General features: G+C 39.3%; 44 protein-coding genes (2 of these 44 running past the window's edge). 27 read left to right on the forward strand and 17 right to left on the reverse strand.

The window, feature by feature from the left end:
• A protein-coding gene (locus tag B155_RS13625) for a sensor histidine kinase (protein ID WP_083902129.1) crosses the window boundary here: on the forward strand, positions 1-820 show its 3' portion. 461 nt of this gene lie to the left of the window's left edge; 820 of the gene's 1,281 nt are visible here — the last part of the coding sequence; the start codon falls outside the window, past its left edge; its stop codon occupies positions 818-820.
• Positions 821-827: 7 nt separating this feature from the next.
• Here the strand turns inward: B155_RS13625 and B155_RS0109235 are convergent, their stop codons facing one another.
• A complete protein-coding gene (locus B155_RS0109235; RefSeq protein WP_018127985.1) occupies positions 828-2,192 on the reverse strand; it encodes a replication-associated recombination protein A in 1,365 nt (454 codons plus the stop codon).
• A 54-nt stretch (positions 2,193-2,246) separates the two neighbouring features.
• Positions 2,247-3,719 carry a hypothetical protein gene (locus tag B155_RS0109240; RefSeq protein ID WP_018127986.1) on the reverse strand — a complete coding sequence of 491 codons (1,473 nt, stop codon included), beginning with the start codon at positions 3,717-3,719 and terminating at the stop codon, positions 2,247-2,249.
• 173 nt (positions 3,720-3,892) lie between these two features.
• Between B155_RS0109240 and B155_RS0109245 the strand changes: the two genes are divergently transcribed.
• The 5 genes from B155_RS0109245 (at position 3,893) to B155_RS0109265 (ending at position 8,512) form a co-directional block, all read left to right on the forward strand.
• A complete protein-coding gene (locus tag B155_RS0109245) occupies positions 3,893-4,996 on the forward strand; it encodes a fatty acid desaturase family protein (RefSeq protein ID WP_240386274.1) in 1,104 nt (367 codons plus the stop codon).
• Positions 4,997-5,079: 83 nt separating this feature from the next.
• Positions 5,080-5,463, forward strand: a complete 384-nt coding sequence (locus tag B155_RS0109250; protein ID WP_018127988.1) for a BlaI/MecI/CopY family transcriptional regulator — start codon at positions 5,080-5,082, stop codon at positions 5,461-5,463.
• Positions 5,460-7,232 (forward strand): M56 family metallopeptidase, encoded by a 1,773-nt coding sequence (locus B155_RS13830; RefSeq protein WP_018127989.1) that lies wholly within the window; start codon positions 5,460-5,462, stop codon positions 7,230-7,232. Before B155_RS0109250 ends, B155_RS13830 begins: the two co-directional genes overlap by 4 nt.
• A 144-nt stretch (positions 7,233-7,376) precedes the next feature.
• Complete coding sequence (locus tag B155_RS0109260; RefSeq protein WP_018127990.1) at positions 7,377-7,556, forward strand: PspC domain-containing protein; 180 nt, start codon at positions 7,377-7,379, stop codon at positions 7,554-7,556.
• A 104-nt stretch (positions 7,557-7,660) separates the two neighbouring features.
• Positions 7,661-8,512: a Gfo/Idh/MocA family oxidoreductase gene (locus tag B155_RS0109265; RefSeq protein WP_018127991.1), complete on the forward strand. Its 852-nt coding sequence runs from the start codon at positions 7,661-7,663 to the stop codon at positions 8,510-8,512.
• A 9-nt stretch (positions 8,513-8,521) separates the two neighbouring features.
• On the opposite strand, the gene B155_RS0109270 is transcribed toward B155_RS0109265, so the two are convergent.
• The 4 genes from B155_RS0109270 to B155_RS0109285 are packed head-to-tail and all read right to left on the reverse strand — an operon-like array spanning position 8,522 to position 14,741.
• The gene (locus tag B155_RS0109270) at positions 8,522-9,379 is read right to left on the reverse strand and encodes an SDR family oxidoreductase (protein WP_018127992.1); all 858 of its coding nucleotides are present in this window, start codon (positions 9,377-9,379) and stop codon (positions 8,522-8,524) included.
• Positions 9,380-9,381: 2 nt separating this feature from the next.
• Positions 9,382-10,575, reverse strand: a complete 1,194-nt coding sequence (locus B155_RS0109275; protein ID WP_018127993.1) for a thiolase family protein — start codon at positions 10,573-10,575, stop codon at positions 9,382-9,384.
• A gap of 9 nt (positions 10,576-10,584) precedes the next feature.
• Complete coding sequence (locus B155_RS0109280) at positions 10,585-12,942, reverse strand: 3-hydroxyacyl-CoA dehydrogenase/enoyl-CoA hydratase family protein (RefSeq protein ID WP_018127994.1); 2,358 nt, start codon at positions 12,940-12,942, stop codon at positions 10,585-10,587.
• 11 nt (positions 12,943-12,953) lie between these two features.
• Positions 12,954-14,741 carry an AMP-dependent synthetase/ligase gene (locus B155_RS0109285; RefSeq protein ID WP_018127995.1) on the reverse strand — a complete coding sequence of 596 codons (1,788 nt, stop codon included), beginning with the start codon at positions 14,739-14,741 and terminating at the stop codon, positions 12,954-12,956.
• Positions 14,742-14,853: 112 nt separating this feature from the next.
• On the opposite strand from B155_RS0109285, the gene B155_RS0109290 reads away from it, so the two are divergent.
• Positions 14,854-15,285 (forward strand): hotdog fold thioesterase, encoded by a 432-nt coding sequence (locus B155_RS0109290; RefSeq protein ID WP_018127996.1) that lies wholly within the window; start codon positions 14,854-14,856, stop codon positions 15,283-15,285.
• A gap of 60 nt (positions 15,286-15,345) precedes the next feature.
• Here the strand turns inward: B155_RS0109290 and B155_RS0109295 are convergent, their stop codons facing one another.
• The 3 genes from B155_RS0109295 to B155_RS0109305 form a co-directional block, all read right to left on the reverse strand.
• On the reverse strand, positions 15,346-16,128 hold the full coding sequence (locus tag B155_RS0109295; protein WP_018127997.1) for a CPBP family intramembrane glutamic endopeptidase: 783 nt from the start codon (positions 16,126-16,128) through the stop codon (positions 15,346-15,348).
• 303 nt (positions 16,129-16,431) lie between these two features.
• On the reverse strand, positions 16,432-17,796 hold the full coding sequence (locus tag B155_RS0109300; RefSeq protein WP_018127998.1) for a M24 family metallopeptidase: 1,365 nt from the start codon (positions 17,794-17,796) through the stop codon (positions 16,432-16,434).
• Between the two features lie 18 nt (positions 17,797-17,814).
• Complete coding sequence (locus tag B155_RS0109305; protein ID WP_018127999.1) at positions 17,815-19,617, reverse strand: M61 family metallopeptidase; 1,803 nt, start codon at positions 19,615-19,617, stop codon at positions 17,815-17,817.
• Positions 19,618-19,825: 208 nt separating this feature from the next.
• Here B155_RS0109305 and paaA point away from each other — a divergent pair, with 208 nt between their 5' ends.
• The 4 genes from paaA to paaD all read left to right on the forward strand — a co-directional run bounded on the left by paaA (position 19,826) and on the right by paaD (position 22,540).
• A complete protein-coding gene (paaA, locus tag B155_RS0109310; RefSeq protein ID WP_018128000.1) occupies positions 19,826-20,770 on the forward strand; it encodes a 1,2-phenylacetyl-CoA epoxidase subunit PaaA in 945 nt (314 codons plus the stop codon).
• Positions 20,771-20,895: 125 nt separating this feature from the next.
• Positions 20,896-21,195, forward strand: a complete 300-nt coding sequence (gene paaB, locus B155_RS0109315; RefSeq protein ID WP_018128001.1) for a 1,2-phenylacetyl-CoA epoxidase subunit PaaB — start codon at positions 20,896-20,898, stop codon at positions 21,193-21,195.
• Positions 21,192-21,971, forward strand: coding sequence for a 1,2-phenylacetyl-CoA epoxidase subunit PaaC (paaC, locus tag B155_RS0109320; protein ID WP_018128002.1), 780 nt, complete (start codon positions 21,192-21,194; stop codon positions 21,969-21,971). Before paaB ends, paaC begins: the two co-directional genes overlap by 4 nt.
• 62 nt (positions 21,972-22,033) lie before the next feature.
• Positions 22,034-22,540 (forward strand): 1,2-phenylacetyl-CoA epoxidase subunit PaaD, encoded by a 507-nt coding sequence (paaD, locus tag B155_RS0109325; RefSeq protein ID WP_018128003.1) that lies wholly within the window; start codon positions 22,034-22,036, stop codon positions 22,538-22,540.
• Between the two features lie 20 nt (positions 22,541-22,560).
• Here paaD and B155_RS0109330 read toward each other — a convergent pair whose 3' ends face one another.
• Complete coding sequence (locus tag B155_RS0109330; protein WP_018128004.1) at positions 22,561-23,586, reverse strand: TolB-like 6-bladed beta-propeller domain-containing protein; 1,026 nt, start codon at positions 23,584-23,586, stop codon at positions 22,561-22,563.
• Positions 23,587-23,786: 200 nt separating this feature from the next.
• Here B155_RS0109330 and B155_RS0109335 point away from each other — a divergent pair, with 200 nt between their 5' ends.
• The 12 genes from B155_RS0109335 to B155_RS0109385 all read left to right on the forward strand — a co-directional run bounded on the left by B155_RS0109335 (position 23,787) and on the right by B155_RS0109385 (position 33,086).
• Positions 23,787-24,152 (forward strand): hypothetical protein, encoded by a 366-nt coding sequence (locus tag B155_RS0109335; RefSeq protein ID WP_018128005.1) that lies wholly within the window; start codon positions 23,787-23,789, stop codon positions 24,150-24,152.
• Positions 24,153-24,271: 119 nt separating this feature from the next.
• Complete coding sequence (locus tag B155_RS0109340) at positions 24,272-25,057, forward strand: enoyl-CoA hydratase-related protein (protein ID WP_018128006.1); 786 nt, start codon at positions 24,272-24,274, stop codon at positions 25,055-25,057.
• A 1-nt stretch (position 25,058) separates the two neighbouring features.
• Positions 25,059-25,265 carry a GDCCVxC domain-containing (seleno)protein gene (locus B155_RS14100; protein WP_071594815.1) on the forward strand — a complete coding sequence of 69 codons (207 nt, stop codon included), beginning with the start codon at positions 25,059-25,061 and terminating at the stop codon, positions 25,263-25,265.
• Between the two features lie 85 nt (positions 25,266-25,350).
• Positions 25,351-26,523, forward strand: a complete 1,173-nt coding sequence (locus B155_RS0109345) for a 3-hydroxyacyl-CoA dehydrogenase NAD-binding domain-containing protein (protein ID WP_018128007.1) — start codon at positions 25,351-25,353, stop codon at positions 26,521-26,523.
• Positions 26,516-26,926: a hydroxyphenylacetyl-CoA thioesterase PaaI gene (gene paaI, locus B155_RS0109350; RefSeq protein ID WP_018128008.1), complete on the forward strand. Its 411-nt coding sequence runs from the start codon at positions 26,516-26,518 to the stop codon at positions 26,924-26,926. The genes B155_RS0109345 and paaI overlap by 8 nt, the downstream gene beginning before the upstream one ends.
• 39 nt (positions 26,927-26,965) lie before the next feature.
• Complete coding sequence (gene pcaF, locus B155_RS0109355) at positions 26,966-28,183, forward strand: 3-oxoadipyl-CoA thiolase (RefSeq protein WP_018128009.1); 1,218 nt, start codon at positions 26,966-26,968, stop codon at positions 28,181-28,183.
• Positions 28,184-28,212: 29 nt separating this feature from the next.
• Positions 28,213-28,476 (forward strand): four helix bundle protein, encoded by a 264-nt coding sequence (locus B155_RS13275; RefSeq protein WP_018128010.1) that lies wholly within the window; start codon positions 28,213-28,215, stop codon positions 28,474-28,476.
• A 139-nt stretch (positions 28,477-28,615) separates the two neighbouring features.
• Positions 28,616-29,218 (forward strand): gamma carbonic anhydrase family protein, encoded by a 603-nt coding sequence (locus tag B155_RS0109365; protein WP_018128011.1) that lies wholly within the window; start codon positions 28,616-28,618, stop codon positions 29,216-29,218.
• 5 nt (positions 29,219-29,223) lie between these two features.
• The gene (locus B155_RS0109370) at positions 29,224-29,604 is read left to right on the forward strand and encodes a hypothetical protein (RefSeq protein WP_018128012.1); all 381 of its coding nucleotides are present in this window, start codon (positions 29,224-29,226) and stop codon (positions 29,602-29,604) included.
• Complete coding sequence (locus B155_RS0109375; RefSeq protein ID WP_018128013.1) at positions 29,604-30,104, forward strand: hypothetical protein; 501 nt, start codon at positions 29,604-29,606, stop codon at positions 30,102-30,104. Before B155_RS0109370 ends, B155_RS0109375 begins: the two co-directional genes overlap by 1 nt.
• 131 nt (positions 30,105-30,235) lie before the next feature.
• The gene (paaZ, locus tag B155_RS0109380; protein WP_018128014.1) at positions 30,236-32,275 is read left to right on the forward strand and encodes a phenylacetic acid degradation bifunctional protein PaaZ; all 2,040 of its coding nucleotides are present in this window, start codon (positions 30,236-30,238) and stop codon (positions 32,273-32,275) included.
• Between the two features lie 49 nt (positions 32,276-32,324).
• Positions 32,325-33,086: an enoyl-CoA hydratase/isomerase family protein gene (locus tag B155_RS0109385; protein ID WP_018128015.1), complete on the forward strand. Its 762-nt coding sequence runs from the start codon at positions 32,325-32,327 to the stop codon at positions 33,084-33,086.
• 21 nt (positions 33,087-33,107) lie between these two features.
• Here the strand turns inward: B155_RS0109385 and B155_RS0109390 are convergent, their stop codons facing one another.
• A complete protein-coding gene (locus B155_RS0109390) occupies positions 33,108-36,107 on the reverse strand; it encodes a two-component regulator propeller domain-containing protein (RefSeq protein WP_157464828.1) in 3,000 nt (999 codons plus the stop codon).
• Between the two features lie 264 nt (positions 36,108-36,371).
• On the opposite strand from B155_RS0109390, the gene B155_RS0109395 reads away from it, so the two are divergent.
• Entirely contained in the window at positions 36,372-37,238 is an 867-nt protein-coding gene (locus tag B155_RS0109395) for a DMT family transporter (protein WP_018128017.1), read from the forward strand.
• A 29-nt stretch (positions 37,239-37,267) separates the two neighbouring features.
• The gene (locus tag B155_RS0109400) at positions 37,268-37,966 is read left to right on the forward strand and encodes a DNA alkylation repair protein (RefSeq protein WP_157464829.1); all 699 of its coding nucleotides are present in this window, start codon (positions 37,268-37,270) and stop codon (positions 37,964-37,966) included.
• On the opposite strand, the gene B155_RS0109405 is transcribed toward B155_RS0109400, so the two are convergent.
• The 3 genes from B155_RS0109405 to hisC all read right to left on the reverse strand — a co-directional run bounded on the left by B155_RS0109405 (position 37,967) and on the right by hisC (position 43,044).
• Complete coding sequence (locus B155_RS0109405; protein ID WP_018128019.1) at positions 37,967-39,745, reverse strand: sensor histidine kinase; 1,779 nt, start codon at positions 39,743-39,745, stop codon at positions 37,967-37,969. It abuts the gene before it with no gap.
• A gap of 96 nt (positions 39,746-39,841) precedes the next feature.
• Positions 39,842-41,911, reverse strand: coding sequence for an alpha-ketoacid dehydrogenase subunit alpha/beta (locus B155_RS0109410; protein ID WP_018128020.1), 2,070 nt, complete (start codon positions 41,909-41,911; stop codon positions 39,842-39,844).
• Positions 41,912-41,928: 17 nt separating this feature from the next.
• Positions 41,929-43,044: a histidinol-phosphate transaminase gene (hisC, locus tag B155_RS0109415; RefSeq protein ID WP_018128021.1), complete on the reverse strand. Its 1,116-nt coding sequence runs from the start codon at positions 43,042-43,044 to the stop codon at positions 41,929-41,931.
• Positions 43,045-43,192: 148 nt separating this feature from the next.
• On the opposite strand from hisC, the gene B155_RS0109420 reads away from it, so the two are divergent.
• Both B155_RS0109420 and B155_RS0109425 read left to right on the forward strand, forming a co-directional pair.
• Positions 43,193-43,885, forward strand: a complete 693-nt coding sequence (locus B155_RS0109420; protein ID WP_018128022.1) for an SDR family NAD(P)-dependent oxidoreductase — start codon at positions 43,193-43,195, stop codon at positions 43,883-43,885.
• A gap of 58 nt (positions 43,886-43,943) precedes the next feature.
• Positions 43,944-44,609: a hypothetical protein gene (locus B155_RS0109425; RefSeq protein WP_018128023.1), complete on the forward strand. Its 666-nt coding sequence runs from the start codon at positions 43,944-43,946 to the stop codon at positions 44,607-44,609.
• A gap of 90 nt (positions 44,610-44,699) precedes the next feature.
• Here B155_RS0109425 and B155_RS0109430 read toward each other — a convergent pair whose 3' ends face one another.
• The 3 genes in view from B155_RS0109430 to B155_RS0109440 are tightly spaced (each overlapping or abutting the next) and all read right to left on the reverse strand, a layout consistent with a single transcriptional unit that may run on beyond the window.
• Positions 44,700-45,560, reverse strand: coding sequence for an SGNH/GDSL hydrolase family protein (locus tag B155_RS0109430; protein ID WP_018128024.1), 861 nt, complete (start codon positions 45,558-45,560; stop codon positions 44,700-44,702).
• A complete protein-coding gene (locus B155_RS0109435) occupies positions 45,553-46,254 on the reverse strand; it encodes an SIR2 family NAD-dependent protein deacylase (RefSeq protein WP_018128025.1) in 702 nt (233 codons plus the stop codon). The genes B155_RS0109430 and B155_RS0109435 overlap by 8 nt, the downstream gene beginning before the upstream one ends.
• Positions 46,244-47,157, reverse strand: partial view of an acyl-CoA dehydrogenase family protein gene (locus B155_RS0109440; RefSeq protein WP_018128026.1) — the 3' portion only. 586 nt of this gene lie beyond the right edge of the window; 914 of the gene's 1,500 nt are visible here — the last part of the coding sequence; the start codon falls outside the window, past its right edge — the gene reads right to left on this strand; its stop codon occupies positions 46,244-46,246. The genes B155_RS0109435 and B155_RS0109440 overlap by 11 nt, the downstream gene beginning before the upstream one ends.

A 47,157-nucleotide genomic window follows, 5' to 3' on the forward strand; every position in this document is an offset into this window, starting at 1 on the left:
ATATGTAATATTTTTTCTTTTAAAAACCCTAGACCAGAGTTACGAAGCTCGCGATTCACTTATCACTGAACTCAAGAAGAATAACCAGCTCCTTAACCAGCAGAGTGATGAACTCTCCGCTTTAGTATCAACTAAAGACAAATTATTCTCAATCATTGCGCACGATTTACAATCACCATTTATGGGTATTTCAGGCTTAAGCGAAATGATAAAAACAGCTGCTAAACGACGAGAACTCGATCAAGTTGAAGAATACTCTTCACTTATTTCTCAAACCACAACTCGTACAAGTAACCTATTATCAAACCTTTTAGAATGGGCTACCACGCAATCGGGCAAATTAGAAATCAACGTTAGTGTATTAGATTTAGATCGATACGTTAATGAATCGATAGATTTGCTTAGTGAACATAAAAAGAGCAAAGAGATTCATATTCGGAAAAAGAATACTAACATTCAGATACAAGCAGATGCCAAAGGACTGCTTACCATATTACGCAACCTAATATCTAACGCGTTAAAGTTTACCCCAGCAGGCGGATTAATTGTTATAGAAGGCCACAATCATGAACATGAAGTGGTGGTAAGTGTCTCAGATACAGGCGTTGGTATAAAACCTGCTCAAAAAGAGCTTCTCTTTTCCAACGATAATTTCCAAAGTACCCGAGGAACTAATGAAGAGCAGGGAACAGGAATTGGACTTGGCTTATGTCATGAACTTGTGCAGTTACATAACGGTAAAATATGGGTAGAAAGTGAAGTTGGGAAAGGATCTACCTTCTATATTTCTCTTCCTAAAGTATATCATTCTCCAGATTAATCGCCGTTTAGGTACTTCTTTTCTTTAGCTCGTTGAGCCTTTTTATAAGTAGACCTTCCCTCCCCTCTACCCCTGCTTCATAAAATTTCTTATGATCTATTTTATGTGGAAGGTATTTCTGCTCCACCCAATTTCCCGGATAAGCGTGTGGATACTTATAGTCTTTAGAAGCATTTTCAACGCCTAAATATCGTGCCGATACTTTGTTTGCTGTTTTATCCTTTAGATAGGCCGGCACTTCCTGAACTCCATAATTCTCTATTTCAGAACGAGCTTCGAATATTGCTTTTGTGCTATTACTCTTCGGACAAAGTGCTAGATATATACAGGCATGAGATAAAAAATACATCCCTTCAGGCATACCCGTTTTTAAGAATGCTTCATGGCATGAATTCACGATTGATAATGCATTTGGTTCGCCAATACCCACATCTTCACTAGCAAAAATTAGGAGGCGTCTGAATATAAAATTAGGATCATCTCCCCCATTTAACATCGCATTCATCCAATATAATGCAGCGTCTGGGTCTGACCCTCGCATCGACTTTATAAAAGCAGATGCATAGTGATAATGTTCATCACCTGTTCGGTCATATCTCACATTTCGCCTTTGAATACTTTCCTTTGCAATGCTAAGTGTAATATTAATGTTATCATCTTCGGATTTCTTGGTAGATAATACCGCTACTTCTAAAGCATTTAGTGCATTTCTTACATCCCCACCCGCATATTCAGCTAAATGATCAAGTGCTTCTTTCTCCACCTTTATATCAACGCTTCCAAGTCCTTTTTCTTCATCCTCTAAGGCTCGTACTAGCATCCTTCGAACTTCCCCCTGGTTAAGTGGATGTAGTTCGAATAATTGGCATCTAGAAAGCAATGGATTTACCAGAGAGTAAAATGGGTTCTCAGTAGTTGCTCCCACTAAAGTAATGATGCCTGATTCAAGATGAGGTAATAAAGCATCTTGTTGAGCCTTGTTCCATCGATGAATTTCATCCACAAAAAGAATAGTCTTCCGGCCATTCAATTTTTTCAGTTTCTCCGCTTTTTCTACAACCGATCTCAGCTCTTTAATACCATCAAGCACGGCATTGATTACCTGAAAACTAGCCTTAATCTCTTTTGAGATAACATTCGCAAGTGTAGTCTTTCCTGAACTAGGTGGGCCATAAAAAATTAATGATCCGATCACCCCACTTTCAATCATTCTACGAAGCATCTTCCCTTCACCAACTAAATGCTCTTGGCCTGCAAACTCACTCAAGGACTGTGGACGCATTCGGGTTGCTAACGGTTCACTAGAATCTGTTTGAGACATTGAAGGTTGATCGGAGGAAGTATCAGAAGGGTTGGTGTTAAATAAGTCCATATCATAATTGTAATTACATGTACAATATATGTTTATAATAAACCCTTAGCAAAGTTATAACAGCGCTTTTTGATTGCCATAGGTGGATAGGTATTCGTCTAGTTTCACTTTCTTTCGAGTACTCTCGCTCGTCATATATCTTAGTTTCCCAAATATTGGCCGCTCTTGCCAAGCTCTATCAAACCTACCAAAACACCAAAATATACCCGAGTAGCTGTTTGGGTCTCGCCCATCTAATGCATATTTGTTATTAAGCTCTATTAGATATGCTAAGGCTGTTCGATGATCTGGAGTCCATTCAATAACTTTCTTACCCCAGAGCATTCGCAGGTAATTATGGATTATGCCCTCTTCTCGAAGCTGATTTTGAGCTGCATTCCAGATTTCATCATGTGTTTTAGACTGCTCTAACTCCTCAAAGCTATACACATATTCACGTTCGTCGTTTTTATGTTCTTCCATTGTTTTGAGTGCCCAATCTGGAAGGGAATCAAACTCATCATAGTTCTCTGTATGATGTGCATAATGAAAACCCACTTCACGCCAAGTAATCACTTCATCCAAAAACGATTGGATGCTGTCGTCACCATTAAAAAAGCCTGTATTTTTTCCACCGTTCGGTGTTAACTGATCTAAGTCCCAACCCTCTGGTTGATGTTCTAATACCGCCCGAACAATTTCATATTCACTTATCTTTCCATAGTGCAACCAAGGACTTAACCCACTTGCCTTCTTTTTGTCAGGGTGATTCCTTTCTTCATAATCTGACAATGCATGCCCTATAAATTGACCTAATTTCCCCAGTGCCGCTGCCCTAGTCCCTATTACATCGGTAGCAGGAACACTATGATCAATATCAAGAGATTCTACAGCACTAGGGATATCCTCCAACATGCTATCGGCGGCTGGATACTTTTCTAAGAACTCCTTGGGCAATGAATATTCTTTCTCCACTAAGTCATCCAAAGGATTATTCTTAGGTGGGTTAGTGAACCCTTCTTTAAAATGTTTCTGCATAGTCTTTCGAAAAAGGTAGGCCGAATAAGGTGCTTTATCTGTTACACCTATGGGGATAATCCCATTTGAATCTATGGTGATGTAAGGCACATTTATTTTATCAGCTACTCGCTCATTATGTTGCCTAACCACAAAAACAGGGTATTCATCAGAAACGACAGCTGATGCCTTTTCAGCAAGCTCATAGAAAAGCCCTTTACCCGCATCTTTTTTAGGCTCCACAAAACTGTAGTATGGGATGTTATGCTCTTTGGCATAATCTAGATTTTCCTTCATCCCTTCCATAATAAAAGTATGGAAACGATCGCTACTCCAGGGGTAATCAATTGATAGGCCTTCATAGATTAATAACGACTTTCCGTGCTTATTAGCTAAAGCAACGGCATATTCAAGGGCATAGTTATATCGAAACCGTCTGTTTATTTGCATCCAATACAGTACATAATCACCATCATTATTAGGGTCATGATCGTTTCGGACAAACTTCCTGTAGCTATTTATATTCTTCATTCTCAGTCTATTAAATTCTTAGTAATCTAACTAAATACTATGCATTCGCATTCCAAAATTGTGCAGTATAAATATCATTTTAATCGTGAATTATAGAATTCTATAAAACTTAGTATTGAACTTTCTATCCCCCCTTCGAATTAGTATTATCTTGATATATAATACGGATGGCAATGGCACAAAAAGTTAGCTTTAATAATAAAATTGATCGCGAGTTCAGCAAAGCGGTTAAGAACAGAGTACAACAATATTTTGATGAACAAGGCATTTCGAAGCATGCCAATGTTCAGATGGTATTAAAAACACTCATCATATTAACAGTATATGTAGGTGCCTATTTAGGAATATTATTTGGGGGACTGCCACTATCTACAATGTGGGTACTTTGCCTAGTAATGGGTATTGGCATGGCAGGTATTGGTTTCTCAATATCTCATGATGCGCTGCATGGCTCATACTCTTCCAATAATAAAGTAAACACGCTCATTGGGCTCACCTTCGACCTTGCTGGAGCTAATGGTTACATCTGGAAGATAACCCATAATATCATTCATCATACTTACACAAATATTCACGGGCATGATGAAGATTTAGAAGTAGCTGAGTTTATTCGGTTATCACCGCACTCTGAATACAAGCCAATTCATCGGCTTCAACATATTTTAGCCTTCCCCGCTTATAGCTTTGCTACCTTATTTTGGGTTTTTGTGAAAGACTATTGGTACTTCTTCAAACCGGAATTAGGACCTTACGAAAACAAGAAGCATCCTTTAAAGGAATGGGTGATACTAATTGTTACTAAAGCTCTGTATTACACTTACACCCTAGTATTGCCATACTTACTCCTGGATATAACTTGGTATCAGCTCGCCATCGGTTTTGTAAGCCTTCACCTTACTGCAGGACTTATACTAGGTATCATCTTTCAATTAGCTCATGTAGTGGAAGAAACCACACACCCTATTCCCAATGAGCAAAACATGATTGAGAATCATTGGGTGATACACGAAATGTTGACTACCAATAATTTTGCTAGAGAAAACAAGGTATTATCTTGGTACATCGGTGGGTTGAATTACCAAATTGAACACCACTTATTTCCAAAAGTGTGTAGCATACATTATCCAAAAATTAGTCCTATTGTTGAAGAAACAGCCAAAGAATTCGGCATTCCTTATAACTGCCATGATACTTTTACTGAAGCTGTTCAATCTCATTATAAGACATTAAAAAAATTCGGAGACCCAAACTTTACTTGGTCTCCCTCGCTCGCCTAAGATAGCTCGTAACAAATAATTACATCCTACTATTGACTTAGTATTTAATACTATTATATTAGTAGGAACTAAATTATGTAATTATGAGAAAATCACTTACCCCTCTTGGCGAAACTGAAATGGAAGTATTACATCATGTATGGGAGCTTGGTGAAGCGACCGTTGCTGATGTTCAAAAACGTATCCTGGCTAAACGAAAAGTGGCATACACCACCGTAATGACGGTAATGAAAAACCTCAACGACAAAGGGTATCTAAAATTCAGAAAGCAGGGTGTAACGTACATTTACTCAGCAGCTATCAAACCAGAGAATGTTCGGCTAAATTTAGTGGATCAACTGGTGAAGAAGGTATTTAAAGGCTCTGCATCTGCTCTTGTTCAGACATTGGTTAAAGCTGAAAATTTAGAAGACGCAGATATAAAGGAACTCAAAGACCTTATTTCTAAAATGGAGGATGAATCATGAGTAGCCTGTTTGATTTCTTTCAACTGTTTGGTGCTTTCGTTTTCGACACCATTTGGTTCCCCGTATTAGTTTGGTCGGCCATAGCAGCCATTACTTTTCTCGTGCTAAAGCGTCTGCCAAATTTAGACCCTTTGTATCATTACCACATTCGTGTTGCAACGTTATTTGCTTTGCCAACGGGTTTAATGGCTACTTATCTATTGAATTACATACAGCCAGCCAATCAACTGAAAGAGGCCTTTAGTCCGATAATTATCATATTTAATAATCCTATTGGCACCCCCTCTGAATCCAGTATATCTGAGCTCGTATCCAATCAAACAAACTGGATGGAACCCAACTTTTTAATTGGATTTGTAACCTTTGTATTTGTTGTTATATCCATTCTTTCATTGATAAAGCTGATGTTCAATTATACTCAGCTTCATCAGCTACAAAGTAGCTTGCAAAAACAGGAATTAGAGGGCGATGAACTATCATTACAGGCTTCGAAAAAGAAAATATCTGTAGCTTACCACCCTCAAAATTTAAGTCCCTTTACATTTGGTTGGAGAGCTCCTCTCATCGTACTCCCTGAAAGCCTTAAACAAAATGATGATAAAATTCAGATGGCTGTTCAGCACGAGTTGATCCACATTAAACGTGGAGATTACTTACTTAATCTCGCCCTTTCAGTTATTCAATCACTGTTTTGGTTCCACCCTCTGGTTCGTTTTGGTAATACTGAAATTGAAACGTACAGAGAAGTTTCATGTGATATAGAAGTGCTTCGAACTACAGATGTGAACCCAAAAAATTACGCTCAACTACTTTTAGAATTAATAACGATAAATCGAGGTCATGAATCACTCATTATGAACATGGCTTTAAATAACTCAACAATAAAAAAACGCATCGAAACAATGAAACAACATAACATTCATAAATCGTCGTTTAAGCATGGGCTGTCGCTCTTACTTATTATGACATTAGCTATAGTAGCACCTATTGCCTGTACCGACATGCGCAATAGCGACCAATTAGCCCCTGAAGAACTAAACGCCATTAACTTGAACATCGACCATCCCACCATTTTTGTGAATGGAAATGAAGTAGCTACTTCAGAAAATTTGGTAAACGATAAAATTGAAGTAAACGCATTAAGTGGGATGGGCTTTAATATGGGTGGTTTTGGAACGCTTATACTTTCCACTCAACCTTTTGAAGGAGGAAAGGAAGCGGGAAGAATTCAAGACGAAACCATCAATCTTAGTTTGAAAGGACTCTCGATTGAAATTCAAAATAAAGCTAGCAAAATCTCTGATGTACCAATGAAAGTTTGGGCTAAGCTTTATGCAAAATCAGATCAGAACGTTCGTTTCATGACTATTGCCTATACCGATTTACAAGATGGATCCTTTGAATCGAAATATGGCTTAAAGGAAATCAGCGATATTAAAGAAAAGCCTACCGATGAAGAGGTTTTCATTATAGTTGAAAGCATGCCTGAACTTATTGGTGGAATGACAGGTCTCCAAAGCAAAGTAAACTATCCACAAGAAGCGATTGATCAGGGCATTGAAGGTAGAGTTACGGTTCAGTTCGTAGTTTCAAAAGAAGGGGACGTTATCGACCCTAAAGTAGTTCGTGGAATTGGAGCTGGTTGTGATGAGGAAGCTTTGCGAGTGGTAAGTGAAGCTAAGTTCAAACCTGGTGAGCAGCGCGGCAGAAAAGTAGCCCTTCAGATGTCGCTACCAATTTTATTTAAACTAACTGATTCTGAGTTCTAAAAGACTCATAATACATCTATTACATAGTAGCATATATATAGGTGAAGAGGAGCTTAGGCTCCTCTTTTTTTTATTTATATTATTTTGAAACCTTACCGGAAAGCCTTCGTACCAAGAGCCGATTGCAATTAATTTTTATATGATATGCCTGCTAAATTAAGAAAGTCTAGAAAAGATAAAATGCTTGCTGGTGTTTGTGCTGGTATAGCTGAATACTTAGGATGGGATCCAACCATTGTTCGTATTTTATTCGTGATATTCGCTTTCAGTTATGGAATGGCCATCCTTGCTTACTTTATCTTGGCTATTGTAATGCCCGACTAATTACACTCTTTTTTAAACCCTATTAGCTCACATATACTTATGCTGAGCTTTTCTTGTTTAATACACCTTCTCTTAGCATCTTAGGCCAACAAATTTTTAAGCATATGAAAGTTGGTTTAGTTGGTGACGCAACACGCACAGTAGCATGGGAAAAGCATTTACGTCCACATGCCATTGTGAGTGAGGTAGATTTAGTATCGAATGTAGAACAGCTTGGAAAGGTTGATGCCTGTTTCATTTTAAATGATACTCCAAACAACTTAGAAGTTGTTCTCAATGCCGTTCAACACGGATATCATACTTTTCTAATTGCAAAGCAGCCCACACAAGGGGAAATGATTGAACGCATCCATCGGGCCTCAAAAGAAGCCGGAGTTAAAGTTCAGTTTTCGCATTGGCCTACACTCGCGCCAGCCACTCAATGGATGATGAACTCAATGCATCGTCCATCCTTACTTATAAGTACCAAGCATATCAATCGAAATACTATGATTGATGCCTTATCAGAGTTTAGAAACGCATGGGTTGACGAACTCGGATTAGCTCTAAAATGGATAAATAGTGGCATTCATCATATTGAAGCGAAACAACAGTATTTAGACGACACTAACCCTGTAGCTATCATTCTTTCACTTCGATTCGATAATGGGTCATCGGCTAACATTTCTATTTATGCGGCCTCTGATGAAAACCAGCATCAACGAATTGTTTGCTCAAAAACGGAAGTCTTAGACTGTAATGTATCCAAACAGCAAATTCGAATTGGAAGGCTTAACGATGGAAGCCATTTATTTTTTGGAAAGCAAGAATTTGACCCTTCCAAAGCAGCTGAAAAAGCCGCTCTCCTCTTCTTGAAAGCGGTTCAACTGAATACAGAAACAGCCTATTCAAGCTATGATGCCCTGCAACTATCTCAGCTAGTGGAGAAAGTAGAACAGCGCTTAAAAATGTTCTAAAGCGAGCCGTTATTTTTTAGGGCGCATTGCTTTAAATGCTGCTTTTAACTTTTTGCGCGACATCAAATCGTTTATAAAATTGAATTGACCTGCTTGCAATCGTTCACCGCCATCAATTACCACACTTTCACCGGTAATGAATGGAGCTAAATCTGACATCAAGAAGGTAGCTAAATTCGCCAGCTCTTCATGTTCACCATAGCGTTTCATCGGTATCTTATTGATGAACTTTTTTTCAAATATTTTGGAAGGCACTAATCTCGACCAAGCCCCTTTTGTTGGGAATGGACCTGGCGCAATGGCATTTACACGTATTCCGTATTCTGCCCACTCAAAGGCCAAAGATCGAGTCATGGCTAATACTCCCGCTTTACTACACGCCGATGGTAGAACAAATGCGCACCCTGTACTTTCAGCATAGGTGGTAACGATGTTCAGAATATTTCCTTCTCTTTCATTGTCGATTAGGTAGTTACCAAAAGCATGTGTACAGTTAAAGCTTCCATGCAGAACTATATCCACCACCGCTTTAAAGCCGCCCGGGGTTAGGTCTTCCGAAGCGGACAAGAAGTTACCCGCTGCATTATTCACTAGCCCTTCTAAGCTTCCAAAATCAGCCACGACCGCTTCAATCATTTTACTTACGGCATCATGATCTCTTACATCACAAATATAGTAGCCTACTTTCGAGTCTTCACGTTCGTTCTCTATCTCTTTAGTAGCTTTGATAAGTTTCTCTTCTGTACGTCCACAGATAGCTACATTAGCCCCAGAACGACAAAACCCTTTAGCCATGGCAAGGCCTAATCCACTTCCACCGCCTGTAATTAAAATGGTATTATTTGCTAGAGTAGATTCACTAAACATAGTTATCGTTTTAGGTTTTCAAAGATTCCTGCTGCACCCATTCCACCACCAATACACATCGTCACTAATCCATATTTAGATTTCCGCAACTGCATTTCATGAAGAATTTGAGTGGTTAATTTAGCACCTGTACACCCTAGAGGATGTCCCATTGCAATAGCGCCGCCATTTACGTTGGTGATGTCTGGGTTCATATCTAGTTCACGCATTACAGCAAGCGATTGTGCGGCAAAAGCTTCATTTAATTCTATTAAATCTATCTGCGAAAGCTTTAACCCTGTTTGATTCATTAGCTTTGGAATAGCCTCAACAGGTCCAATGCCCATGTACTCAGGGGCAACTCCTGCCACAGCAAATCCCACATAACGAGCTATAGGTGTTAACCCAAGTTCCTTTACTTTTTCACCACTCACTATTAGTACAGCCGAAGCCGCATCATTCATTTGTGAAGAGTTACCCGCCGTTACAGATCCACCTGCTTTAAATACCGCACGCAGTTTATTTAGAACTTCAACGGAAGTATCCCCTCTTGGGCCTTCATCTTTTTGAAACGTAAAGTTCGATTCGATGATCTCACCCTCTGCACTTACCTTTTTCTCGGTAACTTGAATTGGAGTTATCTGCTCATCAAAGCGACCGCTTTCCCATGCATTTATCGCTTTTTGATGACTATGGTATGCAAACTCATCTTGATCCTCACGATTTACTGAATATTTAGAAGCTACATTTTCAGCTGTAAGGCCCATATTGATATAAATACCGGGTGATTCATTCACCAAAGTTGGATTCGGTTGTACCGACATACCCCCCATAGGCACAAGCGACATAGATTCCACACCGCCTGCAATCATCACATCTGCGGCTCCTACCATTATGCGTTCAGAGGCCATTGCAATGGTCTGCAATCCTGAGGAACAAAATCTGTTTACGGTTACACCAGGCACCTTATCGGGTAACCCACCTAACAGTGCAATTTGGCGAGCAATATTCAATCCTTGTGAGGCTTCCGGAAACGCACATCCCATTATCACATCTTCAATCATCTCAGGCTGAATTGAAGGAATACTCGATAGTAAATCTTTGATTACTTCACCCCCTAAGGTATCCGGACGCGTAAACCTCAATGAGCCTTTGTTAGCTTTACCACAAGCCGTTCTTTTTGCTGCAACTATATAAGCTTCTCTTAAGTTCGACATAATCTTCTCTTAATTTCTTAGGGGGTTTCCAGTTTTGAGCATGTGCTCCATTCGGGCGAGTGTTCGTTCATCCTTTAAGCAATTCAGAATAGCCTCTCTTTCTAATTTCAATAGATATTCTTCGGGAACACTTTGAGCTTCGCTTAAATCACCACCGGCAAGTACAAAGGCTAGGCGTTCAGCTACAACCTTATCATAATCTGTTATGAACTTAGACTCATGCATAACATATAGCATCAATTTTAATGCACTTAAAGCGGTTTCTCCTAACACTTGTATATTGGTTTTAGCTGGGGGTAGGTAGCCTTCTTCTACCATACTAAGTGCTGCTTCTTTGGCCTGCGCTAACAGTAAATCTCTATTCATAACGATGAGATCTGTGTCTTGAAGAAAATTCATTTCTTTTGCTTGATGAGCACTTTCAGAAACTTTTGCCATACCCATTACTTTGAATGCTTCTCTTATAAACGGTAGCGGATCGGCTTCACCTTCTAATTTATACATGGCTCTTTTTAAGAGCTCTGTAGTTCCACCTCCAGCTGGAATTAATCCCACCCCAATTTCAACGAGGCCCATATATAACTCGTGATGTGCTACTACTTTATCGGCATACAAACAAAATTCTGTTCCACCGCCTAAGGTTCTACCATGAGCAGCTGCTACCACTGGGAAGGGGCTGTATCGCAACTTCACTGCTGTACGTTGAAATCCTGTCACGGCTTCTACCACTTTATCCCAATCTCCTGATTGGTGAGCTTGTAGGGCTTCCATTAAATTGGCGCCGTAAGCAAAATTGTCTCCATCATGCCCAAGTACTAGTGCATCAAACTTTTCTGCTACTAGGTCTAAACTCTTTTCAAGTGATTGAACCAACTCAAAGCCTAAAGTAGCGTTCTTGGTTTTAAACTCGAACAGAGCAACCCCATCTCCCATATCATGCAAAGCAGCAGAGTTGTTTTCAAATACTGGTGTGTTTGACCTTCTCACTTCTGAAGCTGTGAGTTGCCCTACTGCTTTTGGAGGTATCGGTATTTGTTGAGATTCGTCGGCATCATACACCTGATCATCTTTATAAAAGGAAGTATGGCCTTTGGCAAGGAGTACTTGAACCAATTTTGGAATCTCCTCTCCTTCAGATTTCAATCGTTCAACTGTGTCTTCTACACCCAATGCATCCCAACGCTCGAATGGGCCTAATTCCCAATTGAACCCCCATTTCATTGCACGATCTACCGCTAATGGTGAGCTTGTTATTTCTGGGATTCTATTCGCAGCATATAACAATAAATCCTTCTGAGTTTGCCAAATAAAATCAGCAATACGCCCTTCGCTATTTACTAGGAATTTTAGCCGTTCACGAGTGTCTTTGATTTTTTGTGCTTCATCCAGAAGTGGATCGTTTAGCTCTTGCTGGCTTTCATATTCTAAAGTCTCAGGATTAATAACTAAGAACTCACGTTTCTTACCCTGTTGTACTTTCTTATAAAATCCTTCTCCAGCTTTATTGCCAATTTTACCTGATGCTACAATTTCTTTGAACTTCTCAGGCAGGTCAAACACTTGTTGGCGTTCATCATGTTCTATGGCGGGAATAATATTATTTGCAACATGAAGAGTTACATCTAAACCAGCCATATCCCCCGTTCTGAAAGTCGCAGCCTTCGAATAGCCTGTTAATGTACCCGTGAGTAAATCAATTTCTTCGGCTCTGAAATCACCCTCAAAGAAATAAGGCATCATGCTACCAATGGAGAAAATCCCGACTCTATTGGCGATAAAGTTTGGGGTATCATTACAAACTACCACTCCTTTGCCCAATACTTTCTCACAAAATCTTTGCATGAATTCAGTGACGCTTGAATCGGTAGCTTGAGTAGGAATCACCTCCAGTAATTTCATATACCGAGGTGGGTTAAAAAAATGTGTTCCTAAAAAGTGGGCTTTAAAATCTTCGCTACAATCTTCTGCTATCTCATGGATAGGTAAGCCAGAAGTATTAGAACTTACAATGGCCGATTTTTTTCTTATTTCATCTATGCGGGCTACCATCGACTTTTTGATATCCATCCGTTCGATGATCACCTCACATATCCAATCGCAATCAGCGAGTTTATCAAAGTCGTCGTCAAAATTGCCTATTTCAATACGATGTATGAAATCATTCTTTCCGAAAGGTGCAGGTTTCAGCTTTTGAATCTTCTTTAAGCTGTCTTCAACCATCTTATTAGGTTGTTTAGCATCCTCACTTTTTAAATCTAAAAGGATTACTTCAAGGCCAGCGTTAACGCAATGAGCGGCTATTTGGCTTCCCATTACACCCGATCCGAGTACGGCTACTTTTCGAATTCTTCGTTTTCCTGATTTCATGAATAGGTATTTTATGTTACTTCATCGGCGTACATGCTATCGATGATCTCTTTATAATTTTTATTAATCACATTTCGCTTCACTTTAAGCGTTGGAGTGATCTCTCCTTTATCGATAGTAAACTGATCTTTCAAGAGGGTAAATCTTTTGATCTTCTCCCACTTTGAGCGGTCCTCGTTTACTTTATCTACTTCTTTCTGAATGCGTTTTAACACGAACTCATTCTCTGTGATATTCTCTGTTGGGAATTCATGTCCAGAGGTTTCAAATCGTTTTTTCATGTTATCCCAATTCGGTACGATTAGGGCCCCACAAAACTTATGCTCACTCCCTACAACCACGGCTTGTTCGATAAACCCACTATTTACCAAAGCATTTTCGATAGGTTGAGGAGCCACATATTTACCTGTGCTTAGTTTGAATAACGATTTCTTACGATCCGTTACAAATAACCAACCATCCTCATCTAGATGTCCTATATCTCCCGTGCAAAACCATCCATCTTCATTAAACACTTCTTGAGTTTTTTCAGGCATTTTGTAATACCCTTTCATGATATTAGGACCTTTAGCAAGGATCTCGCCATCTTCAGCAATCTTTATCTGAACACATGGCAATGCTTTACCTGAAGAGCCAATGCGTAACTCACCTACTGGTGGGCCTGTTAGTACAGGTGAGGTTTCTGTAAGACCATAACCAAGGCCACAATACACCCCAATTCCATTCACAAAGCGAGCTATATTTGGTGAAAGCGCCGCTCCACCTACATTTACGCCTATCAACCGACCTCCAAATAGTTCGCGGATCTTAGAATAAACCACTTTATCGGCTAGCTTATATTTTAAAGATGGTGGAGGGTTCTCAGGATCATAATTCTCCGCCAAATTAACCGCCCAATAATACAATCTCTTTTTAAGTCCACTTAGCTCTTGTCCTTTAACCTTTATACCCGTCACAATTTTTTCGAGTAATCGAGGTACTGTTACAAAATACACTGGCTTAATGGTTTGAAAGTCCTCCCGTATTTGCTCAATGTCTTCGATGTAATAAACAGGCACACCCCCAAAGGCATAGATATATGAAGCTGTGCGTTCGAACATATGTGCCAAAGGTAAATAGGACAATATTTTTGGATCGTCTATCTCATCAGGTTTAAATGGAAATATCTCGAATGAAGCACGCGCATTACCCGCAATGTTATCATGTGTCAGAACTACTCCTTTCGGCACCCCTGTAGTTCCTGAGGTATAAATAAGCGTAGCTATATCATCGGGCTGAACCTGATTTTTCAATTCCTCATAAAGTCCTGGCTTTTCTTGATCAAGGGTTGCACCGTTTTGTTTTAAATCTTCAAAGGTGCGCAGCTTTTGATGTTTACTACCTAATATGGATACTACTGCCTTAACGGTATCAATACTTTTGATAAGAGGCTTGGTCTCAGCGAAAACCTCATCGTTGGATACAAAATGTACAACCGCTTCCGAATTCTCTAATATGTATTTGATTTGATCACCGGGCTGGGTGGTATAGATGGGAACTAAGGCTGCCCCTAACGAAAGCACAGCTAAATCTACAATTAACCATTCCGTACTGTTTTCGGCATGAATAGAAACTTTATCTCCCTTCTTTACACCAAGTTGGTGTAACCCTAAGGCGAGAAGTTTAACCTGTTTCATGAAATCATCTACGGATGTTTCAATCCATTGGCCGTTTCTTTTAACTCCAGCATAAACGTTTGATTTGCGCTTTTTCAGGCCTTCATCAACAGTTTTTAATATGGTAGTGGGTGTATATTCCATAATCTTCCAAATCGTGTTCTTGTCTTTTGGTAAGTAACACTTTCGGCGTACATTTAAAAGTATTTCATGTACTTATTGTACAAACTTAACACTGTTAATCAAATTATTTTTTATGATCATCGAAGAGTCGCTAAAACCAAAAGCTGATTTATACTTTCATAAGATGGGTACTCATATGGGGCATGCACTTGGGATAGAGTTTGAAGTTATTCAGCGGGATAAGCTTGTTGCTACGATGCCAGTGAATGAAAATACGGTTCAGCCATTTCGAATTTTACACGGCGGAGCTTCAGTGGTTTTAGCTGAAACACTAGCTTCTGTAGGAGCTTGGTTTTCTTTAGATGAGGATTCTAAAACAGCGGTTGGAGTGGAGATTAATGCCAACCATATTCGATCGGTAAAAGAAGGTGGGATGGTTCGAGGAACCGCAACCCCGATTCATCAGGGCAAAAAGATTCAAGTTTGGGAAACCAGAATTGAGGATGAAAGAGGCAAGCTTGTGTGTGTTTCTAAATGCACTTTAGCGATTGTAGAAAGGAAGTAAGTAGGCACTGTTTATTAACCATCGAACGGCCAATCCGTCCGATGGTTATAAAGTCAGCAGTTACAGAGAGTTCAATACACTTTGTCTGTTCACTTTTTTAATCATCACAATTGATATAAATAATATTATTCCAAAAAATATAGACGTAGTTACTACTGAATTTAGATTCATACTAATATCACCAGTGTTTTTTTGACTCTCTGATAGAAAACGCCCACTAAATGTGAAATTTATTAATCCATGAGTGACTCCGGCAACTACAATACTTCTTGATTTAAGTAAGATTGCCGAAAATAAAAAGCTTACGCAAATCGCAGCAATCACCTGAGTGGTTACACCTAATATGTTCTCTGGATACTTTATTAAGTTTCCGAAATGTAGCACACCAAATATTAAAGCTACTATCACTACACTTTTTAGAATTACATTCTCACTGTCTGAAAATGACTTAATAAATGTCGGCAACAAAACACCTCTAAAACATAGTTCTTCAGCAAATCCTGTACAAAGTGTGGAGACAAAAAATAAAAACAGTACAACGGATTCAATTTGAAAAGTGTGGGCTTTAATTGAATACACGAGAGCATATAATGCTAGAACTTGGAATATCGGATAAAACTTAAATATCTCCTTAGTTAGCCCATTAAATTTCATCAATTTCAGACGTTTACCTATAAAAAGAAATATCGCACATATAATAGTCTTAATGATAATATTATACGTCAATTCATTTTTTATTACTGAATCACTTATCAAGGCAAATGAATCTTCAAGCCGCTCACCAACATATAATGCCCCCAAAAACAAAGAAATATATAATGTGACTGCTTTAAATTTTTTCATAAAAAAAGATACTTATGAATAAGTCATAAGTACCAATTAAAATCTCTTCGCTAAGGATTAACAAAGTTCAATTTCGAATATACCGCTAAAAAAAGGTGCAGAATATTGTTTCGCGGAACCGCAACTCCGATTCATCAGGGTAAAAAGATTCAAGTTTGGGAAACCAAAATTGAGGATGAAAGAGGCAAGCTTGTGTGTTTCTAAATGCACCTCAGCGATTGTAGAAAGGAAGTAAGTAGGCACTGTTGATTAACCATCGAACGGCCAATCCGTCCGATGGTTATAAATCATTACTTTCGTTGGTTATTGAGTAGCAGGAACTCGAGGGATGGTCATAATTTCTTTTTGGCGACCATCGATATACCAAACTCCAGATTTATCGAAGTAAGCGTCTTCTTCGAGCATAATTCGAATTTCTTTACCCCACTCTTCGATATAGGTTGCAGCATTTAACTCAATGGAATAAGCTGTATTTAGGTGAAGCGGGTATTCACCACTTCCTGGAACGCCACCTTGTGCATCCCACATTCCCAATGTTGTTCCTGCCGCGTGGCCATGAAACCCAATAGGGTGAGTATAGATAGATGGCTTTATCCCTTCCGCAATAGCTTGCTCACGCGACAATTTAAGCACTTCATTTCCTGTTCTTCCTTCTTTGAAGTTATTGGTAAAGATGTCTTGTAAGCGATTTCCATTATCAAATGCCTTCTTGAGATAATCTGGTACTTTTGTTTCCGTTGGGCGAAGTACATAGGCATGCTGCTGGGTATCTGTATTCAAACGCAAGTACTTGATTCCGAAATCAACATGAAGTAAATCTCCAGGCATAATCACATTATTTTCGGGTCTACTTGAGAAAGATCTCAGGTGATCAAAAGACTCTGGATCGGCACGTTGAATGGAAACACTTGGGTGAAACCAAGTAATGAGTTTTAGCTCACGAATACGTTCTCTGTACCACCAAACTAAGTCTTCAGTAGTTGTAACGCCGGGCTGAATCACTTTGTCTGAAAATCCATCCGCTATAATTTCATGAGCAATACGAACTATATGTGGATAGATGGCCATCTCTTTTTCAGAGCGTGTTTCTAACCAACCCACAGCAAGTTTTTCAGCCGATACCACACGGTTCGCATACTTTTTACCGATGGCCGCTTTCATTTCTTCTAAATCGGTAGCTACAATACCATCGGCAAGTCCCCAATGCTTACTTTGGTTTACACCAATCTTTTTAGGGTCTCTTTCTTCAATGATTTCAGCTAATCGTTTCCATTGGTCCGGTTGCTGTTCTTTATCCCATGCTTTTTTAAAGGTCGTACCTACATCGTAACGTGCTACAGCTAAAGTCTCGATACCTTGCTCTCCACCTCTATCGTACATCACTAGGATGGTTCTTCGTCGAGCTGCAAGCCAAGTAGCTGGGAGCAACGTTTCAATTACAGGATCTTCGTTATACTCTCGTGAAACCACAACCCACATATCAATGCCTGTTCTTCGCATCAAATCAGGCAATACAGTTTTAATGCGGTCTTCTAATAGTTCATCAATAACTCTTGCGCGTTCTCGCATTGGCAAGACTTCAAGATCACTATTCTGAGCTTGAGCTAATGGCGCTGCTACGAACAGCATTAATAGCAGTGTGTAAAATGTTTTCATAGATGTTTTCATGTGTATTTACCCCTTTTGTTAATTCCCTGATAACCAAGCGTTTCTTCTGGCTTTTTGAGCCGGAGTAGCATTGGCATTTAATGTTGTCATCAAGCGATTTGATTCCTCAAGTGTAACGGTTTTCTTGAGTTCATCGCCCCATCGGTTGATCACGACTTCGATTTTATCGCCCGGTTTATAATTCTTCAGAATTTCGTCTACACTCTTTACGTCGTCTAAATTTTTTCCTGCAATACTTACGAAAACATCTTCCGACTCAATACCCGCTTCATAAATTGGGCTGCCTACGGTTGCATTTCCGGTAAGCCTCCATTGGCCACCTTGTTTTCTGATCGTACCTCCTAAGCTAGCCTTCCCTGGCTCAGCCAGTTCGAGTGTAACCCCAAAATCATTTAGCAATGCTTTGTAATCGGGCAGATTGCTATCAAAGATGTAGTTTTCAAAATACTGATTCGCAAAGTCTTCACCAGCATATTGAGCAAGAGCTTCTTGTAAATCTCGTACAGCATATGGCACTTCAGGCTTACCATAGTTTTTCCATACATGCTGCATGAAGCCATCTAACGTTAGCCCCTTATCCATTCCACGAAGAGATAAATCTAGGCCTAAACCAAGTACACTTCCATAAGTGTAATAGGAGATAAACGTATTTGATCTGTTCACTGGGTCTACAGAGCGAGCCGCATCAACAAATGGCGCTTGGTAACTCATCTCAATAGGATTATGATATTGACGTCCCGGTGAATTGATCACATAATTAAGTCCACCATCTAGGCCTTCAACATACTGCTCAGCCGTTCTAATACCTGCACGAGCTAAGATATAGTTGGTGTAGTAGCTGGTAAACCCTTCCGCAAACCAAAGCTCACCACTCATGTTGGCTTCTTCGAAATCGAAGGGTTCGAGCGATGCTGGTCTAATACGCTCCACATTCCAAGCATGGAAAAACTCATGAGAAATAGTGCCAATACTAGTTTCGCCTAGTGGCCTATCTTTGGGCTTTGAACTAACAACATAGGTAGAGTTTCGGTGTTCCATACCATCGCCGCTAGCATTTGGTACATAGCAAGAAAGGAAAGTGTACTCTCCATAATCGAAGTTTGGCATTTCGTTGAACACCCTTGCCTGTTCTTTAACAATGGCCATTACCTTACTGAAGTATTCATCTACTTCCGCATCAGTTGCTGGTGTATGTAAGGCTAAACGAATATTCTGTCCGTCAACCTTCTCATTTCTGAAATGTAGGTCAGCGATTTCAGTGGGGCTATCCAAGAAGTATTGGAAATCAGGGGCGTAATAAGTATTCCCCTTTAAATGCTTTAACTGAGTAGCTATTTTCCAGTTCAAATCATCTCTTTTATTGAAGGTGATTTCTATGGGTCTATGCTCATACTCTCTAGCCCATGCGAAAGTAGCTGGCATATTTAAATGAGCATGTGTCTCATCAATGCCGGTATAGGTACCACCGCCTCTATTTGCATATAGGGTGTAAGAAAAGTTTACGATGCCATCATGGCCACTCACATTCCACTGGTGTGGGTTAGGGCGTGTTACCACTAACTCGTTCCCTTCACTATCGGTAGCTCGTACGTTGTATACATTCTTGGCAAATTCATGTAATGCATAACGCCCCGGTGAGGTTCTACTCATTCTTACCTGAAGCACCTTATTTTCAAGATTTGGGAAGGTGATCGAAATTTCAGCTTCATGATGTACCGCATTTTCAAACGATATTTCATACTTAATTGGAGTTTGGGCAGCTACTGAAAATGTAGTAAGCAAAGCCAATAATACACTGAGATAGATGTTAATTCTGTTCATGGACCTTATTTTAAGTTAGGCTGTGAAGATGGGGAGCTTTCACCATTGGTGCAAGCATTGGCGATAAAGCCTTGTAAAGCTTTTTAAAAGGGCCTCACCATGATTATAGAGGCCAATGAGGGATAAGATTTTTACCCTCAAAAAATATATATTATGAATTATTCTAATCGGTATGCTGTTGATTAGATAAATAAAGAATTTTATGACTATGGAAACACAAGAGCAATTAGATGCATTTCAAGCTCGTATAGATGCGGGCGAAAAAATTGAACCAAAAGATTGGATGCCTGAGCGTTATCGCAAGCAATTAATCCGTATGGCAAGCCAGCATGCACATTCAGAAATTGTGGGTATGCTTCCTGAAGGGAACTGGATTGCTAGAGCTCCTTCCTTAAAACGTAAGCTCGTACTACTTGCTAAGGTTCAAGACGAAGCTGGCCATGGTTTATACCTTTACAGCGCTACTGAAACCTTAGGTATTAGCCGTGATGAGCTAATCGATCAATATTTATATGGAAGCGCGAAATACTCAAGTATTTTCAACTATCCTACTTTAAGCTATGCGGATGTTTGTGTAATCGGATGGCTTGTAGATGGCGCTGCGATTGTGAACCAAACTAAATTAGCACATTCTTCTTACGGACCATATGCTCGTGCAAATCTCAGAATTTGTAAGGAAGAAAGTTTCCACAAAAAGCAGGGTTACGAGATGGTAGCTAAATTAGCTAGTGGAACTCCTGCACAGCGCAAAATGGTACAAGAAGCTGTAAACAGATTATGGTGGCCAACTTTGATGATGTTTGGTCCTAATGATTCAGAATCTCCGAACAGTGCTGAACTCATTAAATGGCAAGTAAAGCTCAATACCAATGATGAATTGCGCCAACACTTTGTTGACCGCATGGTAATGGAGGCTGAAGCCGTAGGACTTACCTTACCCGATCCAGATCTCAAATTCAACGAAGAAACTGGACACTGGGAATTTGGTGAAATTCCTTGGGATGAATTCTGGGATGTAGTGAAAGGAAATGGCGTAATGAACCGTGAGCGCATCAAGGCTCGTCGTAATGCACATGAAAATGGCCAATGGGTTCGCGAAGCAGCTACAGCCTATGCTCGCAAGAAGAAACTAGCCCAAGAAAAAGCATCCTAGTTTAACGAACGAATTAATAAGCTAAATGGAATAGGTCATTCAACCATGAATGGATTTCATTTAGCTCCTTTTTTGAGCTGTTGTATTGAAGTCTGGCTCAATCCATCAACTAACAAAAAATTATAATGTCTGAAACGAACGAAAAAGAATGGCCTCTGTGGGAGGTTTTTTATCAACCTAAGAACGGCAAACCTTACGAACATGCTGGCAGTTTACACGCTGCAGATGCCGAAAACGCACTTCAAAACGCTCGCGACGTTTATGCTCGTCGTAATGAAGGAATCGGAATTTGGGTTGTTCCTTCTGATCAGATCACGGCTTCGACGCCCGAAGATATGGGCCCATTTTTTGACCCCGCTTCTGATAAGCCGTACCGCCACCCACAATTTTATAGTGTACCAAGAGCCGTTAAAAAGAGATCATGAGTACAGATAGCTTGACAAAAAAAGACGCTTATTTAAAGTACCTACTTCGCTTGGCCGACGACCGACTTATATTAGGTCAACGTATGTCTGAGTGGTGTGGACATGGTCCTGTTCTAGAGGAAGATCTAGCATTAGCTAATATCTCTTTAGATTTAATTGGCCATGCCGCTGCACTTTATTCACATGCGGCCGATGTTGAAGACAAAGGGCATGATGAAGATCATTTTGCTTACTTCAGAGATGACGATGAGTTTACCAATCTTCAGTTGTGTGAACTGCCTAATGGCGACTTTGCCTTTACCATAGCTCGACTATTCCTATTTAGCTCGTTTAGCTACTTCCAATACACTGCACTAAAAGATGTGAAGGATGAGCAGTTGAATGGAATGATGAATAAACACCTCAAAGAAATTAAATACCATTTACGTCATTCGCGTGATTGGGTACTTCGTTTGGGTGATGGCACTGAAGAAAGCCACAAGCGTATGCAAGATGCAATGGATGAACTTTGGATGTATGTAGGGGAATTATTCTACATGGACGAAGTAGATGAAACCATCATCAAAGAAGGCAATGCCGTTGACACTTCTACGTTCAAGGATGAGTGGAAGAAGCTTGTTGAGGAAACCCTTACTGAGGCGACCTTAACAATACCTGATTGGGAACAGTTTATGATGAGTGGAAGCCGTAATGGAATGCATACCGAGCATTTAGGACATATGTTGGCTCAAATGCAGTTCTTGCGTCGCTCACATCCTGATGCTGTTTGGAAATAAGTGTAAAGAGAAGCTCTTCCATTAGAAGAGCTTTTTTATTCACTCAAACTACTAAATACTTTATGTCAGAAACCGTCTTACATACTGAAGACCAAATTTGGGAGTATTTAACCGAGGTTAATGATCCTGAAATACCTGTTCTCAATATCATTGAGATGGGCATCGCTCGCAGTGTTGAGATTGTAGACGAAAAAGTTATCGTTAAAATTACCCCTACTTATTCTGGCTGCCCTGCCATGAACGCCATAGAGCAATCGGTACGGGATAAGCTTCACGATAAATCGGTACCAAATTTTGAGGTGATTTTAGATTACTCTGAAGCATGGACTACCGACTGGATGACGGAAGAGGCCAAAGCCAAGCTAAAAGATTATGGCATTGCTCCTCCAGAAAAATCTACCAACGACGACGACTTCCTTACGAGCTTAAGTAGCACGAAGATTGTGCCCTGTCCTTATTGCGACTCTTTTGAAACGGAATTGCAAAGCCAATTTGGTTCAACAGCCTGCAAAGCCCAATACTTCTGCAATGGCTGTCATCAACCATTTGAACACTTTAAGTGTATCTAAGATTATCTCATGCCATGAAATTACAAGTCATCAGGTAATTGATACTTTGTAATCTTTGGATAATCTTCAAGGGTATTAAGTAAATATGCTTTCCTTCCTATTATTTGAAACGACTTTGCAGACTTAGGCAGATTCACTTCTTTAACAAAGTCACCATTGGATTTATCAAACACCCACAATCGATTCGCATGCTCAACTTGTTCGAGTAGTAAATCAATATCGGAGGCATATTCCTGTAATTCCGACTTTGATACTATTCTCCCACTAAAAACAACGTAGATGTAATCCTCACCAACCGAAATGTCTATGGCGCCGACTGGATGTATATTTATATCAGGTAAACTAAAGCCTCCTTTTATCTGTGGATTAGGGATGGGAATACCCTCCGGTCCATCAGTTAAATAATGAACCCCAGCTTCAGTCACATTTATGATCAAGGATGAATATTTAAATGCTATTAAAAGTCTTTCTCCATCATTTGCAAAGAGTAACGTTTGAAGCATTAATGGATTCGATAGAGCTTTTAGTTCAGGTGACTTACTCAAAGAATGCTGCCATAATAAATCAGATTCACTGAATCCCGTTTTATTAATTCGCCAGGCTTTTAAAAAGTTTTCAGAATAGTCTATGGTGACGAGAGTAGAGTCATTAATTAGTGCAGCCTGATAGATCTTAGCCTCGAATGTATTCCAAGTTAGATCCCTTTTATGCGTTAAGTTCGCGGTAAAAACACCAATCCGGCTTAGTCCAGCATCCCAAATTAGTAGGTCCCCATTCGAGAATTTGGTAAATCGCTTATAGAACATTGGGCTTACTTCTCCCGGACCTCTTCCTTCTCTTAAATGAGCAACCTCTTCATCTAAAGTGAAATTTATACTGCGAATCGGGTATACATTATCAACAGGATCATTTACTAGAATCCTATCCTCTTCTAAAACTACAATGTGGTTTGGGTTAAAAAGCGACTCGCTTGCTTCTCCGAGTGGATACCAACTTCGAGAAAAGATTACGAAGACATAAATAATTGATAAAAATCCCTTATTCATAATGACTCATTATTCAGCTCAATTCCATGGCGTGCACAACCGGAGGCTTACGCTATTTTATTTATAGAATTTAATCTAAGTATATAATATTGTTAGATAAAACAAAATCGTTAACACTTTTATTGCTTCAGGTACATTTACTTCTTCACGAATTATTGTTTATTTAAAAATCAGATACGAAAACATGAATTCTTATAATCATGAAGTTACTTCCTATAGTGTTTAGTCTATTCTTACTTACACTTCCTTTGCATGCAATAGCTCAAAGTGCCAATCTAACTTCCACCCAATCACAAGAGCAGCCCTTAACATTTAGCTATCAAGCCGCTCCTGTTCAACTAGTTCAATTTGATTCTGCGACACTTCTTCAACGCAAATCTTCCACAGCATTAAAAAGTGTTGGCTTTCTCTTACAAGGTCTTAAGTACCGTTCTGCTGTAGATGAATTCAATGCACTCCCACCCTTTGATATTCGAAAGTTTGAGTCGCCAAATGTAAGTTCCTATCAATCTTATATACAGAATACCTATTTACTTCGATCTAAGCCTTTTGCCGTGAAGTTTTAACTTCATTCCCCAAATAACTTCTGCTTCCTCGGTTACTTTTTTCTGCATGTTCTTTGAATAGATGCTAGATTCAAAGGCCGTTTACTCCTTTTAAATCAATTAATTAAATTATTGTTTTCATGAGCTTTATAGCAAAAGAACTAACTAATTCAGTACTCCGAATTACACTCAACCGTCCAGATGTACTAAATAGTTTTAACTATGCGATGGCTGAAGAAGTACAAGCTGCCTTTCAAGTAGCTGCCAGTAATGATGAGATTCGTAGTGTTTTACTTACAGCAAATGGTCGTGCTTTTTGTGCGGGACAAGATCTTCAAGAAGTAACAGAGATTTCAAAAGACCCCAATCGTGAATTAAGTGAAGTGGTTCATCATACATACAATCCCATCATTAAAGCGATTCGCGAACTTGAAATGCCTGTAATCTGTGCTGTTAACGGGACTGCTGCGGGTGCAGGTGCTAACATCGCTTTAGCTTGTGATATGGTAATTGCTTCTGAAGAAGCTAAGTTCATTCAGTCGTTTTCTAATATTGGCTTAATTCCGGATAGTGGTGGAACGTACATTCTACCTCGCCTTATTGGTTTAGCTCGTGCTACTGAACTCACCTTTACGGGTCGCCCAGTTAAAGCACCAGAAGCAGTTGAAATGGGTATGATATATAAAGCAGTACCAGCCGATTCACTGCTGGATGAAGCCATCACTTTATGCGAACGTTTTGCCGCTATGCCAACGCGTGGATTCGGTTTAACAAAAAAAGGATTTAACGCCGGTTTCAGTAATAACCTTGAGCAACAATTAAACCTTGAGGCAGATTTACAAGCTGAAGCGGGTTCAACGCACGATTACAACGAAGGGGTTCAGGCCTTCTTAGAAAAACGAAAGCCCACCTTTACCGGCAAATAAGATGAAATTAATTACAGAAACGATCATATGCTGCCCAAAATGTTCGATGGATAGCACTGAAACGATGCCCACAGATCGTTGTTTATATTTTTGGGAGTGCCCGCATTGTTTCGAGCTTATTAAGCCCAAGCAAGGCGATTGCTGTGTTTTCTGTTCCTATGCCGAGCATGCATGTCCACCCATTCAAAATGGAGATTGCTGTACTTAAATTGATGCAGGATTTTACCCTGCATTCCCTTTCATATTCCTTATCTTAAATAGAACCTTCAATTCTAAACATTTTAAAAGTTCTTATGTTCAACAGCGAATCAGTTATTGGTATTATCGGAGCCGGAACCATGGGCGCCGGAATTGCACAAGTAGCCGCAACAAATGGGCATACTGTTTACTTATATGATGCCTATGCCGAGCAACTACCTAAAGCTAAAGCTGGCTTAGAAAAAATCTTAAATCGCCAAGTTGAAAAAGGACGCATGACGCAAGAGAAAGTGGATGGTATTTTAAACCGCATTCACTTCGTTGATGATTTAACAAAGTTTGGTTCATGTTCACTGGTTATCGAAGCCATTATTGAAAACATCGACATTAAGAAAGATGCTTTTCAACGTCTCGAAGCAATAGTTCCTAAAGATTGCGTACTTGCTTCTAACACCTCTTCCCTTTCAATAGCCTCTATTTCGTCGGCATTAAAAAAACCAGGCCGTTTCTTAGGGATTCATTTTTTCAACCCTGCTCCCCTTATGAAGCTTGTTGAAATTATTCCAAGTGTTGCCACAGATACTGGCTTAGCTGAGCAAGTAAAAGCCTTTATAGCAGGCTGGGGTAAAGTTACCGTGATTGCGAAAGATACTCCTGGTTTTATCGTAAACCGAGTAGCTCGCCCATTTTATTCTGAAGCTATACGGATCCTTGAAGAAGGCATCGCCGATGTTCCTACTATTGATTGGGCGATGAAAGAAATTGGTGGCTTTAGAATGGGACCATTCGAATTAATGGATTTGATTGGCCACGATGTGAATTATGAAGTAACTAGTTCCGTATTCCGTGAATTTTATTATGATCCTCGTTTTAAGCCTTCTTTCACACAAAAGCGATTGGTTGAAGCAGGCTGGCTTGGAAGAAAAACCGGGAAAGGCTTCTACAATTATGGTGAAGATTCCTTAAACCCTGAACCAAACACCGATCAGAACTTAGGTGCAGTAATTGTAGACCGAATCACAGCGATGCTAATGAACGAAGCATTTGACGCTGTGTTTATGAATATCGGAAGCGCAGAAGATGTAGACCTCGCGATGCAGAATGGGGTAAACTACCCGAAGGGATTATTACAATGGGCTGAAGAAACAGGCTTGGATGCAATCCTGAAAAGAATGAATGATCTTTACGAAATGTATTTGGAAGACCGTTACCGCCCTAACCCGCTATTAAAACGCATGGCTAAGAACGGAGAAAGCTTTTATGCCTAACACTCATGCTGATATCGTTCAACAAATGATCGACAACGACCCATTTTCGCAATGGATGGGCATCCAAATTTTGAAGCAAGAGCCGGGCTTTGTTGAACTAGAAATGACCATTCGTAAAGAAATGGCGAATGGATTTGGGGTATGTCATGGCGGAATCACTTACTCCTTTGCGGATAGTGCTTTAGCTTTTGCTTCAAACTCTAGGCATCATGTTTCTCTCGCTTTAGAGAACAATATCAACTATACCAAAAAAGTTGAGGTTGGTGATACCTTAACGGCTACTACGGAAGAACTTCAAAATGGACGAACTATTGGCGTGTATTCGGTTCGGATAACCAATCAACGAAATGAATTGGTAGCCGAGTTTAGAGGTACCGTTTACAGAACAAATAGTGGCAAATAACTCAACAATCAAATTTTCACTCTACTAACTGAATAATCTATGTCTTCAAGAAACGCTTATATCGTTGATGGAATTAGAACCGCAATTGGGAAACTAAAAGGTAGCCTTTCGGGTGTACGTGCTGATGACTTGGCTGCCATTCCGATCAAAGAGCTTTTGAACCGTAATCCTGAAATCGATCCAACAGCCATTGAAGACGTGATTTTAGGCTGTGCCAATCAGGCTGGGGAAGACAACAGGAATGTGGCTCGTATGGCCGCATTATTAGCAGGCCTTCCCACATCCGTACCAGGCGAAACCGTTAACCGTTTATGTGCCTCTGGGATGAGTGCAACGGTTCGTGCTTTTCATGCCATTAAAGCTGGTGAAGGGGATCTGTTTATTACGGGTGGTATGGAGCATATGACGCGAGGCCCAATCGTACTTGGGAAAGGTTCTACTCCATACTCTGGTACTTCAGAAATGCATGACTCAACCTTTGGATGGAGGTTCGTAAATCCTAAAATGCATGAAATGTATGGCACTGATGGCATGGGTATGACTGCAGAAAATGTGGTTGAAATGCATCAAATTTCCCGAGAAGATCAGGATAAGTTTGCAGCTTGGAGTCAACAAAAAGCAGGGGTTGCTCGTGATTCGGGCCGACTAGCTAAAGAAATCATTGCCGTTGAAATCCCACAAAGGAAAAAAGACCCCATCATCTTTGATCAAGACGAATTCATGCGCCCAAGTACTACTGCTGAAATTCTGGGCAACTTACGTCCTGCTTTCAAAAAAGATGGAAGTGTTACCGCAGGTAATGCCTCTGGACTTAATGATGGCGCCGCAGCACTTCTTGTAGCTTCTGATGACGCTGTTGAAAAGTACAACTTAAAGCCGCTCACTCGAATTGTAGGCTCAGCTGTATCTGGAATTGAACCTCGTATAATGGGCTTAGGTCCTGTTGAAGCTACCCAAAAAGTTCTTGAAAGATCTGGATTGAGTTTAGATGACATGGATGTAATTGAGTTAAACGAAGCATTTGCGGGGCAATCTCTTGGGGTAACTAGAAAGTTAGGTCTCTCAGATACTGATGCCCGAGTAAACCCAAATGGTGGTGCAATTGCAATTGGTCATCCATTAGGTATGACTGGCGCTCGACTATTACAAACGGCTTCTATTGAACTTCATGAACGTGATAACGCTAAGTATGCATTGTGTACTTTATGCGTTGGCGTTGGCCAAGGAATGGCTGTAGTTTTAGAGAAGGTAAGTTAATTAAGTGATTATGTTACTGAGTTTCTAATATGTATAAACTATCTGAATTAGAATCTTGGGAATCTGCACGGCAATTACGAATTGCTATTTCTGATTTAGTAAAATCATTTCCTGCTGATGAAAAATTTAGATTGAAGGATCAGATTGTTAGATCTTCAAGATCAATTCCTGCTAACATAGCAGAAGGTTATGGAAGGTTTCATTATCAAGAAAACATTCAGTTTTGTCGAATTGCGCGCGGCTCACTTTATGAAACTCTTGAACACTTGATGTGTGCTAAAGACGAAGGCTAAATTACCGCTGAGCAATTTCAAGATTTGAATGATCAAATTCTTGAATGCCTAAAAATATTAAATGGATATGTTCAATATCTCAAAAAAGCTAAGAAATCCACTTAATTACTCAATAACATAATCTCAAACACTAAGCCGAATGGCTATTTACTCATACAAAGGATATAAACCCGTTATTCATAAAAGTGCCTATGTGCATCCACTAGCGGCTGTTACAGGAAATGTGATTATCGGTAAAGATGTGTACATCGGACCTGGTGCTGCTATTCGAGGAGACTGGGGCAAAATCGTGATTGAGGATGGATGTAATGTGCAAGAAAATTGCACCATCCATATGTTCCCCGGTGTTACAGTAACCCTAGAAAAAGGTGCCCATGTTGGCCATGGAGCCATTATCCATGGAGCTCACCTCGGTGAAAATTGCCTCATTGGGATGAATGCTGTTATCATGGACAATGTACATATTGGCAAAGGCTGTATAGTAGGAGCCTTGTCTTTTGTGAAAGAAGGCACTGAGATACCGGATCGTAAAGTGGTGGTTGGCAATCCAGCTAAAATTGTGAAAGATGTTTCTGATGAAATGCTGAAATGGAAAACAGAAGGAACAGGGTGGTATCAAAGACTGCCAAAAGAACTTCACGAGACATTGAAGGAATGTGAACCATTACGCGAAGTCCCCGCAAACCGAAAAGACCAGCAAGTTGACTATTCGACTTGGGGTACACAAAAAAACACTGAATAGATTTTATGGCTGTACCTCCACATAAACTACATCCCGATATACTTCATTGGAAAGAAGGTGATGAAATAGAAGCTAGAAATGTAAATATCTCTGGTTTCTTCTCTTTACTGTCTGCTATAGAAGTGGGTAATGTGAACAGGCTTTATTTATTTAAAGCAATTACAGATGATGGCCTTATAATCGTAATGGACAAAGAAACAGGTCAACTTTATAAGGTCTTATTTAAAAAATTCATCAAAAAAGCTACCAACATTAGCTTACTAAATCGAAAGATTGAATGTGATATCGATAATTCACAAGGGTATATGGAATTGATGAAAACATTTCAGAAAGCATACAATGAACTTGAGGCTTCAGATAAACCTAAATTATTAGATGAAAATTAATGGGATTTTTAAAATCGAAGAAAGCTGGAAAACCTCCTCACACATATTATCCTGATATTTTACATTGGCGAGAAGGAGATAAAATCTACTGCTGGAATGTTGCTAAAGCCATAGGATACTCGAAGGCTAAGTCTGTAGATTATCTTAAATATATGAAGGGTAATAATTCCATGGATAACATCTATGCTCGTGCTTCATTTACCTTTAAATCAGTAGATGAAAATGGGATGGTGTATGTAGAAGATGAAGATGGGATTTTACTACAATTTGAATTTTATCAGATGATAAAATGCTCCAAAAATGAAAGCTATGAAAGCAGAAAAGTTCAGGCTAATTTTAAAGAATCCAATAACTACATGGAGTTAATGAAAGCCTTTCAAAAGTCTTATGATGAGCTTCAACACCAAGATACACACCAAACTTCAGGACAAATAAGTATAGATGAACCTACGACTAATGACTCGGGCAATATTGAAACTAAGAGTCGTGTAAAAAGCTGATATTTGTTGTATCAATTCAACTTACCACTTCACAACTATGCCCGTGTTGTGATATATTCTATAGTGCTTCAGGATCGCACTACACGATTAAACTGAAGTAGTATTTCAATAAAACAGGAAATCAAATTTAAATGATGAAAGTACAAAGCTTTATAAAAGGTGAATGGCTAACGGAAGGGAAAGAAACCGATTTAATTAGTGCGATTAACGAAAAACCTATTGCACAATTAGTTGAATCAGACATCGATTATAAAGCAGCCGTTGAGTATGCACGAACTGTGGGTGGACCTGCTTTACGTGAGCTCAGCATACATCAAAGAGCCTTTAAGATTAAGTTTTTAGCTGCTTATTTGATGGAGCGAAAAGAAGATTATTATAAGCTTTCATCACATACCGGGGCTACTCGAAAAGATTCATGGATTGATATTGAAGGTGGCTTTGGTTCTATGTTTGTGCTCTCTAGTAAGGCTCGTAGAGAACTGTCGGATTTGCCTTTTCATGTTGAAGGTGGTACTGAACGACTTTCTAGAGGCGGTACTTTCGTTGGGCAACACATTTGTGTTCCTAAAAAAGGTGTAGCGGTTCATATCAATGCTTTTAACTTCCCAGTATGGGGTATGGTGGAGAAATTAGCTCCTGCAATCATGGCTGGACTTCCTTGTATCGTGAAGCCTTCCCCAGTGGGTTCATACCTTGCATACGCAGTCTTCAAAGACATTGTCGCATCAGGAATTCTACCCGAAGGTAGTGTGCAGTTTGTTGCTGCTAATGTACCGGGCGATCTATTAGATCATTTGGGAAGCCAAGACTCTGTTTCTTTTACTGGGTCAGCTTCAACAGGGAAAAAGCTAAAAGCACATCCGAATATTGTTGAGAACAGTGTTCAATTTAACCTTGAAGCCGATTCCCTTAACGCTTGTATCTTAGGTCCTGATGTTACCCCTGACATGGAAGAGTTTAAACTCTTTGTGAAGGAAGTGGGTATGGAAATGACCGTTAAAACTGGGCAAAAATGTACGGCTATTCGTAGAACTATCGTCCCACGCGAGCGAGTAGAAGATGTTGCTGAAGCCTTAAAGAAGTTTTTATCTAGAACTACGGTAGGCGACCCAACAGAAGAAGGAATTAGAATGGGGCCACTTGCTTCCAGTTTACAGGCACAGCGCTTTGATGAGCAATTAGAAGAATTAGCAGAAGTTACTGAAACTATACTCAGTAATGGAGAATCAAAAGACTCATACACCCACCCTAGAGTTCTTGTATGCCACCAACCAATGACGGTTGAAGGTGTACATAGAATTGAAGCGTTTGGTCCTATGACGACTATCATGCCATACGATTCAGTAGATGAAGCTATCGAGCTTACCAATAAAGCGGATGGTTCGCTCGTGGCATCCCTGTTTACAGCAGATGACGAAATTGCTGCAGAAATCACATTAGGTTGTGCTCCTTACCACGGCCGATTTATGGTCATCAACAAAGATTCAGCAGGCGAATCGACGGGGCATGGTTCTCCAATGCCGCATATGGTTCATGGTGGTCCTGGCCGAGCTGGTGGTGGCGAGGAGCTTGGTGGGGCACGCGCCGTACTACATAATATGCAACGTATTGCTCTGCAAGGCTCACCAACAACACTCATGAATATTGTTAAGCAATATGTGAAAGGTGCTGAAACAAAAGAAGCGCCTAAGCACCCATTCCAAATGTACTTTGAAGAGCTGGAAGTTGGGCATTCATTACTTTCCGACAAGCGACAAGTTAAAGATCAAGATGTAGAAGACTTTGCCAACCTATCAGGCGATCACTTCTATGCACATACCGATCCTGATGCGGCTTCGCGTTCACTATTTGGTAAGATTGTTGCTCATGGCTACTTCGTATTATCAGCGGCAGCTGGGCAGTTTGTTCATCCAGATGAAGGCCCAGTTCTATTAAACTATGGCTTGGAAAATCTTGCCTTTTTAGCTCCTGTGTACCCTGGTGATACCATTCAAACAAAATTGGTAGTGAAAAGAAAAACAGTGCGCCAGCAACGTGAAGGCGATCTCTTCCCATTTGGTGTAGTATTCTGGGATGTGGAAGTGAAGAATCAAGATGAGGTTCTAGTGGCCGAGTATACGATTCTTACACTGGTTAAAAGAAAGAACAAACTAGACATTGATTTGGTTTAATACTGAAACAAGAAACTGAACAAAAATTTAAGTCTGAAAAGGAATTTATATGTCAGCGAATGGAAATGTAGAACTGTCGATTAACAATCATATCGGAACTATTGAGTTTTCTCACCCTAAGGGAAACTCATTGCCGGGAGCTATCCTTCGTAAACTAGCCCAAACCATTACCGAAGCCGGTAAGAATGATGACATTCGAGTTATCATCCTGAAAAGCTCAGGGGAAGGCGCTTTTTGTGCGGGTGCATCATTTGATGAACTCATTGCCATCAAAGATTTCGACACAGGTAAAAACTTCTTTATGGGTTTTGCATTGGTATTAAATGCTATGCGAACCTGCCCAAAATTGATCATCGTGCGAGTTCATGGAAAAACCGTAGGTGGTGGAGTGGGTATTGCATCAGCAGGTGATTACACCTTTGCCAAAAAAGGTGCATCAGTTAAACTTAGCGAACTAGCTTTAGGTATCGGACCCTTTGTTGTAGGGCCTGCCGTAGAACGAGCTATTGGCTGTTCAGCCTTCTCAGCTATGGCTGTAGATGCAACTACTTGGTATGATTCTTCATGGGCCACCAATAGAGGATTATTTAACCAAGAATTTGACACTACTGAAGAATTAGACAACGCCGTTAATTCTCTAGCGGAACAGTTAGCGAAAAGTAGTCCTGAAGCAATGCAAGAGCTTAAAATGGTACTTTGGAAAGGTACTGAAGAATGGGATGATTTATTAGAAACACGAGCTGAAGTAAGTGGCCGCTTAGTGTTATCAGATTACACTAAAAACTTCATCAAAAAGTTTAAAGCCAAGTAATATATCTGGCTTCGTACTGTATTAATTTTCTTCTCTAGGGATCGTTATTTCAAATAGCGATCCCTCTCCATTTGTGAACCTTACAGTTGCTTTAATTTGATTGGCTAATGAGCTAATCAGACTGATTCCCAACGAGCTTTTCTTGCGCTCCATTACATCATCTCCAGCGCCAACGCCGTTATCGTAAACCGATAGGTATTGGTTCTTATCATCTTCCTTAAAAGTGATTCTAATTAGTCCGGAGTCTCGATTTGCAAAAGCATGTTTAAAACTATTAGTAACCAATTCATTCACAATTAAACCACTCGGAATTGCTGTATTGATACTCATCTGAGTAGATTCTGCAATGGTTTCAACTTTAATATCCTTTGCACCCGTATTTAAAGTTGATACGATTCCTGCTAATAAATCGTCCAAGAACTTCGCGAAATCAATACGTGCTAGATCATCATTTTGATAAAGGCTCTCGTGCACTTTTGCCATTGCAGCCACGCGTAATTTCGATTCATCAAGGGCACTCTTCGATTCACCTTCAGTAACCGACCAACTCTGCATTTCTAATAGTCCAGAAATTACCGCTAAGTTATTCTTCACTCGGTGATGAATTTCTTTTATAAGCACTTCTTTTTCAGATAATGCTTGTTGTAAGCTCTCTGTTTGCTTTTCCACTAACGATTGCAGCTTATTTTTCTCTAAGAAACTTAAACGCAATTTAGTGTAGGCCGTTATCGATCCCATAAACATTAATCCTACTAAGCCGAAGAACCATGTTTTCATCCAGAACGGTTTCCCTATTTCAAAAGAATACGTAGCGGGATTTATATTCCAATCAGAGTTTGGTGCCCTCGACATCACTTCAAAAGTATAACTTCCATGTTTTAGGTTGTTATAGTTCACTTCATTCATATTGAAGCCTTCTACCCAGTTTTCCTCTAATCCGCGTAATCTATATTTATAACGAAGTCTATGTGGATCTTTGAAGTTTACCCCACTAAAATTGATGCGGATATTATTTTCATTATGATCTAAGGCTTCCTTATTTGCTTCAGAACTAGTTTTATCGAGCTTTTGCAATAGTGAGTTTCCGTTTGCAAAAACATCACGAATGAATACCTCTGGTGATTCAGCTTTCATTTTTTCTGCCGAAGCCCCTTCAATAGCTATTACTCCATGATTTGCAGTACCAAACCATAGTTTACCAGAGTCATCTAGAATACTTGCACCACCATTAAACTCAATACCTTTTCCAAACTCTTGTAAGGGATAATGATAGCTATTAAAGTTCCCAGTAGCTTCATAATCATTTAAATCATAATAATTTAAACCGCCATTCGTGCCCTGCCATAGCCCTCCATTATTGTCATATTGAAGGAAAATGGTTTCAGAGAGATACATTTCATCCGTTTTAAAACTGAATATCTCATCAGGTACACCCGTTTCGGAAGATTTTTTATTTACTGAGATTCCTTTATTCGTACCAAACCAGATATTCCCTTTAGCGTCTTCTATTATTTCATATACACTTTTTCCTTTTATTCCACTATCCTCGCCGTATCGAATACTCGATTCCCCATCAAATAGTACTACACCTACATCGGTGCCAAACCAGTAATTCCCTTTACTATCTTTGGTAATACCATGTACGTATGTTTCCCAGTACTCATCTGAGAGAGAGGTGGATGAAAAGCTAAGCCCATTGTACCTCAATACACCAAATTCGCCCCCTAAGAGTATATCCCCATTGTCATCAATAAAGATATCATTGATGTACCGATCGGGCATTGGTTCATTAAATATGAATTCTTTAAAAGTAGACCCATCAAATTCTAGCATGGGGTTTCCTGGGGAAAGGAGTAGTTTATTACCATTCGGTAATTCTTCAATATCCCAGATTTCTGCAGTGGTAAATTCTTTGGGAATCTCATATTTCACAAAAGTGCCATTCACATGTTTGGTAATTGCAGACTCATTCCCAAACCACAAGCTACCATCTTTAGATTTTAGGCTGCCATATACTTCATTCGAACCATATGCGCTATCATCATCATAGATCTGAAAAATTGTGTTTTTAAATACAGTAACACCATTTCCATTTGTAGTTACCCAAAGGGTTCCGTCGTCATCTTTTACAAATCGATAGATTAAATTCCCACTCAATCCATTCTTTTTTGTGATTTCGAAATGACTGCTTTCATCTAGAACTAGTATTCCTGCCCTTCTTCTACCAATCCATTTTCGATTTTTCTCATCTTCTGTAATGCTGAACACAGAACCAATCTCAATTCCATCAACTTCAGTAATTAAATCAGCAGATAAATCTGGGTAAATAATTTGAACCCCTTTATTAGTAGAAACCCACTTTTCACCATTCTGAGCTTGGTAAATTTCGTATGCCGTATAATTATCATAGCGATCCAGATATCGATAGCTTTTTAATTCCTCGCCCGATGGAGTCATGATAATCACGCCGCCTTGCCCTCCTATCCAAACATTGCCATCATCGGTAAATTCAATCTCCCAAATACGTTCTAGATTTAACTCAAAGTTTATCGCTACGGTATCTAATGATTCTGATTGGGTGTTCCACTTAAACAGCTTATTAGCGTTGGTACCAATCCACAACTCTTTATTGGGCGCTTCAGCAATGAAATACACCTGATATTCATATAATTCTTTTAATGCTTCAGGGTAAACCACCCCATCATTTTCAAAATAACCGACCCCACCTCCTGTGGTAGCCAGCCAAAGTGTTTTATCTGACGTAATTAATAGGTCGTTTACGAAATCATCTTTTAGGCCCGAGCTTTTATCGAAACTTTCGAAATTGGAGCCATCAGAACGAACCATACCATAAGCGGTAGCAAACCAGATATATCCATCTTCATCAAACTCTACATCAAAAACTTGATTTACAGGCAAGCCTTGGTTCACAGAATATATTTTGACATCATATTTCTGAGCATTCAAGATCATTGAATTGAATAAAATGATCCCCGTAATAAAGCTAGTTATTTTATACACTTATTGATCTATCTTTCTGTCCTTATATTCTTTTCCCCAACGTTTCTGTTATTTTTCAGAAACTTTATATCCCCTTAATGTAAATTTTTTAAACCTTATATACCCTATTATCGGTTCATTCTTTTTCTCTGTAAGCAAAAACTTTAGTCTAAATTGCATAGTTATTACTCACATTAAGTTCTTAACTTATCTTTAATTCATCGCAATTCTGTAAAAACCACTAAGTAGCCTACTATTTCACGCCAAACTATTTCAGCCATTCTTATGGCTGCAACAGGAGTTATTCTATTTTCATCAAAAGCGGTTCTTGTAAAGTTAGCCTATCAATTCCAGATTGATGAATTGGCCTTACTACTCTTAAGAATGACCTTCGCCCTTCCTTTTTATCTTGGGGTTTGGATCTATAATCGAAAGCAATGGCATCGTAACCCTGTCTCAAAAACAGATCTTTTATACATACTCGGAATAGGATTTGTGGGTTACTACCTAGCAAGCTATTTAGATTTTAAGGGTCTAGTTTTGATTAGCGCTAGTTTGGAACGCCTTATTCTATTTATTTATCCTACCCTTGTACTTTTGTTAAGTGCCTTGTTGCTCAAAAAGCCCATCACACTTAAGCAAGTATCCGCAATTCTTGTAACCTATTTAGGGCTCTTTGTCATTTTCTGGGACTCAAACGGTATCACTGATGCACCAAAAGCTGATTTAATAACAGGCTCTCTGTTAATATTTGGATGTGCTTTTACCTACGCCTTATATCTTGTTGGAAGTAACTTCTTAGTAGATAGAGTTGGAAGCGTTCGTCTCACTACTTATTCATTAATAGTTTCGTGCGTTGCCGTTTGTATTCACTACTCATTAACCGAACAAATTTCACTCTTTAGTTATCCCTGGCAAGTATATGTACTTGGTTTCTGCATGGCATTATTTGCAACCGTGATTCCTTCTTTTTTGATTGTTGAATCTATTCGTACTCTGGGGGCTTCAAATGTATCCATCATTGGTAGCTTAGGACCTATTTCAACTATTACATTATCTATTATATTCTTGAATGAATCTCTTACAGGCCTTCAAACAATGGGTGCTCTTATCATCATAATGGGAGTAGCGATAGTAAGCCGAACAAAATGATGATGAAGCTTTCTTAAATGGATGGAGTTATGAGTAGTAAGCAAATGATTAACGATATACTTCAGCTTGGTAATGCAGACATTGCTGAACACTCAAAAAGGTTTTTTAAAACCGGCCTGGGTGAATATGGAGAAGGGGATAAGTTTGTAGGCATTCGAGTACCACCACTTCGAAAAATTGCCAAAAAATATAAGTATCTGCCCTTAGAGGAAGTAAGTCATGTTATCCAAAGTGAATACCATGAGATTCGTTTAGCAGCTGTTATGTTATTAGTGTACAGAATTGAACGTGCTGACAATCTTGTGTTGGAAGAAGTGGTTGACTTCTATTTAAAGCATCTTGAATACGTAAATAATTGGGATCTGGTAGATAGTTCTTGTCATCAAATACTGGGGCGATATTTAATCGAAAAAGAAAAAGACCTGCTGTTCCATTTTGCGCATTCACCCAACATTTGGGAACGAAAAATTGCTATGATTACCTGTTATTACTTTATCAAAAGGAATTCATATTCAACGGCCCTAGAAATTGCTACCCTCCTACTGCACGATTCCCACGATTTAATACATAAAGCCGTTGGTTGGATGTTGCGTGAAATCGGTAAACTTGATTTAGATATAGAGCTGGAGTTCTTAGATAAGCATTTCAGAGATATGCCCCGAACTATGTTACGCTATGCCATCGAGAAATTTGAGGAACCACTTCGGCTCAAATACTTACATGGCTAGTTAAATTTCTTTTCGGAAACTCACTTTAAAAATAGTGCCCGGCTTATCTTCTCGTGGTTCAAGTGTATAAGTTCCCATTAGCTGGCTAGTGAGCGTCTTAATCAATGTAACACCTAACGATTCTGAATCATTAAAATCATTGATATCAATTCCTTTCCCATCATCCGTAATGGTTACCTCAACCGTGCTTTTCTCTTCTTGAATTTGAATATGAATATTCCCTTTCTCTTGGTTTGAAAACGCATGTTTAAAACAATTAACCAGAATTTCATTGATTAATAAAGAGCTTGGAATCGCTTGATTTATATTTAGTGAAATCGGCTCCAAATTGGTTTCAACTTGTATCTCTTTTTCCTTTGATACATATGTTGAACGAATGGTTTTCACCAAGTCTTCGATGTATTTATCGTACTCTATATACGCTAGCGACTCATTACTATACAGCTTCTCGTGTACCAAGGCGATAGACTGAATTCTATGCTGACTATCAGAAAGTGCCTTAGTAACATCTTCACTCTTACTTTGTGACACTTGCAGCTGTAACAAACCGGATACTACTGCCAAATTATTTTTAACTCGGTGGTGAATTTCAGCAAGCATGAGGCCTTTTTCCACCAGCGACTTCTTAATATCCTCTTCAGCCTCTTTGAGTTCTGTAATGTTGGTAACAACAAATACTGTTCCTCGTTTAGTCTCATTCAGCTTCAATTCTGCCGCTGAGAAAAGTATAGGTATTTCCCCTTTCTCATCCGTTATCAATCTATATTCTTTTAGCCCATCTCGTTCGTTTTCAGGCTTTTTCTCTTCAACTATAAAGAATTCAGTAATAGAGCGATCTAAAATAGATTCCTTTGGCAGCTTAAGCATATTTGCGCCCGCTCCGTTAACTCTTGTTACTTTACCTGAAATATCCGTTACAAAAATACCCTCTGAAATTGACTCTAATACATTATCTAGGTATTCCGTTGATATAGTTTGCCTTTGTAAGTTCTCAGCCATTGCGTTAAATGCATTAGCCACTTGAGCTATTTCATCATCAGACTTTACTTTGATTCTCTGCTCTAAATTCCCTCTACCAAACTCATTTACTGAGTCAATTAACTTCCTAAGTGGACGTGCAATCGATCTATATAGATAGAATGCTATTAAGAGGCCTAGCATTAGGATAAAAAGCGTGGCAATCCTATTTAGGATACGTCCTCTTTTCAATTGCTGGTTGAGGTCGTTAATTCGAAGCGACTGTTGGTCGATCGCTATTTTTCGAATTTGATCGAACTTGGGCAGGATATTATTTATGAAGTAGGGTTCTAATGAAGAAAGGAATACGATATCAGATTGAATATTCTCTTCATCTACTAATGTGAGCCACTCTTCAGAAAGTGAACGGTATAGGTCTACCCTTTTATCTAGCTCATAAACTTGAGACAGTAACAACTGGCTATTGGATATTTCTTGCTCGAGTTGCATATAGGCTCGATCGTATTGAGCTAAGCTTAACTCAAATCGATTTCTCGGTCCTTCCTGAGTAGGAAGCTCTTGAATATCTTCTTGTGTTGATTCTGTTTTAGATAAATCTCTAATAGCACTTAAATAAATAAGTGTTTGATACAGATTTACTTCCATCTCATTCGTATGCTGAACAACAGATGAAGCCGACCTACTTTCATTAAATTGCTTATTGGTATTTTTGGAATAATAGATTTCCCAAATAACACCAATACCAATTAGTAAGATAGATAGCAGGATAAAGCTAGATATTATCTTTCTTCCCAGATTCAATGTATACCACCGAGCCGATTTTTTTCAATTAAGGTATTTAAACCTATGTTGAATAACTACTTCTGAGAATTATAAAACCCTCATGTAACAATTGTATTAGTAGTTACTCAGCAATTCTAGTTTTTCCTTAATTGATTGTACGTTCGGTAATACCGACTCCATTAAGTCTACATTATATGGAACAGGAATATCAGGCATTGTTAACCTTTCGATAGGAGCATCTAAATATTGGAATGCTTCTTTCGTAAGGAATGCTGCTATCTCAGCACCAAAACCTGCTGTCTGATTATCTTCATGAACAATAAGACATCGGTTGGTCTTTTTAACAGACTCCAAGCATGCATCCTTATCCCAAGGCATTAATGTTCGAAGATCGATTACATCTGCAGATACACCTAATTCTTCTACAGCTTGCTCACTACGCTCGCACATCGCTCCCCAAGTAATGATGGTAACATCAGAACCTTTTTTCAGGTACTTAGCCTTCCCAAAAGGAACGACAAAGTCATCGCCTGGATATGGTTTTCTGGCGTATTTAGCATCTAATAAATTTCTATGCTCGAAAAACATGGTTGGGTTATTCGAACGCATCGCAGTTCTTAATAAACCTACGGCATCTTCAGCATTACTCGGCATAGCTACTTGCCAACCAATGGCATGAGTAAAAAACACTTCGTTACTCATACTGTGCCAAGGATCTCCACATTTTGCAAATCCACCTGGCATACGAACAACTATAGGAGCCGCAAATCGGTTGGCCGTTCTCCATCTAACAGTACCACAGTTATTTAACTGCTCGGTTGCTGGATCTGCATACTTTCTAAACTGAATCTCAGCAACCGGCATCAAACCTGCATAGGCCATACCTACAGCTCTACCAATAATACCTTCTTCAGATAGAGAGGTATCAAATACACGTTCTTCACCATATTTAGATTGAAGATCCATGGTTGCTGCATGAACACCACCTTTTAGACCTACATCTTCTCCGAATACCAATAGCTTTTTATTCGTTTCTAACTCATATGCTAAAGTTCTACGAATAGCTTCAACGATATTGATTCGTTGTTTTTCAGGCTTAGGCTCTTCACTGCTTTCAGGAAATTCATGGCCTTCAACAGCTAAACCACCAATGGTTTGCAAATCATCTGCAAAAGCATGCTTCTTAATCGTTGATGTGTCAGGGGAAGGTCTATTTAAAGCCGCTTCTGCCGTTTCTTTAATCACTTTTTTAGCTTTGTTCTCCATGGTTGTCCATGAACGCTTAGTGATTTTATTCGGCACTAGATATTCCTTCAGCTTCACTAAAGGATCTCGCTTCATTTCTTCCTTAACAAAATCTTCCGGCTTATACGCCTGATTATCTTGGTACGAGTGGCCGTTTAATCTTGGCACTTTTAAGCGAATCATAGTAGGTCCTTTTCGCTCACGTACTAAAGTAACAGCTTCTTCCATCAGCTTAGCCGCTTCTTCAGGATCGGTACCATCACCTTCTAAAATTCGGAGATTTTTAAATGAACGGAGGTTATCAGTGATTACCCCACCCGGCGTTTGAAACTCGCTCGTTACCGAAATACCATATCCGTTATCTTCAATGTAGAATAATACTGGTAAGTTTTGAGTAGTAGCTATAGTAAGTGCCGACCAAAAACCATTGGTTGCAACCGAACCATCACCACCTAAGATTACTGCAATCGCACCTTCATATTCTTTTTGCTTTAATACGTTTCTGCGATACTCAATAGCTTGAGCCCAACCGATAGCTGGCGTGTATTGAGAACCTACATCACCGGCCATTGGCAATACTTTGGGAGCATCTGCGTCAGGCTTATTACATACTACACCGATATCTCTACCATCACTGTAACTACCCGACTTTCCCATAGGTGCAGCCATAGCATCTTCAAGATCTAGACCAATCGATAATAACAACGGACGTGAACGGTAATAAGCACTTGCAGCATCATGCTTATTTGTAAGATGTTTACCCAATAAAATTTGTCCTAACTCATGTCCACGAGCTGAGAATTGATAAAGCACCTTTTTTTGAGGTACTAACTCATTTTCTTCTTTCTCATCCATAGCTCGGGAAGTTAGCATTAATCGTGCTACATCTTTCCAATCTACATTTAGCTCGTCGTTGGAGGTCTTCTTCTTTTTAGCCATCTACTTATTTAACTATTCTAAATTCTATTAATCACTTCTTTGAAAGAATTTTCAAAGTGATCCATTTCTTTTTCTACGCCAATGGTAATGCGTACACATTTCGGGAGGCCAAAGGCATTCACCCTTCTTAAAATAACACCTTTTTCAAGCATTAACTGTGTGAAGTTAATCGCCTTTTCTTCGGTTGGTAAAATCATTAATACTGAATTCGAAATGGATGGCGCATATTGAACATTATGTTCATCAAAAAAGGCATACAAACGCTCTTTGCCTTTCTTAACCACTTCAATACTTCGGTTTAAAAAGTCTTCATCAGCATACGCCGCCAGAGCTGCAGCTTGCCCTAATGCCGTGGGCTCAAACGTAAGCTTCGTTTTTAACAAATTGTCTATGATTTCTTTTCTAGCGATAGCATAACCCACTCTAAAACCTGCTAACCCGTATGCTTTAGAAAAAGTACGAAGCACAATAATGTTATCACGTCTATACTCAAGAGCTTGTGGGTAGTCTGCTACATCCTTTGCAAACTCGTAATATGCCTCATCTGCAATAATCAAAACATGCTCTGGAATGTTATTGATGAGCCATTCATATTCTTTCTTATCTAAATACGTACCCGTTGGGTTATTCGGGTTCGCGATGTATACCATCTTGGTCTGGTCGTCAATCGCGTTTACGATGGCTTTAGCATCATACTTATATTCCGAGGTCACTGGAATCTTCTTTACATGAACCCCACGTACTCCTGCTTGAACAAAAAACCCAACAAAAGTAGCATCCGCCGTAACTACATTCTGTTTATTCAAAAAGAAGGTTCTGCATAGCATTGAGATTAAACTCTCTGAGCCAGCCGTAACGATCACATTATCAACATCCACTCCATTTTTCTTGGCAATAGCTACTCTAAGCTTAGTTGCTAGTGGATCTGGATAATCTTGAATAACCTGAAGGGCTTTCTCTATGGCCGGCTGTACATGTGAACTAAACCCAAGTCTATTTTCATTGGAAGCCAGCTTTGCAATCATTGCGGGTTGATATGCATCTTGAACTTCAGCTATGGTTTTACCAGCTACATATCGGTTTAAATCTTCAATATTTTTAGGAACCAACGGAGAACTTTTCGAATCGGTCATTCTTATATTTTAATCTCAATAGTTTTAAGTCTTATAAGATATCTATAAATCTACGCTTTTTCCATTCACGGGAACGTATCCTAATTAACTTACACTTTTGTTAGCAAATACCATTCGTTAACTTCGTTAAAAGTTCAAAAATCAGAGTATGAAAAATTTCATAGTTACCGGCGCAAGTAGAGGCATTGGATATCAGACCGTATTAACACTCATACAACAAGGCCACCAAGTACTTGCTGTTGCCCGATCTAAAGACAAATTGCAGAAGCTCAAAGAAGAAGCTCAAAGTGAATCACTCCATTTGTGTGTATGTGATATAACCCAAGAAAAAGATTTAGCGAAGTTAACTCAACTTGTGGGTACTCTTGGTAAAGTTGATGGGCTTGTGAATAATGCTGGGATGGTGCTCAACAAACCATTTATGGAAACGAGTAAAGCTGAGTGGCAGTCGGTTTTTGACGTTAACTTATTTGCCGCTATCGAAGTGATTAAAGTGATAAAACCTTCACTTAATACCAAAGCTCACATCTTAAACATCAGCAGCATGGGGGGATTTCAAGGGTCAGCAAAGTTCCCAGGTCTAGCCGCTTACTCAGTAGCAAAAGGAGCATTATCTATTCTAAGCGAATGCTTAAGCGCTGAATTTGCAAGTGAAAATATTGCTGTGAATAGTCTATGCTTAGGAGCCGTTCAAACTGAAATGCTTGAAGAAGCTTTCCCTGGTTATACAGCTCCCGTTGGCCCAGAAAAAATGGGGAACTATATTGCGGAATTTCTATTAAATGGTCACCAATTTTATAACGGAAAAATTCTTCCTGTTGCATTAAATAATCCCGAATAAGCCTTGGAAAGGCGTGTTCTTTATGCCTAAATTTAAGCCATAAAAATAATCCCCTATTATGAAGAAATCACTTTATAGCCTTTTATCTCTTATTCTATTTTTTGGTATCACACAATACGAAGCAAAAGCGCAAACAGTAGAATTACTTGCCGGTAACACCCTTAATGGTGCCGTGCAAGGAACATTATTAGGTGGTGCTACCATGGCCATTACTAATGATCAGGATTTTGCAGCTCTTCGTGTTGGAGTAGGCTTGGGTACTTTATATGGAGTTGGTATGGGTGCTGTTGATATCTCAAGCGGGGGCGGACAAGAACTTTTAGTATCTGGTCTATTCAATGATGGCAATAATAGTAGCATCATTGTACTACTCGACACTTTTTATGGAGCCGCACTTGGTAGTATCGTGGTAACAGCCGTTACTTTAGTTGCTAACGAGCCCATTACAACAGGCTTACAATATGGAGCTGGAATTGGTGCATGGGTAGGCTTCGGATTCGGAATATTTGATACCTTTGTATTATCCGAAAGAGTTTACGCACCTGTGGCTATCGCCCAAAGTTCAAACAATGCAAGCGGTCTCATTGGTGTGAACTTTAATAATGAAACTAGCTTTGGCTTCTTTAACCCTACTTTGGTTCAAACTAAAAGCTTTTCAAATTCAGACTTTACATCATCAATAAAGCCTGCCTTAGAGATGGTGAACTTTAGAGTCAACTTCTAATAGAAACTGTTTATAGACGAATAAAATTAGAGACAAAATAAGGGCTAAGTCTAGATTACGTGAAGTATTCTAGGAGAATATAGTCGAAAATTAATCTGTCGATATTTCCGCTTCAGAAAGCTTTTTAAGTACTAGACGTACAGTATTCATATGCCCAGATAATGAGTGATGCAAACCATCAGCAATGTAATTCCACGCTTCAGGTCCTTCTTCTCCCATTCTTCTTCCTAACGAGTCAATGATTACTCCAGATTTGCTCGCAACAAGCTCTCGTACCTGCTTTAGATCTACCTCTTCAATTGAAAATTCATACAAAGCATTTTGCATCAATAACTCATTGATAACTGGAGCGGGTGTAATCCAAACGATAGGATTTGAAACTTTATCGTTCACAACATTCTGTATAGACTCGAAGTTTTCCCAAGTTTCAGAAAGTGGACTGATAGTTCGTTCCTGTACATAGTTCAAGCGTTGCGCATCATATGTACCTAAAGCAACGAATACCCAATCAGGTTCATGAATTAGCACATCTCTATCTAATCTTCGAAGTGCTTCTGAAGTTGTATTATGGCCAACACCAGCATTTATGAAATTGAAATCTGCTTTCTCAACTGAAATTGACAGCAAATGATGAAGAATCTCAAACCATCCTTGTCCATCTTCTGAAATAGAATCTCCAAGTACAGCTATAGTCTCTGAACCGTCGAAAGGAAGTTTATCAACTAAATCTACAATTTCATCTTCTTTAAGTAACTCTAAAGCTGCTTGTTTTGCATTTTCAGATATATTTTGACGATAGGTTTTCAACTCATCTGTTGAAAGCCCCATAAGAGACGCTTCGGCTTCCACACTATCTTTACCAGGTAGTAATGGAAATCGTTTATTCAAATGAAGAAACGGTATCGTAAATTGCTCTAAAATGGATTTAATTTCGTCGGATGCTTTAGACATAATTTTCTTTTAACTCTTCTTCTAATTTTTTTATACCAGTGGTAGCTGGTTCTTTAATATGATTCCAACCATCATAACTATATAACTCTGGCATGGAAGGATCGATGATATATTTTTTGGAATGTGATGGTGAGTAGTTCACTAAACTCGCCGCAGGGTAAACAACTAATGAAGTTCCAACTACAACCAATATATCAGCCTTAGACACAATAGCAGCCGCTTCCTCTAACATGGGCACCATTTCACCAAACCAAACGATATGAGGGCGTAATTGTCCCCCATCATCTGCCTTATCGCCTAGAGCAATAGGTTTATAACCAATGTTATAAACGTGGCTTTCATTTAGAACGCTTCTTGCTTTAATCAGTTCACCATGTAAATGGCAAACAGTTGAAGAACCCGCCCTTTCGTGAAGGTCATCCACATTCTGAGTAACTACAGATACATCAAAGTGTGTTTCTAATTCTGCTAAACCAACATGAGCTGCATTAGGTTCAACCTCCTGTAGTTGAGACCTTCTCATATTGTAGAAATCTAGCACAAGTTCAGGATCTGAATTCCAAGCTTCGGGAGTGGCTACTTTATAAATATCGTACCCCTCCCATAATCCCCCTGAGTCTCTAAAAGTAGCTAAACCACTTTCAGCACTAATGCCAGAACCGGAAAGTACTACTAAATGCTTTTTATCGGGCATTTACTAATTGGAGATTAAACCAAGAACTATCAATCTGATAATCTTCTACAACATCACCTTCACCACCGTGTTTAAATAAACACATAGTAGCATTGATATCATCTTGAATGTTTTTAAGAGCATTTTGAATTAGCTCTTTATTGAAACCTTGCTCTCCTAAATCAAGAGTAAATTCCATCGATACCATACGGCCAATAGCCTTACCTAGATCAACTAACTTACGTTGAGGCATTTTAGCGTTGATTTCAAAATTCAGGGCTTCTTTGAAGTAATCAGCTGCTTTACTTGTAGATTCGTATGTGCTTAAGAAGTCATACAAATTAGTACGCTTCATTTTTCTCATCATCTTAAGAACCGACTCACTAATCTGTTGATATAAAATATCATTCGAGCCTTCGAAAATTTGAAAAGGTCTACTATCAACTACAGATCTACCTGCAATATGATCTAATCTATAACCTTTAGCTCCTGTAAGTTGAAGTAGTGATTGAGCAGCACGTTGCATGTAATCAGTTACCACCGATTTAATAGCATTTGCTTCAAGATCCATCTTTGCGGTGTTACGCTCTAAAGGAACATTCGTACTTGTGAAGTTGCACATCGCTGAACACACAGTAAAATATGCCTGTAGCTCCGATAAACGATTTTTAACTTGATCGTAGTTGAATAATGATTGTCCACCAACAAACCTGTCTTTACAGTGATTTACTGCTTCATCCATCATACGTTTTAGGAAACCCATTCCCATTCCAGGGAATTGTAATCTACTTCTGTGAAGTAGATCTAACATCATAGTGATGCCCGTACTAGAAGGGTTTAATTTATGAGATTCATCCACTTTAATATCCACATGGTTTCGGCCATATGGCAGCATATACAATCCAAGGTTGTTGTAGTACTCTT

This window comes from Balneola vulgaris DSM 17893, from assembly GCF_000375465.1.
GTDB lineage: Bacteria > Bacteroidota > Rhodothermia > Balneolales > Balneolaceae > Balneola > Balneola vulgaris.

Coding starts and splice junctions, on each gene's coding strand:
- paaC (WP_018128002.1), top strand. CDS start 21,192: ATGAGTACAGATAGCTTGACAAAAAAAGACGCTTATTTAAAGTACCTA.
- paaA (WP_018128000.1), top strand. CDS start 19,826: ATGGAAACACAAGAGCAATTAGATGCATTTCAAGCTCGTATAGATGCG.
- B155_RS0109280 (WP_018127994.1), bottom strand. CDS start 12,942: ATGAAATCAGGAAAACGAAGAATTCGAAAAGTAGCCGTACTCGGATCG.
- B155_RS0109410 (WP_018128020.1), bottom strand. CDS start 41,911: ATGGCTAAAAAGAAGAAGACCTCCAACGACGAGCTAAATGTAGATTGG.
- paaD (WP_018128003.1), top strand. CDS start 22,034: ATGTCAGAAACCGTCTTACATACTGAAGACCAAATTTGGGAGTATTTA.
- paaI (WP_018128008.1), top strand. CDS start 26,516: ATGCCTAACACTCATGCTGATATCGTTCAACAAATGATCGACAACGAC.
- B155_RS0109425 (WP_018128023.1), top strand. CDS start 43,944: ATGAAGAAATCACTTTATAGCCTTTTATCTCTTATTCTATTTTTTGGT.
- B155_RS0109375 (WP_018128013.1), top strand. CDS start 29,604: ATGGGATTTTTAAAATCGAAGAAAGCTGGAAAACCTCCTCACACATAT.
- B155_RS0109385 (WP_018128015.1), top strand. CDS start 32,325: ATGTCAGCGAATGGAAATGTAGAACTGTCGATTAACAATCATATCGGA.
- B155_RS0109265 (WP_018127991.1), top strand. CDS start 7,661: ATGAAAGTTGGTTTAGTTGGTGACGCAACACGCACAGTAGCATGGGAA.
- B155_RS0109345 (WP_018128007.1), top strand. CDS start 25,351: ATGTTCAACAGCGAATCAGTTATTGGTATTATCGGAGCCGGAACCATG.
- B155_RS0109270 (WP_018127992.1), bottom strand. CDS start 9,379: ATGTTTAGTGAATCTACTCTAGCAAATAATACCATTTTAATTACAGGC.
- B155_RS0109435 (WP_018128025.1), bottom strand. CDS start 46,254: ATGCCCGATAAAAAGCATTTAGTAGTACTTTCCGGTTCTGGCATTAGT.
- B155_RS0109370 (WP_018128012.1), top strand. CDS start 29,224: ATGGCTGTACCTCCACATAAACTACATCCCGATATACTTCATTGGAAA.
- B155_RS0109235 (WP_018127985.1), bottom strand. CDS start 2,192: ATGGACTTATTTAACACCAACCCTTCTGATACTTCCTCCGATCAACCT.
- B155_RS0109245 (WP_240386274.1), top strand. CDS start 3,893: ATGGCACAAAAAGTTAGCTTTAATAATAAAATTGATCGCGAGTTCAGC.
- B155_RS0109400 (WP_157464829.1), top strand. CDS start 37,268: ATGAGTAGTAAGCAAATGATTAACGATATACTTCAGCTTGGTAATGCA.
- paaZ (WP_018128014.1), top strand. CDS start 30,236: ATGATGAAAGTACAAAGCTTTATAAAAGGTGAATGGCTAACGGAAGGG.
- pcaF (WP_018128009.1), top strand. CDS start 26,966: ATGTCTTCAAGAAACGCTTATATCGTTGATGGAATTAGAACCGCAATT.
- B155_RS0109260 (WP_018127990.1), top strand. CDS start 7,377: ATGCCTGCTAAATTAAGAAAGTCTAGAAAAGATAAAATGCTTGCTGGT.
- B155_RS0109305 (WP_018127999.1), bottom strand. CDS start 19,617: ATGAACAGAATTAACATCTATCTCAGTGTATTATTGGCTTTGCTTACT.
- B155_RS14100 (WP_071594815.1), top strand. CDS start 25,059: ATGAAATTAATTACAGAAACGATCATATGCTGCCCAAAATGTTCGATG.
- B155_RS0109330 (WP_018128004.1), bottom strand. CDS start 23,586: ATGAATAAGGGATTTTTATCAATTATTTATGTCTTCGTAATCTTTTCT.
- B155_RS0109335 (WP_018128005.1), top strand. CDS start 23,787: ATGAAGTTACTTCCTATAGTGTTTAGTCTATTCTTACTTACACTTCCT.
- B155_RS0109420 (WP_018128022.1), top strand. CDS start 43,193: ATGAAAAATTTCATAGTTACCGGCGCAAGTAGAGGCATTGGATATCAG.
- B155_RS0109285 (WP_018127995.1), bottom strand. CDS start 14,741: ATGGAATATACACCCACTACCATATTAAAAACTGTTGATGAAGGCCTG.
- B155_RS0109430 (WP_018128024.1), bottom strand. CDS start 45,560: ATGTCTAAAGCATCCGACGAAATTAAATCCATTTTAGAGCAATTTACG.
- B155_RS0109295 (WP_018127997.1), bottom strand. CDS start 16,128: ATGAAAAAATTTAAAGCAGTCACATTATATATTTCTTTGTTTTTGGGG.
- B155_RS0109250 (WP_018127988.1), top strand. CDS start 5,080: ATGAGAAAATCACTTACCCCTCTTGGCGAAACTGAAATGGAAGTATTA.
- B155_RS13275 (WP_018128010.1), top strand. CDS start 28,213: ATGTATAAACTATCTGAATTAGAATCTTGGGAATCTGCACGGCAATTA.
- B155_RS0109340 (WP_018128006.1), top strand. CDS start 24,272: ATGAGCTTTATAGCAAAAGAACTAACTAATTCAGTACTCCGAATTACA.
- B155_RS0109240 (WP_018127986.1), bottom strand. CDS start 3,719: ATGAAGAATATAAATAGCTACAGGAAGTTTGTCCGAAACGATCATGAC.
- paaB (WP_018128001.1), top strand. CDS start 20,896: ATGTCTGAAACGAACGAAAAAGAATGGCCTCTGTGGGAGGTTTTTTAT.
- B155_RS13830 (WP_018127989.1), top strand. CDS start 5,460: ATGAGTAGCCTGTTTGATTTCTTTCAACTGTTTGGTGCTTTCGTTTTC.
- B155_RS0109395 (WP_018128017.1), top strand. CDS start 36,372: ATGGCTGCAACAGGAGTTATTCTATTTTCATCAAAAGCGGTTCTTGTA.
- B155_RS0109275 (WP_018127993.1), bottom strand. CDS start 10,575: ATGTCGAACTTAAGAGAAGCTTATATAGTTGCAGCAAAAAGAACGGCT.
- B155_RS0109290 (WP_018127996.1), top strand. CDS start 14,854: ATGATCATCGAAGAGTCGCTAAAACCAAAAGCTGATTTATACTTTCAT.
- B155_RS0109300 (WP_018127998.1), bottom strand. CDS start 17,796: ATGAAAACATCTATGAAAACATTTTACACACTGCTATTAATGCTGTTC.
- B155_RS0109365 (WP_018128011.1), top strand. CDS start 28,616: ATGGCTATTTACTCATACAAAGGATATAAACCCGTTATTCATAAAAGT.
- hisC (WP_018128021.1), bottom strand. CDS start 43,044: ATGACCGATTCGAAAAGTTCTCCGTTGGTTCCTAAAAATATTGAAGAT.